This window comes from Pseudidiomarina aestuarii (genome assembly GCF_048263735.1).
Lineage (GTDB): Bacteria > Pseudomonadota > Gammaproteobacteria > Enterobacterales > Alteromonadaceae > Pseudidiomarina > Pseudidiomarina aestuarii_B.
Map to the genome: position 1 here is coordinate 403,338 of NZ_JBLXDX010000001.1, position 57,671 is coordinate 461,008.

51 protein-coding genes and 2 tRNA genes (2 of these 53 cut by a window edge) are annotated in these 57,671 nt (G+C 49.1%); 20 read left to right on the plus strand and 33 right to left on the minus strand.

All coding sequences use genetic code 11. The features are described 5' to 3' along the window. From nadD to ACN0S4_RS01955, 13 genes are all read left to right on the plus strand, one after another. Positions 1 to 106 carry the final stretch of a nicotinate-nucleotide adenylyltransferase gene (gene nadD, locus ACN0S4_RS01895; RefSeq protein WP_417656037.1) on the plus strand. The gene continues 551 nt to the left of window position 1, outside the view, so the window shows 106 of its 657 coding nt (coding positions 552-657); the start codon falls outside the window, past its left edge; the stop codon is at positions 104 to 106. A 63-nt stretch (positions 107 to 169) separates the two neighbouring features. After that, complete coding sequence (gene rsfS / locus ACN0S4_RS01900) at positions 170 to 493, plus strand: ribosome silencing factor (RefSeq protein ID WP_417656038.1); 324 nt, start codon at positions 170 to 172, stop codon at positions 491 to 493. Then, the gene (rlmH, locus tag ACN0S4_RS01905) at positions 493 to 963 is read left to right on the plus strand and encodes a 23S rRNA (pseudouridine(1915)-N(3))-methyltransferase RlmH (protein ID WP_417656039.1); all 471 of its coding nucleotides are present in this window, start codon (positions 493 to 495) and stop codon (positions 961 to 963) included. The genes rsfS and rlmH overlap by 1 nt, the downstream gene beginning before the upstream one ends. Positions 964 to 965: 2 nt before the next feature. Next, entirely contained in the window at positions 966 to 2,843 is a 1,878-nt protein-coding gene (gene mrdA, locus ACN0S4_RS01910) for a penicillin-binding protein 2 (RefSeq protein ID WP_417656040.1), read from the plus strand. Next, positions 2,827 to 3,942: a rod shape-determining protein RodA gene (gene rodA, locus ACN0S4_RS01915; protein WP_417656041.1), complete on the plus strand. Its 1,116-nt coding sequence runs from the start codon at positions 2,827 to 2,829 to the stop codon at positions 3,940 to 3,942. Before mrdA ends, rodA begins: the two co-directional genes overlap by 17 nt. Positions 3,943 to 4,071: 129 nt before the next feature. Then, positions 4,072 to 5,037: a lytic murein transglycosylase B gene (gene mltB / locus ACN0S4_RS01920; RefSeq protein ID WP_417656042.1), complete on the plus strand. Its 966-nt coding sequence runs from the start codon at positions 4,072 to 4,074 to the stop codon at positions 5,035 to 5,037. Beyond that, on the plus strand, positions 5,030 to 5,827 hold the full coding sequence (locus tag ACN0S4_RS01925) for a septal ring lytic transglycosylase RlpA family protein (protein WP_417656043.1): 798 nt from the start codon (positions 5,030 to 5,032) through the stop codon (positions 5,825 to 5,827). The genes mltB and ACN0S4_RS01925 overlap by 8 nt, the downstream gene beginning before the upstream one ends. A gap of 76 nt (positions 5,828 to 5,903) precedes the next feature. After that, positions 5,904 to 7,064: a serine hydrolase gene (locus ACN0S4_RS01930; RefSeq protein ID WP_417656044.1), complete on the plus strand. Its 1,161-nt coding sequence runs from the start codon at positions 5,904 to 5,906 to the stop codon at positions 7,062 to 7,064. 3 nt (positions 7,065 to 7,067) lie between these two features. Continuing rightward, positions 7,068 to 7,214, plus strand: coding sequence for a hypothetical protein (locus ACN0S4_RS01935; RefSeq protein WP_417656045.1), 147 nt, complete (start codon positions 7,068 to 7,070; stop codon positions 7,212 to 7,214). Between the two features lie 88 nt (positions 7,215 to 7,302). Then, entirely contained in the window at positions 7,303 to 7,572 is a 270-nt protein-coding gene (gene ybeD / locus ACN0S4_RS01940; protein ID WP_417656046.1) for a DUF493 family protein YbeD, read from the plus strand. Then, entirely contained in the window at positions 7,562 to 8,251 is a 690-nt protein-coding gene (gene lipB, locus ACN0S4_RS01945) for a lipoyl(octanoyl) transferase LipB (protein WP_417656047.1), read from the plus strand. The genes ybeD and lipB overlap by 11 nt, the downstream gene beginning before the upstream one ends. Further along, positions 8,229 to 9,194, plus strand: coding sequence for a lipoyl synthase (gene lipA, locus ACN0S4_RS01950; RefSeq protein WP_417656048.1), 966 nt, complete (start codon positions 8,229 to 8,231; stop codon positions 9,192 to 9,194). Before lipB ends, lipA begins: the two co-directional genes overlap by 23 nt. Then, on the plus strand, positions 9,191 to 9,595 hold the full coding sequence (locus tag ACN0S4_RS01955) for an MAPEG family protein (RefSeq protein WP_417656049.1): 405 nt from the start codon (positions 9,191 to 9,193) through the stop codon (positions 9,593 to 9,595). Before lipA ends, ACN0S4_RS01955 begins: the two co-directional genes overlap by 4 nt. Before the next feature lie 23 nt (positions 9,596 to 9,618). On the opposite strand, the gene ACN0S4_RS01960 is transcribed toward ACN0S4_RS01955, so the two are convergent. The 17 genes from ACN0S4_RS01960 to rlmE form a co-directional block, all read right to left on the minus strand. Then, positions 9,619 to 10,494, minus strand: coding sequence for a hypothetical protein (locus ACN0S4_RS01960; protein ID WP_417656050.1), 876 nt, complete (start codon positions 10,492 to 10,494; stop codon positions 9,619 to 9,621). Positions 10,495 to 10,506: 12 nt separating this feature from the next. Continuing rightward, entirely contained in the window at positions 10,507 to 11,424 is a 918-nt protein-coding gene (gene nlpI, locus ACN0S4_RS01965) for a lipoprotein NlpI (RefSeq protein ID WP_417656051.1), read from the minus strand. Positions 11,425 to 11,527: 103 nt separating this feature from the next. Beyond that, a complete protein-coding gene (gene pnp, locus ACN0S4_RS01970; protein ID WP_417656052.1) occupies positions 11,528 to 13,669 on the minus strand; it encodes a polyribonucleotide nucleotidyltransferase in 2,142 nt (713 codons plus the stop codon). 112 nt (positions 13,670 to 13,781) lie between these two features. Continuing rightward, positions 13,782 to 14,051: a 30S ribosomal protein S15 gene (gene rpsO, locus ACN0S4_RS01975; RefSeq protein WP_169930141.1), complete on the minus strand. Its 270-nt coding sequence runs from the start codon at positions 14,049 to 14,051 to the stop codon at positions 13,782 to 13,784. Positions 14,052 to 14,161: 110 nt separating this feature from the next. After that, a complete protein-coding gene (truB, locus tag ACN0S4_RS01980) occupies positions 14,162 to 15,106 on the minus strand; it encodes a tRNA pseudouridine(55) synthase TruB (RefSeq protein ID WP_417656053.1) in 945 nt (314 codons plus the stop codon). After that, positions 15,107 to 15,496 carry a 30S ribosome-binding factor RbfA gene (rbfA, locus tag ACN0S4_RS01985; protein WP_417656054.1) on the minus strand — a complete coding sequence of 130 codons (390 nt, stop codon included), beginning with the start codon at positions 15,494 to 15,496 and terminating at the stop codon, positions 15,107 to 15,109. It abuts the gene before it with no gap. A gap of 6 nt (positions 15,497 to 15,502) precedes the next feature. After that, positions 15,503 to 18,172, minus strand: a complete 2,670-nt coding sequence (infB, locus tag ACN0S4_RS01990) for a translation initiation factor IF-2 (RefSeq protein WP_417656055.1) — start codon at positions 18,170 to 18,172, stop codon at positions 15,503 to 15,505. 23 nt (positions 18,173 to 18,195) lie between these two features. After that, positions 18,196 to 19,695, minus strand: coding sequence for a transcription termination factor NusA (nusA, locus tag ACN0S4_RS01995; protein ID WP_417656056.1), 1,500 nt, complete (start codon positions 19,693 to 19,695; stop codon positions 18,196 to 18,198). Positions 19,696 to 19,719: 24 nt separating this feature from the next. Continuing rightward, complete coding sequence (rimP, locus tag ACN0S4_RS02000; protein WP_417656057.1) at positions 19,720 to 20,178, minus strand: ribosome maturation factor RimP; 459 nt, start codon at positions 20,176 to 20,178, stop codon at positions 19,720 to 19,722. A gap of 167 nt (positions 20,179 to 20,345) precedes the next feature. Then, positions 20,346 to 20,422: transfer RNA gene (locus tag ACN0S4_RS02005), tRNA-Met, on the minus strand. A 65-nt stretch (positions 20,423 to 20,487) separates the two neighbouring features. Continuing rightward, a tRNA-Leu gene (locus tag ACN0S4_RS02010) sits at positions 20,488 to 20,572 on the minus strand. Positions 20,573 to 20,592: 20 nt separating this feature from the next. Further along, a complete protein-coding gene (gene secG, locus ACN0S4_RS02015; RefSeq protein WP_417656058.1) occupies positions 20,593 to 20,925 on the minus strand; it encodes a preprotein translocase subunit SecG in 333 nt (110 codons plus the stop codon). A 3-nt stretch (positions 20,926 to 20,928) separates the two neighbouring features. Next, the gene (gene tpiA / locus ACN0S4_RS02020) at positions 20,929 to 21,699 is read right to left on the minus strand and encodes a triose-phosphate isomerase (protein WP_417656059.1); all 771 of its coding nucleotides are present in this window, start codon (positions 21,697 to 21,699) and stop codon (positions 20,929 to 20,931) included. Positions 21,700 to 21,809: 110 nt separating this feature from the next. Continuing rightward, on the minus strand, positions 21,810 to 23,147 hold the full coding sequence (gene glmM, locus ACN0S4_RS02025; RefSeq protein ID WP_417656060.1) for a phosphoglucosamine mutase: 1,338 nt from the start codon (positions 23,145 to 23,147) through the stop codon (positions 21,810 to 21,812). Beyond that, positions 23,148 to 23,954: a dihydropteroate synthase gene (folP, locus tag ACN0S4_RS02030; RefSeq protein ID WP_417656061.1), complete on the minus strand. Its 807-nt coding sequence runs from the start codon at positions 23,952 to 23,954 to the stop codon at positions 23,148 to 23,150. A 74-nt stretch (positions 23,955 to 24,028) separates the two neighbouring features. Then, complete coding sequence (gene ftsH, locus ACN0S4_RS02035) at positions 24,029 to 25,954, minus strand: ATP-dependent zinc metalloprotease FtsH (RefSeq protein WP_417656062.1); 1,926 nt, start codon at positions 25,952 to 25,954, stop codon at positions 24,029 to 24,031. A gap of 37 nt (positions 25,955 to 25,991) precedes the next feature. After that, entirely contained in the window at positions 25,992 to 26,618 is a 627-nt protein-coding gene (gene rlmE, locus ACN0S4_RS02040; RefSeq protein WP_169930152.1) for a 23S rRNA (uridine(2552)-2'-O)-methyltransferase RlmE, read from the minus strand. 79 nt (positions 26,619 to 26,697) lie between these two features. On the opposite strand from rlmE, the gene yhbY reads away from it, so the two are divergent. Further along, positions 26,698 to 27,006 (plus strand): ribosome assembly RNA-binding protein YhbY, encoded by a 309-nt coding sequence (yhbY, locus tag ACN0S4_RS02045; RefSeq protein WP_417656063.1) that lies wholly within the window; start codon positions 26,698 to 26,700, stop codon positions 27,004 to 27,006. 17 nt (positions 27,007 to 27,023) lie between these two features. On the opposite strand, the gene ACN0S4_RS02050 is transcribed toward yhbY, so the two are convergent. Then, a complete protein-coding gene (locus ACN0S4_RS02050) occupies positions 27,024 to 27,536 on the minus strand; it encodes a hypothetical protein (RefSeq protein ID WP_417656064.1) in 513 nt (170 codons plus the stop codon). 136 nt (positions 27,537 to 27,672) lie between these two features. On the opposite strand from ACN0S4_RS02050, the gene ACN0S4_RS02055 reads away from it, so the two are divergent. Beyond that, positions 27,673 to 27,951 carry a helix-turn-helix domain-containing protein gene (locus ACN0S4_RS02055; protein ID WP_417656065.1) on the plus strand — a complete coding sequence of 93 codons (279 nt, stop codon included), beginning with the start codon at positions 27,673 to 27,675 and terminating at the stop codon, positions 27,949 to 27,951. A gap of 64 nt (positions 27,952 to 28,015) precedes the next feature. Here the strand turns inward: ACN0S4_RS02055 and greA are convergent, their stop codons facing one another. The 12 genes from greA to grpE all read right to left on the minus strand — a co-directional run bounded on the left by greA (position 28,016) and on the right by grpE (position 45,869). Further along, the gene (greA, locus tag ACN0S4_RS02060; protein ID WP_417656066.1) at positions 28,016 to 28,492 is read right to left on the minus strand and encodes a transcription elongation factor GreA; all 477 of its coding nucleotides are present in this window, start codon (positions 28,490 to 28,492) and stop codon (positions 28,016 to 28,018) included. Further along, positions 28,489 to 31,713, minus strand: a complete 3,225-nt coding sequence (gene carB, locus ACN0S4_RS02065; RefSeq protein ID WP_417656067.1) for a carbamoyl-phosphate synthase large subunit — start codon at positions 31,711 to 31,713, stop codon at positions 28,489 to 28,491. Before carB ends, greA begins: the two co-directional genes overlap by 4 nt. Before the next feature lie 2 nt (positions 31,714 to 31,715). After that, on the minus strand, positions 31,716 to 32,855 hold the full coding sequence (gene carA, locus ACN0S4_RS02070; RefSeq protein WP_417656068.1) for a glutamine-hydrolyzing carbamoyl-phosphate synthase small subunit: 1,140 nt from the start codon (positions 32,853 to 32,855) through the stop codon (positions 31,716 to 31,718). A 186-nt stretch (positions 32,856 to 33,041) separates the two neighbouring features. Then, positions 33,042 to 33,827, minus strand: a complete 786-nt coding sequence (gene dapB, locus ACN0S4_RS02075) for a 4-hydroxy-tetrahydrodipicolinate reductase (RefSeq protein WP_417656069.1) — start codon at positions 33,825 to 33,827, stop codon at positions 33,042 to 33,044. A 92-nt stretch (positions 33,828 to 33,919) separates the two neighbouring features. Further along, positions 33,920 to 35,155: a dicarboxylate/amino acid:cation symporter gene (locus tag ACN0S4_RS02080; protein WP_417656070.1), complete on the minus strand. Its 1,236-nt coding sequence runs from the start codon at positions 35,153 to 35,155 to the stop codon at positions 33,920 to 33,922. Positions 35,156 to 35,250: 95 nt separating this feature from the next. Next, the gene (locus ACN0S4_RS02085; RefSeq protein WP_417656071.1) at positions 35,251 to 36,060 is read right to left on the minus strand and encodes a M48 family metallopeptidase; all 810 of its coding nucleotides are present in this window, start codon (positions 36,058 to 36,060) and stop codon (positions 35,251 to 35,253) included. Between the two features lie 99 nt (positions 36,061 to 36,159). Beyond that, complete coding sequence (dnaJ, locus tag ACN0S4_RS02090) at positions 36,160 to 37,302, minus strand: molecular chaperone DnaJ (RefSeq protein WP_417656072.1); 1,143 nt, start codon at positions 37,300 to 37,302, stop codon at positions 36,160 to 36,162. A 111-nt stretch (positions 37,303 to 37,413) separates the two neighbouring features. After that, positions 37,414 to 39,333 (minus strand): molecular chaperone DnaK, encoded by a 1,920-nt coding sequence (gene dnaK / locus ACN0S4_RS02095; RefSeq protein ID WP_417656073.1) that lies wholly within the window; start codon positions 39,331 to 39,333, stop codon positions 37,414 to 37,416. Positions 39,334 to 39,490: 157 nt separating this feature from the next. Further along, positions 39,491 to 41,122: a tryptophan halogenase family protein gene (locus ACN0S4_RS02100; protein WP_417656074.1), complete on the minus strand. Its 1,632-nt coding sequence runs from the start codon at positions 41,120 to 41,122 to the stop codon at positions 39,491 to 39,493. A 121-nt stretch (positions 41,123 to 41,243) separates the two neighbouring features. Continuing rightward, complete coding sequence (locus tag ACN0S4_RS02105) at positions 41,244 to 42,032, minus strand: hypothetical protein (RefSeq protein WP_417656075.1); 789 nt, start codon at positions 42,030 to 42,032, stop codon at positions 41,244 to 41,246. A gap of 99 nt (positions 42,033 to 42,131) precedes the next feature. Further along, positions 42,132 to 45,095, minus strand: coding sequence for a TonB-dependent receptor domain-containing protein (locus ACN0S4_RS02110; protein ID WP_417656076.1), 2,964 nt, complete (start codon positions 45,093 to 45,095; stop codon positions 42,132 to 42,134). Between the two features lie 153 nt (positions 45,096 to 45,248). Beyond that, positions 45,249 to 45,869, minus strand: coding sequence for a nucleotide exchange factor GrpE (grpE, locus tag ACN0S4_RS02115; RefSeq protein WP_417656077.1), 621 nt, complete (start codon positions 45,867 to 45,869; stop codon positions 45,249 to 45,251). Between the two features lie 198 nt (positions 45,870 to 46,067). Here grpE and nadK point away from each other — a divergent pair, with 198 nt between their 5' ends. The 5 genes from nadK (at position 46,068) to ACN0S4_RS02140 (ending at position 54,712) form a co-directional block, all read left to right on the plus strand. Further along, the gene (gene nadK / locus ACN0S4_RS02120; RefSeq protein ID WP_417656078.1) at positions 46,068 to 46,955 is read left to right on the plus strand and encodes an NAD(+) kinase; all 888 of its coding nucleotides are present in this window, start codon (positions 46,068 to 46,070) and stop codon (positions 46,953 to 46,955) included. Between the two features lie 76 nt (positions 46,956 to 47,031). After that, positions 47,032 to 48,699, plus strand: a complete 1,668-nt coding sequence (recN, locus tag ACN0S4_RS02125; RefSeq protein WP_417656079.1) for a DNA repair protein RecN — start codon at positions 47,032 to 47,034, stop codon at positions 48,697 to 48,699. 155 nt (positions 48,700 to 48,854) lie between these two features. Beyond that, positions 48,855 to 49,205, plus strand: coding sequence for an outer membrane protein assembly factor BamE (locus ACN0S4_RS02130; RefSeq protein ID WP_417656080.1), 351 nt, complete (start codon positions 48,855 to 48,857; stop codon positions 49,203 to 49,205). 49 nt (positions 49,206 to 49,254) lie between these two features. Then, the gene (locus ACN0S4_RS02135) at positions 49,255 to 52,029 is read left to right on the plus strand and encodes an insulinase family protein (protein ID WP_417656081.1); all 2,775 of its coding nucleotides are present in this window, start codon (positions 49,255 to 49,257) and stop codon (positions 52,027 to 52,029) included. A 76-nt stretch (positions 52,030 to 52,105) separates the two neighbouring features. Beyond that, positions 52,106 to 54,712: an EAL domain-containing protein gene (locus tag ACN0S4_RS02140; protein WP_417656082.1), complete on the plus strand. Its 2,607-nt coding sequence runs from the start codon at positions 52,106 to 52,108 to the stop codon at positions 54,710 to 54,712. A 10-nt stretch (positions 54,713 to 54,722) separates the two neighbouring features. On the opposite strand, the gene ACN0S4_RS02145 is transcribed toward ACN0S4_RS02140, so the two are convergent. The 3 genes in view from ACN0S4_RS02145 to fadI are tightly spaced (at most 22 nt apart) and all read right to left on the minus strand, a layout consistent with a single transcriptional unit that may run on beyond the window. After that, positions 54,723 to 54,920 (minus strand): hypothetical protein, encoded by a 198-nt coding sequence (locus ACN0S4_RS02145; protein WP_417656083.1) that lies wholly within the window; start codon positions 54,918 to 54,920, stop codon positions 54,723 to 54,725. Between the two features lie 22 nt (positions 54,921 to 54,942). Continuing rightward, a complete protein-coding gene (gene fadJ, locus ACN0S4_RS02150; protein WP_417656084.1) occupies positions 54,943 to 57,093 on the minus strand; it encodes a fatty acid oxidation complex subunit alpha FadJ in 2,151 nt (716 codons plus the stop codon). Next, positions 57,093 to 57,671, minus strand: partial view of an acetyl-CoA C-acyltransferase FadI gene (fadI, locus tag ACN0S4_RS02155; protein ID WP_417656085.1) — the 3' portion only. The gene runs 732 nt beyond the window's last position; the window shows 579 of its 1,311 coding nt (coding positions 733-1,311); its start codon lies off the right edge, out of view; the stop codon is at positions 57,093 to 57,095. The genes fadJ and fadI overlap by 1 nt, the downstream gene beginning before the upstream one ends.

A 57,671-nucleotide genomic window follows, 5' to 3' on the forward strand; every position in this document is an offset into this window, starting at 1 on the left:
TGCCGCGACCACAGTACGTCATCGAATTCAGCAACAACTTCCATGGGAGTCGCTAGTGCCGCCTGCTGTAGCTGCTTTTATTCAAACAGAAGGCTTGTATCGTTAGCTGCTTTTCGGGACTTAAACGTGATAAACTGCGCGAACTTTCGACCTATGGAGATTATTTCTTTTGCAAGCTGAACAATTACGCGATTTTGTTATCGAAAAGATAGAAGAGTTAAAAGGCCGCGACATTCGTGTGCTCGACGTTATGGAACAAACTGATGTCGCTGAATACATGATCGTCTGTTCAGGCAGCTCCAAAACACATGTTCGCAGTATTGCTAATCATGTTGCTACGGAATCTAAGCATCATGGTGTAGCGCCACTCGGCGTTGAAGGAAACGAACATTCGGAGTGGGTACTGGTTGATTTAGGCGATGTGATTGTTCATGTCATGCAAGAGCCTATCCGTGACTTTTACGAATTAGAGAAACTTTGGGGCCGTAAATAATGCGTATTCAGCTGATCGCAGTCGGACAAAAAATGCCTGACTGGGTCAGCACTGGTTTTGTAACCTACGCCAAACGACTTCCGCCCGAATGTGCTTTAGAACTCATTGAGATTGCCGCGGGTAAACGTGGTAAAAATGCTGATGTCGCTCGCATCGTCAAACAAGAAGGCGATGCCATGTTGGCCGCCTGTGGCAAAGGCAATCGAATTGTCACTCTCGAAGTAACGGGTAAAGCTTTAACAACACCCCAGTTAGCACAAAGACTTGATGCATGGCAAATGGACGGGCGCGATGTGAGCTTGTTGGTTGGTGGTCCAGAAGGACTGTCTGCAGACTGCACAGCCGCTGCTGAAGAACGTTGGTCACTATCGCCACTAACACTGCCGCATCCCATGGTTCGGGTGATTCTAGCAGAAAGCTTGTATCGTGCTTGGAGTGTCAACGCAAACCATCCTTATCATCGCGAATAGACATGAGATCAAGAAACCGACAAACCATCAGAGACAGCCATGCTGAAGCCGCACTGTTTAATCGTCGTGTCGGTTTCGCCATGTTTGTGGTCGTCGTCGTGTTTAGTGTCTTGCTCTACAACATGTACACGTTACAGGTTGTCCAACATGAATCCTTTCAAACCCGTTCAAATGACAACCGGATCCGCGTGGTCCCAATAGCACCGAACCGCGGACTTATCTACGACCGCAATGGTATTTTGCTCGCTGAAAACCGCCCAGTATTGAGTTTGGAAATAACGCCCGAACGCGTCCAAAATCTTGAAGACACACTGCAACGACTGCAGCAACTGCTTGATCTTGATGATGAATCGGTGAGCGATTTTTATACGGCACAAAAACGTGAACGCCGGTTCCGCTCCGTGATCTTTCTCGACAGTTTGAACGAAGAGCAAATTGCACGCTTTGCGGTGCGACAACATGAATTCCCTGGCGTCAGTCTCGAAGCGCGACTGGTTCGTCATTACCCCTACGCAGATGCGCTCACACACGCACTGGGCTACGTCGCCAAGATTAATCGGAACGATGTGATTGAGCTCCGGGAACAAGGCGTTCAAGCTAACTATGCAGCCACGCGCACCATCGGTAAGCTTGGGGTCGAGGGCTTTTATGAAGAACAATTGCATGGCACCGTTGGTTATCAGCAAGTAGAAGTTGATATTCACGGTCGTATGCTACGCACGCTCAGTATTGAGCCACCTATTCCGGGACAAGATCTGTACCTCGAAATCGATTTACCTCTGCAACTCAAAGTCGACGAATTGTTAGGTGATCAGCGTGGCTCGATCATTGTTATGGATCCACGAGATGGCGGTATTCTCGCCATGGTGAGTAAGCCCAGTTATAACCCTAACTGGTTTGCGCAAGGCATCTCTGTCGCTCAGTATCAAAGTTTATTGCAGTCGCGACATTCGCCACTGTTAAATCGCACCACCCAAGGCGGCTATCCGCCTGCCTCAACCATCAAGCCACAGCTTGCGATTGTCGGTCTCGAAGAACAAATCATCACACCTGAGACCAAAATTTGGGATCCAGGTTGGTTCCAAATCAAAGGCGTGGACCATCGCTACCGAGATTGGTTGTCATGGGGGCACGGGTGGGTGAATGTGACCGATGCTATCGTCGAAAGTTGCGATACATTTTATTATGACCTCGCGCTAAAACTCGGTATTGATACCATATCCGAACACATGACACAGTATGGCTTTGGCGAGTATACGGGTATTGATATCGCGGAAGAAACCGCTGCGGTTATGCCCTCACGAGGCTGGAAACGCGCTCGCTTTAATCAACCTTGGTATGCGGGTGAAACCGTATCCATTGGCATTGGTCAAAGTTATTGGACCTCGACACCCATGCAACTCGCTGTTGCCACTTCAGTCGTAGCGAATCGAGGGCAACGTCCGGTGCCGCGGTTACTAGGTGAGATTGGCGACGGGGATATTCGGCTTCCTGCCGTTGTGGAAGAGCGTCCGCCAGTCATCTTGAATAATCCTGAAAACTGGGAGATCGCGCGCGATGCAATGACCAAAGTGGTCACGTCGATTAAAGGTACTGCACGCACTGCGTTTAAAGATGCTACCTACACGTCCGCTGGAAAAACTGGTACTGCGCAAGTTATCGGTATCGCGCAAGATGCCGAATATGATGCAGAAAGCATTGCAGAAGAATATCGCGATAATGCCATGTACGTTGGCTACGCTCCGCATGACAATCCGGAAATTGTGATTGTGCTCGCGGTTGAGAACGCTGGTGGTGGCGGTAGTGTCGCCGCACCATTAGCCAGAAAAGTCATGGACTTCTATTTTAGTCAGGTAAATACCCTTGCAAACAACCGCTGAACGAGAAAGAAATCCTTGGTTACAACGCTTCCACATTGATGGACCGTTGTTTGCGGCACTGTTGGTATTAGCCGTGGTATCACTGGTGACCGTGTATTCGGCCAGTGGTCAGAATATGGCCATGTTGGAACGTCAGGTCATGCGTATTGGTGTGGCCTTTGTCGCCATGTTGTTTATTGCGCAGATCCCACTATCAGCGATACAGCGCTGGTCGCTCCCACTTTTTGCTGCTGGTCTGGCACTATTGCTGGCCGTGCTGTTGTTCGGTGAATCCAGTAAAGGCGCACAGCGTTGGCTGAATATTGGTGTCGCCACGATTCAACCGTCTGAACTCATGAAGCTTGCGGTGCCGATGACCATCGCTTGGTTTATTGCTGAACAAGGTATTCCGCCACGTAAACGACGTCTGCTCGCAGCGATGATATTGTTGCTGGTACCTACGTTAATGATTGCCAAGCAACCTGACTTAGGAACCTCACTCCTGATTGCCAGCTCGGGCATTTTTGTGTTGTTTTTGGCGGGTCCTAGTTGGCGCTTGATTACAGCATTTATCGTCGGTATCGGTTCTTTTATTCCAGTACTCTGGATCTTTTTGATGCGCGACTATCAACGGCAGCGCGTTCTGACCTTGCTGAATCCAGAGAGCGACCCGCTGGGAAGTGGCTATCAAATCATTCAATCAAAGATTGCCATTGGTTCCGGTGGTGTAGAAGGAAAAGGTTGGCTTGAAGGCACGCAATCACAACTCGAATTTTTGCCAGAACGTCACACCGACTTTATCTTTGCAGTATTTGCCGAAGAATTCGGTTTGGTCGGCGTGATTGGATTGTTGCTGTTGTACAGCTTCATCATCTTCCGCGGCCTACAAATTGCGATGCGGGCACAGCAAATCTATCAAAAATTACTTGCTGGCAGTCTTATTTTGACCTTTTTCGTCTATGTCATGGTCAATATCGGCATGGTTTCAGGATTATTGCCGGTGGTAGGTGTGCCGTTGCCTCTGATCAGTTATGGTGGCACCTCCATGGTGACACTACTCGCCGGATTTGGTTTATTAATGGCTATCGCCACCAACCAACGACTGGTGATGCACAACTGAAGACTAGTGAATAGTGAATAGTTAGCAGTGAATAGTTAATAGATAAAAGTGAACAGGAAAAAAGGGAGTGAGCAGAGTGTTTTCTGTTCACTATTCACTGTTCACTATTTACCAATTTGGGGGGGGAGTATGTTTGCTTATTTGATGGCTTTAGCCATATCTACACCGGTCACTGCAGACCGTGATGCGTTTATTGATGAGATGGTGAATCAGCACCAGTTCGATCGTGCTGAGGTCACTGCTGTGCTTGACCGTGCGGAGCTCAATCAAGAGGTTTTGGATGCGATTCAACGCCCTTGGGAAGCGAAGCCTTGGCACCAATATTACCCTATTTTCCTGACCGAAAAGCGTTTAGCTGCGGGATTAAAGTTTTGGCAGCAGCATGCGGATACGTTAGCGCGTGCTGAGGCTGAATTTGGTGTGCCAGCAGCCGTCATCGTAGCGATTATCGGCGTTGAAACGTTCTACGGTGAATACAAAGGCAAGTATCCCGTGCTGGATGCGCTGTACACGCTAGGCTTCCACTACCCGCCGCGGGCTAAGTTCTTCCGCTCTGAGTTACAAGAATACCTATTGCTCACCCGTGAAGAGAAACTCGATCTCGATGAACTCAAAGGCTCTTATGCCGGAGCTATGGGGTATGGTCAGTTTATTTCTTCGTCCTATCGCTATTACGCGATTGATTTTGATGGCGATGGCGTTCGCGATTTATTGTCCAACCCTGTTGATGCGATTGGTAGTGTCGCCAACTACTTTGCTCGTCATGGTTGGCAAGCCGGGCAAACCGTCGCGGTCGAGTTGCCGGATTCCAGCGCGCATGCTGACTTAGTGACAACAGGAATGAAACCGGAACAAACGATTGCGGCGTTGCAAGAACAAGGACTTCAGCTGCCGCAAGGTGCAGCGCTCGACGCTACGCAACTGGCAAAAGTATTTGCCTTTGACCAGCCCGACAGCGTTGACTATTGGCTAGGTTTGCAAAATTTTTACGTGATCACGCGTTACAATCATAGCCCGCTTTATGCCATGGTTGTGCACCAATTCAGTGAGCAGTTAGCCCGTAATTATCATGACCAAGAATCTTTCCTTGAATAAAAGCCGCCAACTCATTGTGGTCGGCTTGGTGTGTACTTTGTTGGCTTGTTCAAGTAAGCCTGCAGGTCGCTATAGTCAGCAACATGACAGTATTCCAACGCGTCTGCCCACGGCTGCCGAATTGCTGGAGCCGACACCGAAGACTCTGCCGCCCAGCAGACAAGGCAATCGCACCTATGAACTTTTTGGTCGCACCTGGGAAGTGATGGGAGATGCGCGAGGATATACCGAAACAGGCACAGCGTCGTGGTATGGCGAAAAGTTTCACGGACATCTCACCTCAAATGGTGAAATTTATGACATGTACGCTATGAGCGCAGCGCATAAGACGCTGCCGCTGCCGACGTATGTGCGGGTGACGAACCTCAACAACAACAAGAGTGTTGTCGTCCGAGTCAATGATCGGGGTCCATTCCATGGTGACCGCATCATAGATTTGTCCTATGTGGCGGCCTATAAACTTGGTTTCTTAGCGAATGGTACGGCACCGGTTCAGATTGAAGCTTTGCATCCTGCGGTCGATAATCAAGAGCTCACGACGACCACTCCGATTGCTGCGGCCTCGACACAACAGTTCTATATTCAGGTGCATTCGGGACGTGATTTATCGCGATTAACCGCAGCTGCGCAGCAACTGACCGAAATTTATCAGGTTCCTGCAACTACCCAACCAAACAACGGTCTACATCGAGTAGTTCTTGGACCTTTTGCAGAAGCGCAGACTGACCGCCTTCTGCAGCAACTGAAAGCCGATGGTTATGCCGACGTTTTTCGCGTTTCTGCCGAGTAAGGCTCTGCCTTAACGCTTGAAACGTGGTAGGATCGCAGCCGTTTTAAACATTACGACAATAAAGAGATTGGAGCCCATGCATCGTCTGCTAAAGCAATTCGTCACCACATTCACTTTGGCCGCTATATTTGCCTCTGCGGCGCACGCTGCAATAGTCCCACCTGCCCCCACCATTAATGCCCGCGGTTATATCCTCTTGGATTACGACACAGGTACTGTATTGGTTGAAGGCAATGCGGACGAGCAACTGGCACCGGCAAGCCTCACTAAAATGATGACCAGTTATATTATTGGTCGTGAAATGCAGGCTGGTCGAATTTCGAATGATGATCTAGTGACCGTCAGCGAAAATGCGTGGGCTAAAAATTATCCTGATTCTTCAAAGATGTTTATTGAAGTAGGCAAACAGGTCAGCGTAGCCGACCTCAACCGCGGAATCGTGATTTCCTCTGGTAATGATGCCTGTGTGGCGATGGCAGAGCATATTGCCGGTTCTGAGGATGCCTTTGCCGACCTCATGAATACCTATGCTGTCGAACTCGGTCTCTCTGGCTCCAACTTTACCAATAGCCACGGTCTGCCTGACCCTGATCAATATACCACCGCCCGTGACATGGCGAATTTAGGTATGGCTCTGATCCGTGATGTGCCAGAAGAATATGCTTTGTATGCCGAGCAGTCGTTTACCTACAACAATATCAAGCAATACAACCGCAATTCATTGTTGTGGGATCGCAGCATGAATGTCGATGGCATCAAAACCGGTCACACCGAAGAAGCAGGCTACAGCTTAGTCACTTCGGCTACTGAGGGTGATATGCGGTTGGTTGCTGTAGTCATGGGCACCAGTAGCGAGCAAGCGCGTAAAGTTGAAAGCAAAAAGCTATTGAACTACGGCTTTCGTTATTTCGAGACGGTAACGGCTTACCAAGCTGGTGAGAGTTTTGTCGACCATCGTATTTGGGGTGGTGAGAGCGATACCATTGCTCTTGGTGTCGCCGATGAAATCGTCGTTACAATTCCACGCGGTCAACGCGATAATCTAAAAGCAAATTTCGAGCTTAGCCAAGAATTGGAAGCACCTATGGCTGCAGGCATGCAAGTGGGTACAGTGTACTTGCAATTAGATGGCAAAGACCTCGCCAGCTTTCCACTGGTGACGCTGAGCGCTGTCGAAGAAGGTGGTATGTTCAAACAACTCATGGATTGGGCAACGCGCAAGTTTAGCGAAGAATAATGCATGGCAGGGACTGTTTATTTAAATGGTCAGTGGTTACCCGCCGCACAAGCACAAGTCTCGGTCTTTGACCGAGGCTTTTTGTTTGCGGATGGCGTTTATGAGGTCATTCCCGTGCATGGCAGCCGTTCGTTAGAATTGATGATATAATTATGGGCTCTGGTGGTTGTGGACCTATCACTCAGCAGTTGGCTGAGGCGTTCCACAACAGTAAACGTCACCACATGGGGATGCAGTAATGGAAAAAACCCGATTTGATGAACTGGTCGAGTTCCCCTGCCACTTTACTTTTAAAGTGATGGGCGTAGCGACCCCGGAATTACCTGACAAGGTTGTTGCGGTAGCGAAAGCGCATGCACCGCATGACGACTATGCCCCGAGCGTGAAGCCTAGTAGCAAGGGCAATTATCATTCTGTTTCGATTCGGATCCGCGTCGAAAGTCAGACTCACATTGAAACCGTCTATCGTGCACTCAGCGATATTGACGAAGTTCGCTATGTCCTCTGAGCCTTCAGTCGCCACTTCATTAACTATTCGCCATCTTGGCAGGCAGCCCTACGAACCAGTTTGGGCGGCCATGCAGCGGTATACCGATGAGCGAACTGATGCGAGTACCGACGAACTCTGGGTACTTGAGCACGAACCGGTATTTACCCAAGGTCAAGCCGGCAAAGCTGAACACCTGCTTGCTCCTGGTGATATCCCAGTCGTGAAGGTCGATCGGGGTGGTCAAGTGACCTATCATGGTCCTGGTCAGCTAGTTGTGTATTTTCTCCTCGATATTCGCCGTCTAAAGATCGGTGTTCGGCAATTAGTTTCACACATCGAGGAAACCATCGTCGATATGATGGCGAGTTATGGCGTCAATGCCGCTGCTCGTCCTGATGCCCCAGGCGTTTATGTTAATAATGAAAAACTTTGTTCGCTCGGATTGCGTATTAGAAAAGGTTGTTCTTTTCACGGTCTCGCGCTGAATGTGGACATGGATTTATCACCTTTTTTACGCATCAACCCCTGTGGTTATGCAGGCATGCAAATGGTCCAATGCCGTGAACTTAATGGACCACAAACCGTTGCCGAAGCTGCGGAAAAAGTAACGCAATTGTTCGCGCAACGGATCGGTTATACTGCCATTCAAAATTGTACAGGATTTAGCAACGCTTATGTCAAAGCCAGTGAGAGTTGAACCCGGAGTTAAACTACGCGATGCCGATAAAATGGCATTGATTCCGGTCAAAGTAGTTCCAACTGAGCGCGATCAAATGCTTCGCAAGCCCGAGTGGTTGAAAGTGAAGCTGCCGGCATCAACGCAACGCATTGATGAAATTAAGCAGGCCATGCGCAAGCATGGATTGCACTCTGTGTGTGAGGAGGCCTCGTGCCCGAACTTGCCAGAATGTTTCAATCATGGCACGGCGACCTTCATGATTTTGGGCGCTATTTGTACGCGTCGGTGTCCATTTTGCGATGTCGCACATGGTCGCCCACTCGCCCCTGATCCAGATGAAGCAGTGAAGCTCGGTCAGACCATTCGCGATATGAAAGTGAAATATGTGGTCGTGACTTCGGTGGATCGTGATGATCTCCGCGACGGCGGTGCCCAGCACTTCGCTGATTGTATTCGTGAAATCAGAGCACACACACCAAGCATCCAAGTTGAGGTGTTAGTTCCGGATTTTCGTGGTCGCATGGATATCGCTCTCGACATCCTCACCGGCGAAGCGCCTGATGTGTTTAATCACAACTTAGAAACGGTACCGCGCATGTACAAGGCAGCGCGTCCAGGTGCGAACTACCAATGGTCACTGGATTTATTGCAGCGCTACAAAGCGGCTCGACCAGACATTCGCACCAAGTCAGGGTTAATGGTTGGACTCGGTGAAACCAATGAAGAAATTCTTGATGTCATGCGCGACTTAAGAGCGCATGATGTTGATATGTTGACGATTGGCCAATACTTACAGCCAAGTCGTCACCATTTGCCGGTGACACGTTATGTGACGCCAGCGGAGTTTGAGATGTTTCGTGAAGAGGGTGAAGCAATGGGCTTCACTCATATCGCGAGCGGTCCATTGGTCCGTTCGTCTTATCATGCCGACCTACAAGCGGCAGGCAAGGAGGTTAAATGAGTACCTTGATTTGGTGTTTATTAATAGCTGGTTTATTGCCGATTGCTGCGAAAGCCCCAGTCGTTTACTTTCAAAACCGAGATAAAGGGTACGATAATCGTCACCCGCGGGCTCAACAAGCTCGTTTGACCGGTGCTGGAGCACGCGCGGTAGCTGGGCATTACAATGCCTATGAAGCCTTCCCTCTGTATGCAGCAGCTATTCTGCTAGTTATCGCGACTGAGCAAGTCACCACCACGAATATTACCTTGGCCATGGGTTTTATTGGCCTTCGCGTGGTCTATCATGTGCTCTATTTGGCGAACTTTGACAAGCTACGCAGCCTCATTTGGTTATTTGCGCTGCTCTGTCCGGTCATCATGATTGCTCAAACCGCAACCGCCGTTGCAACCCTCCCGTAAAACTGTATTCAGTAGAGCGCAGCTTATTGTTGCGCTCTGCGAATCAGCTCCAAATACAATTCAGGCCAGCGATTGGTATCGTGGTACTGCATTGCAGTAAAGAAACCGACTGGGCGCCAAGCATAGCCCTCAGCATGCGCACAGGTATTGATACTGTGTAAGCCCACTTGCTGACTATTACGAGTACCTAACCGCCAACGCCCGTCACTCTGCGGTACGCCAAGTTGTTGCCAACTCGAAACGGCATCGCGCCATGGCAGCTCAGCCCAAAGCGTTTGTAATTCAAGCGCCGACAACACTTCTCTCTCGGTCACGACCACATTTAAACTATTGCCACTGTAACGTCCTGCACAAAAGTTTTGCGCAAGACTTGGACTCATTGCATATTCATCCACTAATCCTAGCCAATGGCCAATTTCATGGGCCATCAGCATGACATCAGCTCGCTCTGGCAGCATCAGTACTCGCGGATCCACGCTGGCAATAAAGCTTCCACGAAACACAATGTGTTGTGAGGCTGCTTCACTAGGTAACAACGGTAAAGTACAGCGTTGGCGCTGACGAGCCCCTTCAATATCACAGTCTAATTCTAGTGTTGGATAGCGTTTCACTTGGAGACACGGCGTAAACTCGGACAAGGGATGGTTTTGCCAATCCTGTAACAGCTCAGCATAGAAATGGTCATCCGCCTCATGGGGCGGAATCCATATCTGAATTGGATTCGAACAGGAAGATTCCACATACGATGCTAATGGATCGAGGAGCTGTGCAGGCAACCATTGTTGGTGCCACTCCGTTCGGTCAAACGGCAATTGCCATGGCGGCTGTGTGGACGCAGCAAGTGCTGGGGCAACCCACATAAAACAAAGCGCAGTAATAAAACGCTGCAAGCAGGACATCAGAATAGGCACCTACGCAGAGGTTGAAGCAGACGAACGCTGACTTTTTAATTCAATTGCTCGTTGTGATCGTAAGATTTCAACTTCAGCAAATCGGTGCTCAAGGAACATGAATACATTGGTGCTCATCGCTAAACGAAAATAGACCATCGCAGTAGCATGCTCGCCCTGCTGTTGTTTCAACTTGCCGAGATAGAAATAGGTTTCGCACATTCGCTCGGCCATCGTCTCGTCAGCACCCAGATTGCGAGTCGCATACCGATCGATGAAATCTTGTTCTTTGACCACGCCGAGCATTAAATCAGTGAGCACCCAGCCCCATTCTGTGGTTCCATGACGCACACGATTCTGTGCGAGATGAGTACGCGCAGCCTCGATATCCACTTCGAGCTCGGCGAGATACAGCCAAATGGCTCGATAAGGATCTTCGGGTGCGCGATCATAAAACAACTTAAAATCATCGACCGCTAGGTCAAACCGCCCATCATAATAAGCTGTGACACCTCGATTAAGGTGCGCGTATGGATGTTCTGGGTCGAGTTCTAACGCCGCTTCTAGAGCTTCATACGCAAATTCAAACTCTTCAATTTGCGAGTAGTGAATACCCAAATAATTATAGGCATCGGCTAAGCGCGGGTCATAATCGAGGGCATGGTTGAAATCAATTCGTGCTAGGGCTAACAAGCCCAGCGCATCGTGTAATGAGCCACGACGATAGAGTAATTGCGCTTTATTTTCCGCATCGAGCTCGAGATCATGTGCCAACACTTCATTGAGCTTGGCAATTTCAAGTTGATACCGAATATCGGCTTGCTGCGGCGTGACCACCATCAAGTTTGCAAGAATTTTCGACTGTTCGCTGGTTGGTGCCAAAGCACACCCTTGCAGTAATGCTAGAACACCGAGCAACCAGCCCCACTGACTTCGCATGCGTGTTTCCTTTTCATTGTCGTCTCGCCATCATAACGCAAGCGGCCCAAAAAAAGAAAAGGAGCCAGCGGCTCCTTTTCAAACTTTTTGTAAGCAAAGACAATTATTCGTCGTCAGCTTGCTCGGTTGGCGCTTCCGCAGCTGGAGCTGGTTCCGCTGCTGGCTTATCAGCAACTTCTTTCATGCTCAAACGGACACGACCTTGACGGTCAATTTCTAATACCTTAACCGGCACTGTATCTCCAACTTTCAGATACTCATTCACATCATTCACACGCTCTTCAGCGATTTGTGAAATATGAACCAAGCCATCTTTACCCGGTAAAATAGTCACAAATGCGCCGAAATCGACGATGCGAGCAACTTTACCTTGGTAGATACGACCAACTTCGACATCAGCGGTAATTTCTTCGATACGCGCAATGGCAGCGTCAGCAGAAGCTTGGTCTGTTGCAGCGATACGAACAGTACCGTCATCGTTGATTTCGATATTAGTGTTGGTTGATTCAGTCAGTTCACGAATGACCGCGCCACCTTTACCAATTACGTCACGAATCTTGTCTGGGTTAATTTTCATGGTGTGATAACGTGGCGCATAGTTCGATAACTCAGTGCGTGCACCAGAAATCGCTTCGTCCATCACTTTCAAAATGTGTAAGCGAGCGGCTTTAGCTTGCTCCAACGCTTTTTCCATGATTTCACGAGTAATACCGTCAATTTTGATGTCCATCTGCAATGCAGTGACACCATCAACGCTACCCGCTACTTTAAAGTCCATGTCACCTAAGTGATCTTCGTCACCCAAGATGTCCGATAGTACGACGTATTCATCGCCTTCTTTCACCAAGCCCATGGCAATACCAGCAACCGATGCTTTAATCGGAACACCAGCATCCATCAACGCTAACGAGGCACCACAAACAGAAGCCATAGAGCTAGAGCCGTTTGATTCAGTGATCTCAGATACCACGCGAATGGTGTACGGGAATTCTTCTTGTGATGGCATAACCGCTTGCACACCGCGCTTCGCTAATCGGCCATGGCCAATTTCACGACGTTTTGGTGAACCGACCATACCGGTTTCGCCAACACAGTATGGAGGGAAGTTATAATGCATCATAAAGCGGCTATTGGCGCTGCCTGCAATGTCATCAATAATTTGTGCGTCACGCTCAGTACCTAAAGTAGCCGTGACTAACGCTTGCGTTTCACCACGGGTGAATACTGCAGAACCGTGTACGCGTGGTAACAAACCTGTCGCAATGTGCAATGCACGAACCATATCAACATCACGACCATCAATACGCTTCTCGCCAGCAATAATGCGGCGGCGTACGACTTCACTTTCTAGGCCATGGAAAATGTCGCCGATTTCTTTCGCTGACAACGTTTCATCAGCGGCAGTCAGTTGCTCAACGACGCTTGCTTTCAATTCTGAAATTTTCGCGTAACGCTCTGCTTTCTCAGTAATCAAATAAGCATCACCGATACCTGCTTCTGACACTTCACGAACTTTCGCAATCAACGCATCGTTTTTCGCTGGAGCAGTCCATTCCCACTTCGGTTTGCCAGCTTCAGCAGCAAACTCGTTGATAGCGGTGATCACGCCTTGCATTTGCTCGTGACCGTAAACGACCGCGCCTAACATGGCGTCTTCGCTCAACATCTCAGCTTCTGATTCAACCATCAATACGGCACCGGCAGTACCAGCAACCACTAAATCAAGTTTCGAGACTTCCAACTCATCGCGAGTCGGGTTTAAGACATACTCACCATCCACAACACCCACACGTGCAGCACCGATTGGACCTGCAAACGGCACGCCGGAAATAGCTAATGCTGCAGACGTACCAATCAAGGCAACGATGTCTGGAGATACTTGTGGATTGACCGAGATAACCGTCGCTACAACCTGAACTTCGTTGTTGAAGCCTTCAGGGAATAGTGGACGGATTGGACGGTCGATGAGACGACAAGTCAGTGTTTCGTTTTCTGATGGGCGGCCTTCACGTTTGAAAAAGCCACCTGGAATTTTACCCGCAGCGTAGGTACGCTCTTGATAATTCACGGTTAAAGGGAAAAAGTCTTGGCCTTCTTTGGCCTCTTTCTTAGCGACTACTGTCACTAATACAGTGGTATCGTCCATACTGGCTAATACTGCACCAGTAGCTTGGCGCGCCATCGCACCAGTTTCTAATGTTACGGTATGCTGACCGTATTGGAATTGCTTCGTAATCGGATTCACGTTTTAGTTTCCTTCACTCTTCTCTTACTTATGATTTCTTACTTTCTGGTCAAATTTTACATATATCTTAAAGAAAAAAGGGGCCACAAAGGCCCCTTTTTTTGAACAATGCTTAACGACGGATTTTCAGTCGCTCAATCAGGCTTGCGTAGCGCTGATTGCTTTTACGCTTCAGGTAGTCCAACAATTTACGACGTTGGCTAACCATGCGTAACAGACCACGACGTGAGTGGTGATCTTTCGCGTGTTCTTTAAAGTGGCTCTGTAACTCGTTAATGTTCGCAGTCAGCAACGCTACTTGAACTTCTGGTGAACCAGTGTCGTTTTCGCCTTGACCAAATTCTTTAACGATTTCAGCTTTTTGTGCCGCAGTTAGTGACATATATTACTCCTGATAAATGAATATTGTCAGTGCCGATCACTAATTCAGCACTAACCCAATCGCCGTGCATTATACGGACTAACCTTGCTAAACGCAATCACACGAAGTGCTTAAATCAATGGAATTCCGTTCAAAACACGTTTCGGAATCACGTGTCCGTCACGATGCCAACCGATGCCAAGAAAACAACCATCTTCTTGCCGAACAATTCGCCAAAAATCCGTCTCGCCGACCGCTGTCTCGGCTGGCCAGCGCGCTGGATTGCCACTACAGAATTTGCCGACTTCGGCACCGCCTATGTACAACGTCGGTAATTGTTGAATCACACAGTCATTGGGTTGCAGCATGACCTCAATAGCCGCGTAATCTGGCTCGGGTTCTTCGCGGTTCGGAGCCAGTGCAGCCAGATCGTCAATAGTCACCCAAGGACCTTCAACACCCTCTATCCAAGTGCGATGTAAAGCGGCGACATGAGCACCACACCCGAGCCGTTGGCCGAGGTCATCAATCAAGGTTCGAATATAAGTGCCCTTACTACAGGTGACTTCCAGTTTGAGCTGGTCGTTCGAAAAATCGAGAAATTGAATCGAGCGAATGTGAATAGTTCGCGTCTTACGCGGCACATCAATACCCAGTCGTGCGTAGTAATACAGCGGCCTGCCTTCGTACTTGAGTGCTGAGTACATTGACGGTGACTGACTCTGTTCACCTTCAAACTCAGGCAGTAACGAACGAATGGTGGCCTCATCAACGGTGACCGGTTGCTGCGATACCACCTCACCTTCCGCGTCACTGGTGGTCGTGCGAACACCAAGTTGAGCAGTTACTTGATAGGTTTTGTCGGCTTCAAGAGCAAAGTGAGAAACCTTGGTAGCCTCGCCAAAACACAAGGGCAACAAACCGGTTGCCAGTGGATCGAGAGCGCCAGTATGACCCGCTTTATTGGCATTAAAAAAACGCCGCACCTGTTGTAGTGCGGCGTTCGAGGTTACAGCCAATGGTTTGTCGAGCAAAATCACACCGCTCACATCGCGGCCTGACTTTCTTCGTCCCATTTATTCGTCTCCGTCTTTCGAACCTGAGCGTTGTTTGTCATTACGAATCGCTTCATCAACGAGCCGCGACATGCGAATCCCTTCGTTCAACGATGGGTCATGAACAAACCGCAGTTCTGGAGTAATCCGCGCACGTACGCGTTTACCCAGCAGTGACCGAATGAAACCAGAGGCCTCATTCAGCACTTTCAAGCCCGCTTTGACCGCATTGTCGTCATCTTGCATGAAGGTGACAAATACTTTGGCATAAGCGAGGTCACGCGATACTTCAACTGCAGAAACCGTGACCAAGCTTACCCGCGGGTCTTTGATTTCTCGTTGGAGTATCATCGCGATTTCTCGCTGATACTGCTGTCCGACGCGGTCGGTACGACTAAAGTCTTTTCCCATAGTAGGTTACAGACTCCGCTCGACTTGGATGGTTTCAAATACTTCGATTTGGTCACCCACTTTGACGTCGTTGTAGTTCTTCACGCCGATACCACATTCCATACCGTTACGGACTTCTGCAACGTCATCTTTGAAGCGGCGCAATGAATCCAGCTCACCTTCGAATATCACTACGTTCTCACGTAGGACACGAATCGGCGCTGAGCGCTTAACGATACCTTCGGTAACCATACAACCTGCAATCGCACCAATTTTCGGTGATTTGAAGACATCACGAACTTCGGCCAAGCCAATGATTTGTTGCTTGAACTCAGGGGCAAGCATGCCGCCCATCGCCAATTTCACTTCATCAATCAGGTCATAGATAACACTGTAATAGCGCAAATCGACGTTTTCTTGCTCGATCAAGCGTTTCGCAGTGGCATCCGCACGAACGTTGAAGCCAACCACAATCGCGCGCGAAGCACTGGCCAAGGATGCGTCGGTTTCAGTAATTCCGCCCACACCAGAACCGATGATGTTCACTTTCACTTCGTCGGTCGACAACTTGGTTAATGCATCAGAAATCGCTTCAAGCGAGCCCTGTACGTCTGACTTCAGTACGATGTTCAGCTCTTGCACTTCACCTTCAGCCATGTTCGCAAACATGTTTTCCAGCTTCGCTTTCTGCTGTCGTGCCAATTTAACTTCGCGATATTTACCTTGGCGGTAGTTAGCGACTTCACGTGCTTTACGCTCATCACGGACTACGGTTGCTTCGTCACCCGCTTGCGGGACACCTGACAAACCGAGAATCTCGACCGGAATTGATGGCCCTGCTGACTTCACTTCTTGTCCAGTCTCGTCACGCATCGCACGTATGCGACCGTATTCCAGACCACACAAGACGATATCACCTTGGCGCAGCGTACCTTCCTGAACCAAAACTGAAGCAACTGGACCGCGACCTTTATCAAGGCGTGACTCAATCACAATACCGTGAGCCATGCCATCAGCCACAGCTTTCAAATCTAATACTTCTGCTTGCAGGAGAATGCTCTCGAGCAGTTGCTCAATACCTTCACCGGTATGCGCAGAAACTGGCACGAATTGAACATCACCACCCCATTCTTCAGGGATAACGTCGCGCTGTGCCAATTCGTTTTTAACGCGATCTGGATCCGCTTCATGCTTATCCATTTTATTGATCGCAACCACAATAGGTACACCGGCAGCTTTCGCGTGTTGAATCGCTTCCAACGTCTGCGGCATCACACCGTCATCAGCAGCAACGACCAAGATCACGATATCCGTAGCGCTAGCACCACGAGCACGCATCGATGTAAATGCAGCGTGACCAGGAGTATCCAAGAACGTGATCATGCCTTGATCCGTTTCTACGTGGTACGCACCGATATGCTGGGTAATACCACCAGCTTCACCTGATGCGACTTTCGCTTTACGAATGTAATCCAACAGCGATGTTTTACCGTGGTCAACGTGACCCATTACGGTGACAACAGGTGCGCGTGAAACCGCGTTGCGATCTTCTTCGCCGTGACGATCGGCAAGGACTTCTTGCTCGAGCGCGTTATCGCTAACCAGAACGACTTTGTGACCCATTTCTTCAACCACCAAAGTTGCGGTTTCTTGGTCTAGTACTTGGTTAATGGTAACCATCTCACCCATTTTCATCATCGTTTTGATGACTTCACTGGTTTTGATCGCCATGCGGTTAGCTAGTTCACCTACCGTTACCGTTTCACCGAGCTTCACTTCACGTTCTACCGGTGATGCTGGCTTGGTAAAGGCTTGTTGTAGAGTTGACCGCTTCGAGCCCTTACGACGCTTCTCACGACGTGGCGCTTCATCACGCTCATCGTCTTTCGCGCGACGTTTGCTCTTACGGCGACTACGGCGTTCTTCATCAACATCTTGATCGTCTTCAGCAGCTTGAGCGTGCGTCGACGTAGTAAAGTGAACGTCTTCTTGTTCCGCTTTTTTACGCTTCGCTTCTTCTTCCTGCCAGCGAGCAGAGTTTTCTTCTGCTAATTTACGCGCTTCTTCCGCTTGGCGTTCCGCTTCAGCTTCGGCTTTCTTGCGAGCTTCTTCTTCCTGCACTTTGCGCAAGCGCTCGGCTTCAGCTTTCGCTTCATCAGCCTTTTGACGCTCTTCTGGCGACATCGCAGCACGTTTCTCAGCTTCAGCTTTCGCCTTCGCTTTTTCTTTCTCTTTGCGTGCAGCTTCTTGTTTCGCTTTTTCTTCCGCAGCTTTCTTATCGGCTGCAGCTTTCGCTTCCGCGGCTGCTTTCGCTTCCGCTTCTTTACGTTGTGCTTCAGCTTCAGCGCGCTCGCGCTCAGCTTGTTCTTGTTCTGCACGTTGCTGCTCGTCAATCGACGACCGCTTCACATAGGTGCGTTTTTTCCGCACTTCAACTTGTACCGATTTGCTCCGACCTGGACCACCACCGATACTCAACGTGCTTTTTTCTTTGCGCTTTAACGTCATTTTGCTCGGCTCAGCCGAACCTTGGCCACCATGGGCCTTGTTCAAATGCGTTAATAACGCCTGTTTTTCGCCCTCGGTCACGCTGTCGCCTGGCTGTTTTTTCATGCCCGCTTCGGCAAACTGCTGGACCAAACGATCAACTGTCGTACCGACATCTTTGGCTAGTTTATCTAGCGTTACTTCTTCCATAATCTGTTGGACCCCCGTTGACCTTATTCGTCATCACCGAACCAGCAAATGTTACGCGCTTGCATAATCAATTCACCCGCTCGTTGCTCGGTTAATTCTTCAATATCAGCAAGGTCATCAATACCCTGCTCTGCTAATTCTTCAAGAGTTCTCACGCCACGACTTGCCAACACATAGGCTAAGTGGCGATCTAATCCTTCAAGGCCTAATAAGGTTTCATCAGGCTCTGAGCTCTCTAAACTTTCTTCGTTCGCTAAAGCTTGTGTCGTTAATACACCTTTAGCACGGCTCCGTAATTCTTCAACAATGTCTTCGTCCATACCATCAATGGCAAGTAATTCATCCATAGGTACGTATGCAATTTCTTCTAACGAAGAGAATCCTTCGTCAATCAACACTGCTGCAAAATCTTCATCAATTGCTAAGTTCTTCGTGAACAAATCCAGCAAACGTTGCGCTTCGGCTTCGTTTTTCTCTGTGAACTCATCAACAGACATGACATTTAACTGCCAGCCCGTCAGCTGGCTCGCCAACCGCACGTTCTGTCCAGCTTTACCGATAGCCTGGGCTAAGTTGCCTTCTTCGACTGCGATATCCATTGTGTGCGCTTCTTCATCGACAACAATCGATGCAACCTCAGCAGGAGCCATCGCATTGATGACGAACTGAGCCGGATTATCATCCCACAGCACGATATCAACCCGTTCACCACCGAGTTCACCCGATACGGCTTGAACTCGAGCGCCACGCATACCAACGCAAGCGCCAACCGGGTCGATGCGACGGTCATTACTCTTCACGGCAATCTTCGCGCGTGAACCTGGGTCCCGAGCTGCGCCGCGAATTTCAATCATTTCTTCGCCGATTTCTGGCACTTCAATCCGGAATAACTCAATCAAAAAATCAGGATTGGTTCGGCTCACAAAGAGTTGTGCACCACGTGCTTCAGGGCGAACATCGTACAATAGACCACGAACACGGTCGCCAGCGCGAACCGACTCACGTGGTAACATCTCTTCCCGATAGATAATCGCTTCCGCGTTGTTACCTAAGTCGAGAATGACATGCTCGCGATTTGCGCGCTTAACAATACCACTGACCAGTTCACCAACCTGGTCACGATATTCATCGACCACTTTGGCACGTTCAGCTTCACGAACTTTCTGCACGATTACTTGTTTAGCGGTCTGCGTGGTAATGCGGTCAAACTCAATCGAGTCAATTTGCTCTTCCACATAATCACCAGCTACCACGTTCGGATCTTCATACTGCGCTGCTGCTAAGCTGATTTCGCGGTACGGATGCTCGAGCGGTTGCTCGCTGTCATCGACGACCATCCAGCGGCGGTACGTATCAAATTCGCCCGTAGTGCGGTCAATACTGACGCGCACTTCGATGTCACCATCGTATTTTTTCTTCGTTGCATGCGCGAGTGCTGACTCAAGCGCTTCGAAAATCTTCTCGCGCGGTACGTCTTTCTCATTCGATACCGCTTCTGCAACCATTAAAATTTCTTTTGCCATTGCCTTGCCTCGCCTACAAAATCCTTAGTTGAACTGAGGAACTAAATGAGCCTTTTTGATAGTCGAATGAGCAACGGTAAACGTCTCTCCGTCGACAACGAAAGTGATTTGATTACCGTCTACTGCGGCAATTTCACCTTTAAATTTACGTTTACCTTGCTGTGCCATGGTTAATTCGACAGCCGCGATTTCGCCCACGTAGTCAGCGAACTGCTGTGCCGCAAAAAACGGTCGCTCCATGCCTGGAGAGGACACCTCAAGGAAATATTCGGTATTAATTGGGTCTTCAACGTCAAGAATAGCGCTGACTTGATAACTTACCTGTGCGCAATCATCGACGCCCACGCCGTCGGCATGGTCAATATAGACTCGCAATGTTGAATGCTTACCCGCGCGAACAAACTCCACGCCCCACAGTTCAAAGTCCAATGCCGCCACTGCAGGCTCTAGCATTTCCATTAAACGCTCTTCAATTCGTGCCAAAGACCAACTCCTAAAACAAAAAAAGGGCGTAATCGCCCAGTGTAATTGACTGCCAAATCGTTGAATTGCACCACGAAAGTACGCCATTCAACGCTGCAGCAGAGGTCACATAGTAAAAAGCCCCGAACTGCTGCGGGGCTTTAAAACACACTGGACCCTGTGTTAATTGGTTGCGGGGGCAGGATTTGAACCTACGACCTTCGGGTTATGAGCCCGACGAGCTACCAGACTGCTCCACCCCGCGTCCGAAAACGTGCCAAGTATTATACGAATTTTCACTTGGAAAGCAACCGCGTACGGCTGCAAATTTGGTGCCGAAGATGGGACTCGAACCCATACACCCGAAGGCACTACCCCCTCAAGATAGCGTGTCTACCAATTCCACCACTTCGGCTTTAACTTGTACTGCTTAACTTAGTTTCCAGTAGGAACGTCGCTGGACTCATCCGTACCCGTAGGAACTTCTTGCATTTGCACTGGCGTCTCTAGGTTCTCAAATTCACTTTCTGTGTCACCTGAACCTGACGCTAAGTTACCTAAGATTAAGCTTAAAACAAAAAATATTACGGCTAACACAGCGGTGGTACGAGTTAAAAAGTTACCCGATCCGCCTGAACCAAATACGGTATTCGACGCACCAGCGCCAAACGAGGCACCCATGTCCGCACCTTTGCCTTGTTGAATCATGATGAATCCAATCAAAACTAAGGCGATAATCAAATACGCAATCAATAGAAATTCTTGCATGTTTTACTCACTCCGGGTCGCGGCAGTACAAATATCCACAAATGCTTGAGGATCTAAACTTGCACCACCAATCAAACCACCATCGATATCCGCTTCAGCAAATAGTGCTGACGCATTTTCAGCGTTAACGCTGCCACCGTATAACAGTGGGATTTTTGTGCCCGTTGCCTGCAATTTTGCAGTCAACCAGCTTCGAATAAATTGATGCACTTCTTGTGCCTGTTCTGGGCTGGCTGTCACACCCGTGCCAATTGCCCAAACCGGTTCATACGCAATAATTAACCGGCTTGCCCACTGCTCAGCTGTTGCCAATGGAAGTTCACTTAGTGCTTCCGTTAACTGCGCTTCGATAACCGCGAAGGTTGTCTCAGTAGAGCGCTCCGCTGCACTTTCACCAACACAGAGCACCGCAGTCATTGCTGGTGCTGACTGGTTCAGCACCGCCGCTAGCTTCGCTGCCACTCGGGGAGAATCACCATAGTAGCTGCGACGCTCTGAGTGGCCGATGAGTACCAAGCTCACACCCGTTTCATTCAACAGCTGCAAACTGTGCTCACCCGTGTGGGCACCACTGCCATGTTCGTTCACATCTTGCGCGCCAAGGACGATATCATCGTAACCGGCGACTTGTTGCCACTGCGGTAATAATACGGCTGGTGGACACACGGCGATGTGAACAGAGCGCAGGTCATCCTGACGAGACCGCAGCGCTTCTGCTAACTGCTCGCATAATGCTCGATTACCATTCATTTTCCAATTGGCGATAACCCACATAAGCGTCTCTTTTGATTCCCTACAACAGAGCGGCGAGATATTACATAACCTCATCGCAAGTTACAAGCGGCGAATGCGCTTTACGCATTCATTCGCTCAACATTTCGCCACTAACTAGCAGCTTCAACTTCACTGGCAATTTCGTCGGCGTAGGCTTTCACAGTCTTTGCGTCTTGCCCTTCCACCATCACTCGGATCAGCGGCTCGGTACCAGACTTCCGCAATAGCACTCGACCATTGTCTCCCAAGGCTCGCTCTACTTCAGCAACAACCGCTTGGACATTATCTGCCTGCAACGGATCCGAGTTGCCCTGAAAGCGAACATTAACCAGCGCTTGTGGATACTTGTGGAACGGTGCCAGCATCTCATCTAAGGCTTTGCCTTCGCGGAGCATAGCCGTCAGTACTTGTAAGCCAGCGATAATACCGTCACCGGTACTATGGTATTGACGATTAATAATATGGCCAGAGTTCTCGCCACCAATACGCCAGTCGCGTTTGACCAATTCTTCCATCACATACCGATCACCCACTTTAGCGCGAACGAATGGAATGCGGCGGTCGGTGAAGAATTTCTCTAGTGCAAAATTACTCATCAGCGTGCCAACAATACCGCCCTGCAATAAACCATCTTGCTGCGCCGCACGTGCTAGGATAAAGACAATATCGTCGCCATCGACAATTCGCCCACTCGGCGTGACTAACATAATGCGATCACCATCACCATCCAGCGCAAAGCCTAAATCTGCTTTTTCTTTCAGCACTTTTTCGCGCAATGCGTCCAAGTGTGTGGCACCACATTTTTCGTTGATGTTGACACCATTCGGCTCCGTGCCGATTTCCCAAATGTCAGCGCCAAGTTCACGCAGTACATCTGGCGCAATGTGGTAAGTCGCACCGTGCGCGCAATCCACCACAATACGCATACCGCGCAGCGACAAATCACTCGGGAATACGCTCTTACAAAACTCGATATAACGACCGGGCGCATCACCAATTCGACTCGCGCGCCCCATGTCTTCCGAAGGAACACATTTAATGGGCTCATCGAGCAAACGCTCGATCTCGGCTTCAACATGGTCGGGTAACTTGCTACCGATATCTGAAAAGAACTTAATGCCATTATCGTAATAGGGGTTGTGCGAAGCACTGATGACAATGCCTGCAGCAGCTCTAAAATTACGGGTCAAATAGGCGACAGCCGGCGTCGGCATAGGTCCGAGGAATTCCACGCTCACGCCTGCTGAGAGCAAGCCGGCCTCTAGTGCAGACTCCAGCATATAGCCAGAAATCCGCGTATCCTTACCCATCAAGACCCGATAGTTACCGTTGGCAGATAAGACCGTTCCTGCTGCCCAACCGAGTTTGACCGCGAAGTCAGGTGTGATCGGAAACTCACCGACGCGACCACGTACCCCGTCGGTACCAAAATATTTACGCTGACTCAATTAATTATCTCCTGCCAAGGTTGCCGCCACTATTTTCATGGCATCAACCGTTTCCCTGACATCATGCACGCGAATAATGCGTGCGCCTTTCATTGCGGCAATCGTTGCCGCTGCGATACTTGCAGACAGGCGTTCAGCCACATCTCGACCCGTTACCTGCCCCAACATGGACTTGCGCGACACACCAATCAGCAGCGGTAACCCAAGTTCGTGAAATGCCTGTAATCGTTGTAATAATTGGTAATTATGCCTGATAGATTTACCAAACCCAAAGCCTGGATCAAGAAAGATACGACTCGAGTCAATACCGGCTGTAGCACAAGCACGCACGCGGTCACTTAAAAAGGATTTTACCTCACCAACCACATCGTCATAAGACGGCTCGTGTTGCATGGTTCTGGGCTCACCCTGCATATGCATCAAGCACACGTCTACTTGACTTGCGGCCGCCGCGTCCAAGGCTCCTTCAGCACGTAATGCCTGTACATCGTTAATCATTGCCACACCCGCATTGATGGCTTCGCGCATCACTCCGGCTTTGGACGTATCTACGGAAACTTTCACGGCAAAGCGTGACCGAACCGCTTCTACCAACGGAATCACTCGCTCTAACTCTTCTTGCAACGTCACGCTAGCGGCACCCGGTCGCGTCGACTCACCACCAATATCAATATAATCGGCGCCCTCTGCAACCAGTTGTTCCACTTGTCGTAAAGCGCGATCGAGCGTCGAGAATTTACCGCCATCAGAGAAGGAATCGGGCGTGGTATTCACAATTCCCATCACCTGAATCAATGGTGACCCCATGCAAAAATTTCCTTAAATTGTCTTCCCGAGGAAAGGGATGCAAAAAAAAGCCCCTGAACGGGGCTTTTGATGACTTAACTCGCCGGAGCGTCGCCCGGTTTACCGTTCGTTAGTGGCTCATCAGAATTTGCTGTAGCGCCACTACCACCCGATGTATTTTCAGGCTTTCGCCAATCACGTGGCTCACGAACATCACGTCGATTCATCAGGTCGTCAATTTGATCGGCATCAATGGTTTCGTACTTCATCAACGCGTCTTTCATCGAATGCAGGATATCCACATTCTCTTCCAAAATACGCTGTGCACGCTGATAGTTACGGTCGATAAAATCTTTGATCTCTTGGTCAATGGCACGAGCCGTTTCGTCGGACATGTGTTTATGTTGCGTCACTTGACGTCCCAAAAACACTTCGCCCTCGTCTTCAGCATAAAGCAATGGCCCCATTTTTTCTGACAGACCCCATTGCGTCACCATCTTACGAGCGATCATGGTTGCCCGCTCGATATCGTTTGATGCGCCAGTTGTGACTTTCTCGTCACCGTAGATAATCTGTTCCGCTAAACGACCACCAAACAGACTTGAAATCATACTCTCTAAATGCTGCTTCGAATGACTCACTCGGTCTTGCTCCGGCAAGTACATGGTCACACCTAAAGCGCGGCCACGAGGAATAATCGAAACTTTGTAGACAGGGTCATGCTCTGGCACTAAACGTCCAACAATGGCATGGCCGGCTTCATGATAAGCAGTCATTGCTTTCTCTTCATCCGTCATAACCATCGAACGGCGTTCCGCGCCCATCATGATTTTGTCTTTCGCTTTATCAAACTCTTCTTGTGAAACCACACGTTTGTTACCACGCGCTGCGAACAATGCCGCCTCGTTCACTAAGTTGGCTAAGTCAGCACCAGAAAAACCAGGCGTCCCGCGCGCGATAACGGATGCATTCACATCGTCACCTAACGGCACTTTGCGCATGTGTACTTTCAGAATTTGCTCACGTCCGCGCACGTCTGGCAGACCTACCATTACTTGACGGTCAAAGCGGCCTGGACGTAATAACGCTGGATCTAATACATCTGGACGGTTGGTTGCGGCAATCACAATAATACCTTCATTGCCTTCAAAGCCGTCCATCTCAACCAGCATCTGGTTCAATGTTTGCTCGCGCTCATCGTGTCCACCACCGAGACCTGCACCGCGCTGACGACCGACCGCATCGATCTCATCAATAAAGATGATACATGGCGCCGATTTCTTCGCTTGCTCGAACATGTCACGCACACGCGACGCACCGACACCCACAAACATTTCAACGAAATCAGAACCTGAAATCGAGAAGAATGGGACGCGGGCTTCGCCAGCAATCGCTTTCGCTAATAAGGTTTTACCAGTTCCCGGAGGACCGACCATCAACACGCCTTTCGGAATTTTACCGCCGAGGCGTTGGAAACGACTTGGGTCTTTCAGATAGTCGACCAGCTCTGTCACTTCTTCTTTCGCTTCATCACAGCCAGCAACGTCGGCAAAGGTCGTTTTGATTTGGTCTTCACCCATCAAGCGAGCTTTACTCTTACCAAATGACATCGCGCCGCGGCCACCGCCACCACCTTGCATTTGACGCATGAAGAAAATCCACACACCAATCAACAGCAGCATCGGGAACCACGAAATCAATATCGAGGTCAGCATGCTTTGCTGCTCGACTGGTTTACCGACTACCTCAACATTGTTTTCCAACAAATCGTTTAGCAGTTGGTTGTCATTCCATGGAATTACTGTCTTAAATGTTTCGCCGGAGCGAGTCTGCGCAACAATTTCACGCTCCTCAATGGAGATATCCGCTTTGCGAATATTGCCATTATTCACTTGGGCGATAAATTTGTCATAAGACACTGTATTGTTGGCCGCTGTGCCTGGGCTGAAACTGTTAAAAACACTCATCAGCACTACAGCTATCACTAGCCACAGAATTAGATTTTTTGCCATATCGCTCAAAGCCGGTTACCTCATTCGTTATTCAGCCCACAGAGTACTACAATTTATAGCCGGTCGCCACTAAGTAGACCTCACGCGACCGCGCTCGGGAAGAGTCGGGCTTACGACTTTTCACCGTAGTAAAAGCAGCTCGCACTGCCTTTAAATAATCCTCAAAACCTTGCCCATGAAATACTTTGACGACAAAACTGCCATTCGGTTTCAACACCTGATGACACATGTCGAGTGCCAGCTCCACGAGATACATCGCGCGCGGCTGATCGACAATGTCCGATCCGCTCATATTCGGAGCCATATCTGACAATACTACATCTACGTTTTTGCCACCGATTCGGGTCAATAATGCGTCTAGAACGCCTTCATCTCGAAAGTCACCCTCGAGGAAATCGACACCAGCGATTGGGTCCATCGGTAAAATATCACAGGCAATCACACGGCCTTGGCCTTGCGTCGCCTCAACCACGTATTGTGACCAACCACCGGGAGCTGCCCCTAAATCGACAACATTCATTCCCGGGCGAAGAATACGATCTTTGTTCTGGATCTCTTCTAATTTAAACACAGCCCGTGAGCGCAAACCTTGCTTTTGCGCTTTCTGTACATAGTGGTCTTTAAAATGTTCCTGCAGCCATCGAGAGCTGCTTGCAGAGCGTTTTTTTGCCATTCTTTCTTACTCAACTAGCGTCTACCCCCTACATGGCGGTAGAATAGCGGAAATTCAAGTCTGTAGAGAGCATTATGACATGGCAAACGCCACAACTTTAAGTAATAAACAAAAACAACACCTAAAAAGCTTAGCGCATCCGCTCAAACCAGTGGTGTTGTTAGGGGCAAATGGTCTCACTGAAGGCGTTATGGCTGAGATTGAGTTGGCTTTAGATCATCATGAATTGATCAAGGTTCGTGTACCTGGCGAAGAGCGTGAAGAACGGGAAGCCATCTACGCAACCATCGTTGCGCACACTGGCGCACATCGCGTTCAAGTGGTCGGCAAAATTTTGACCCTCTACAAGCCAAGCCCTGAGCTAAAAATCACTTTACCTCGCAAATAAACAGTCTCGTTCTGGACTTATAGCTCCTGCTGCTGGTCGTTGATCGCAACGGCCAGCGCTTTGCCAACCTGCTCTAGCGCTGTTTTAATATCTAGTACGTTACTGCGTTCCAACATAAAGGTATCGAGCATCACGCGCTTGGTCTGCTCAGTAACGGGCACACCATTGAGCTTCAAAATCGGTTCTGCGAGCGCTAATCCGGCGAGAGTCTTGTCAACGAAAACCCGATTGTCATAACCTGGCCGCACTTCGCCAAGTTCGCCCGGCTGCGGATAATGTAAACGTTGATTCGGTGCAAAAAACCAATCCAACGAAATACCATTTCGCAACAACCCTTCCACCAGCGTGGAATAGTTGACCTTGCCCCGCCGCTTCCAATTTGCATAAGTTGTGGCTGAAACGCCAAGCCAGCGCATGACGTGACTTATTTTGTGCTCGCCTGACAGCAGTCGGAGACGATACATACATTCTTCGAGATCGGGTAATTCCACCTTGCTTTTCATCCCTGTGTGTGATTTATTTCGACTCATGTCAAGTGACTCGTTTTTGGTATTTTTAGTGTCATTTGACATGTTTTTACCTTCGTTTGACTTCATTCGTGAGTTTATAGTGAATTCACAATAAAACTCACATCACAATTCACAACTAGCTCAAGCACTATACATAATGGACAACACAGAAATCAAAAAGGAATTAGCGAAACGTGGGTTTGACTACTCGATGCTGGCAGCAGCATTACAGAAGAGTCCGTCGTTAGTGTCGAAAGTTGCTGCCCGCAAAGCACGCTCACAGGTTGTTGCGCAAGCCATTGCTAAAGCTATCGGTAAGCCGATAGAAGAAGTCTTTCCAGATATTCATGCTTATCATAGTCCCGTCGTTAGTGCTGAACTCAAACAACAAAAACAAGCCGAATTAATTGCGTTACTCAATGATCGTGACGCATAAAAAAGCCCGCTTCAAAAGCGGGCTCTATATATTTTACTGTTCACTGTTCACTCTTTTCTAGCTCTCACAAATACTCGACCTTCACTACTTCGTACTCCACATCACCACTGGGTGTGCTGACTACGACCGCGTCATCGACTTGCTTGCCAATCAACGCGCGAGCAAATGGCGAGTTCACAGAAATCAGATTCTGCTTAATATCTGACTCATCATCTCCCACAATCTTGTAGGTCACTTCTTTATCTGTGCTGGTGTTGTACACCGTCACTGTTGACCCGAAGATCACTTTACCTTGGTTTGGAATCGTCGTGATATCGATGATCTGCGCGTTCGAAAGCTTCGCTTCAATTTCTTGAATGCGTCCCTCACAGAAGCCCTGCTGTTCACGCGCCGCGTGATATTCAGCGTTTTCTTTCAGGTCGCCGTGCTCACGCGCATCGGCGATTGCCTGAATGATACGCGGACGATCTTCAGATTTAAGACGCTTCAATTCTTCTCGCAGCATTTCAGCGCCGCGAGAGGTCATGGGTATTTGATTCATGCTGATGCAACCCTTTTATGCAAATCTTGTAGCGAGTTCACTCGCGCACGGTCGTCAGCAGTATTCGCCTTCACCGTCGCAAATGCTGCATTTAACGTGGTGGTGTAAATCACTTTATTCAAGAGTGCTTCACGACGAATATAAACCGAGTCTTCGATAGCTTGACGACCTTCGACGGTATTGATGATGTAACTGTACTCACCATTTTTAATGGCATCAACAATATTCGGTCGGCCTTCTTGTAACTTGTTCACAACTGAACACTCAAATCCGGCTTCGCCGAGCAGTTTCGCAGTACCGCGAGTCGCTTCTAAGGTAAAGCCTAAGCCAATCAATCCACGCGCTAAATCAAACAATCGAGCTTTGTCACCGTCGCGTACCGACAGGAGTGCTTTACCGGCTTTGGCTAAGGCTTCGCCTGCACCTAAGTTAGCTTTGGCATAAGCTTCTTCGAAACTTTCACCAACACCCATCACTTCGCCCGTGGAGCGCATTTCCGGACCACGGATTGGATCCACACCTTGGAACTTAGCGAATGGAATAACCACTTCCTTCACCGAGAAGTAAGGTGGAATCACCTCTTTGGTGTAGCCCTGCTCTGCTAATGATTGACCAACCATGACGCGAGCGGCAATCTTCGCCAATGGCACGCCTGTTGCTTTGGATACAAAAGGTACCGTCCGCGCTGCGCGTGGGTTCACTTCAATCAGATAGATATCATCTTCTTTGATCGCGAACTGCGCATTCATCAAACCGTTCACGTTAAGCTCAAACGCGAGCTTGCGCATTTGGTCACGTAACTCGTCTTGAATTTTCTCACCCAGTGAATATGGCGGTAACGAGCATGCGGAGTCACCGGAGTGAACGCCTGCTTGCTCAATGTGTTGCATGATGCCACCAATAAGTACATCACGACCGTCGCAAATGGCATCGACATCTACTTCAATAGCGTTGTCGAGGAAGCGATCCAGCAATACTGGTGCGGAGTTCGAAACTTTTACTGCGTCAGTCAAATAGCGCAACAAATCGCTCTCATCGTAGACGATTTCCATTGCCCGGCCGCCCAATACATAGGACGGACGAACCACGAGTGGATAACCAATTCGCTCCGCTTCACGCAGCGCATCATCAATTTTCGTGACTGTTGCGTTCTCAGGCTGCTTCAACCCGAGGCGGCGCACCGCACCTTGGAATCGCTCACGATCTTCCGCACGGTCAATCGCGTCTGGTGAAGTACCAATAATGGGAACACCATTGGCTTCAAGTTCACGTGCCAGTTTCAATGGTGTCTGACCACCGTACTGAACAATAACGCCCTCTGGCTTTTCAACCCGGACAATCTCAAGCACATCTTCCAAAGTAATAGGTTCGAAATACAGTCGGTCTGACGTGTCATAATCCGTTGATACAGTTTCTGGATTACAATTCACCATGATGGTTTCGTAACCATCTTCGCGCAACGCCAATGCGGCGTGCACACAACAATAATCGAATTCGATGCCTTGGCCGATGCGGTTCGGTCCGCCCCCAATGACCATAATCTTCTTACGGTCGGTTGGCGCCGCTTCACACTCTTCATCGTAAGTAGAGTACATATATGCGGTATCTGATTTGAACTCAGCAGCACAGGTGTCAACGCGTTTGTAGACCGGTACCACATTGAGATCATGACGACGACGGCGCACTTCGCCTTCAGCCACATCTAACAAATCAGCAATGCGTTTGTCAGCAAACCCTTTACGCTTCAAGATACGCAATACTGGCTCGGTCAAACCGCTCATGCCGAGCTTCTGAACTTCAGCTTCCAGCAAGACAATTTCTTCAATTTGTATGAGGTACCACTCGTCGATACGCGTCAGTTCAAAGACTTCGCGCACACTCATACCGAGACGGAAAGCGTCAGCAATGTAGAACAGACGCTCAGCACCGGGTTCTTTTAATTCACGAATGACTTTGCCACGCGCACCGCGGTCGTTGATGTCGACAATAGGATCAAAGCCGCTGACACCAATTTCGAGGCCACGCAATGCTTTTTGCAGTGACTCTTGCTGATTACGGCCAATCGCCATGACTTCACCCACTGACTTCATTTGCGTCGTGAGGCGGTCATTACAGCCGGCAAACTTCTCAAAGTTAAACCGCGGAATCTTGGTAACCACGTAGTCTAGTGCTGGTTCAAAAGACGCTGGGGTGACACCACCGGTGATCTCATTCTCCAGTTCATCCAGGGTGTAACCGACCGCTAATTTTGCAGCAACTCGCGCAATTGGAAAGCCGGTAGCTTTCGAAGCGAGCGCAGACGAGCGCGACACGCGCGGATTCATCTCGATAATGACCATGCGTCCAGTATCAGGGTCGATACCGAATTGCACGTTAGAACCGCCTGTTTCAACACCAATTTCGCGTAATACAGCCATCGCTGCGTCTCGCATCAATTGGTACTCTTTATCGGTCAGTGTTTGCGCAGGCGCTACCGTAATGGAGTCTCCCGTGTGGATGCCCATCGGATCTAAGTTTTCAATCGCACAGACAATAATGCAGTTGTCATTTTTGTCACGCACCACTTCCATTTCATACTCTTTCCAACCAATCAATGACTCATCGATGAGCAGTTCTTTGGTTGGTGATAGATCTAACCCACGGCGACAAATTTCTTCGAATTCTTCGCGGTTGTAGGCAATACCGCCACCACTTCCACCCATCGTAAATGATGGCCGAATAATGCAAGGGAAACCAAGCCGCTCGAGAATCTCAAAGGCTTCGGTGAGGTTGTGGGCCACTTCTGCATTCGGCGTTTCAAGCCCAATAGCTTTCATGGCTTTGTCAAAACGATCGCGGTCTTCCGCTTTATCAATCGCGTCAGCATCCGCGCCAATCATTTCAACGTTAAATTTGTCCAAGACACCGTGTTTATCGAGCTCTAACGCGCAGTTCAGTGCAGTTTGCCCACCCATCGTCGGTAATACCGCATCTGGACGTTCAATTTCGATGATCTTGGCAACGACTTCCCAATGAATCGGTTCGATGTAGGTCACATCGGCCATTTCAGGATCGGTCATGATGGTCGCTGGGTTCGAGTTGACCAAGATAACGCGATACCCTTCTTCACGAAGCGCTTTACACGCCTGCGCACCTGAATAGTCGAATTCACATGCTTGCCCAATCACAATCGGGCCGGCGCCAAGAATCAGAATACTTTTTAAGTCGGTACGTTTTGGCATAATTAGTGGCTCATCAATTCGATAAAGTGGTCAAACAGCGGAGCTGCATCGTTCGGGCCAGGACTCGCTTCAGGGTGCCCCTGAAAGCTGAATGCTGGAACATCCGTGCGGTGAATACCCTGCAAGGTATTATCGAACAGAGATTTATGGGTCACCTTCAGAGTGTCAGGAAGATTCGCTTCATCCACCGCAAAACCATGATTTTGGCTGGTGATCATGACTCGTCCCGTGGCCAAGTCTTGTACCGGGTGGTTGGCGCCGTGATGACCAAACTTCATCTTCACGGTAGTCGCGCCACTGGCTAACGCCAGTAATTGGTGGCCAAGACAAATGCCGAACACCGGGATATCGGCGGCGATAATCTCTTTAATTGCGGTAATCGCGTAATCACAAGGTTCAGGGTCACCGGGACCATTCGACAAAAATACACCGTCTGGTTCCATCGCTAACACTTCTGCAGCCGGTGTTTGCGCCGGCACGAGCGTCACTTTGCAACCGCGGTCAGCTAACATCCGTAAAATATTACGTTTGCAGCCATAGTCATAGGCAACGACATGAAACTTGGGTTCTTCGAGTGTGCTGAAACCATGGCCAAGCCGCCAACTTTGTCCCGTCCACTCCACTGGCGTTTTGATAGTGACTTCTTTCGCCAAATCCATTCCCTTCAATCCAGGGAATGCGCGGGCTTGCTCTAACGCTGCATCGACATCGATGTCACCGGCCATGATGCAACCATTTTGGGCACCTTTTTCGCGCAAGATTCGGGTCAGTTTACGGGTATCAATATCAGCAATACCGACCACATTGCGCTGGCGTAAGTAATCACCCAGTGATTGTTCCCGACGGAAGTTACTCGCTTTCAGCGATAAGTCACGGATGATGAGGCCTTTTGCCCAAACCCGATTGGATTCTTCGTCTTCGTGATTGGTGCCGTAATTGCCAATGTGGGGATAAGTGAGAGTGACGATCTGTTCAGCATAGGAGGGGTCGGTGAGAATTTCTTGGTAGCCAGTCATTGCGGTGTTAAAAACTACTTCACCAACTGCGCTACCTCCGGCACCAATTGCAGTGCCGTGGAAAACAGTACCATCGGCAAGGACCAAAATGGCCTTACTTGCTGAATGGCTCGCTAGAATACTCAAGGCTAACCTCCGTACATAAAAAAACGGGTGAATCAGTACTGACTTCCCCGTTGATTACCTTGCTCCAGCTTGAACTTATAACCTGCCGGAGTGCGCGTTTTCAGCTTACCAGCATGAGCTAGCAAATTGGCGATATGTTACAGAAATTCTGCGCTGTCGTCTAGCCGATTTTGCAGGCGTTTTAGCTTACTGAGTGCCTCGTATATTCACGTCTAAAACGTCACTCATTTGATAGAACCCGGCTGGCTGACCGGCTAACCAACGTGCTGCATGGACAGCTCCAGCAGCAAAAACTTGTCGATTACTGACACGGTGCGTGAGTTCGATGCGCTCACCGGCATGTACCAGATATACCGTATGCTCACCGATGATATCGCCAGCGCGGATGGCAGCATATCCGATAGAACCTTGTTTGCGAATGCCATTTCCACGCACTCCAGCACTCACTGCGGCATGATCTTGCTGACGCCCTTGTGCTGCTGCCTGTCCTAATAATAATGCGGTACCGGACGGCGCATCGCGTTTGGCACTATGATGCGCTTCAACAATTTCAATATCAGCATCGGGCAATGCGCGGCTTGCGAGTGTGACCAATTCCTTTAACAAGGTCACACCAAGACTGGTATTCGCTGCATACAACACTGGAATGCGCTCCGCAGCTTCATGTAACTGACTCAGGTGATCGTCCTCAAGACCAGTGGTACACACCACCAATGGCACCCGTAAACGCAATGCAGTAGCACTATTCTCCGCCAATGCGGACGGTAACGAGAAATCAATCAGGGCATCTACTTGCTCGGCTTCAAGGTCTTGTGCGGTCTGGTACTGCAACTCGTCGGTTGCGAGTGCACCAAGTCGACTCGACTGTGCATGCACAATCGCAGCGCCAGCACTAACGCCAGCGGTATCGTCTAATTCGCGCAATACGGCCTGCCCCATCCGCCCCGAGGCGCCAAAGACTCCAATTCTCACGTATCTCTCCCTAACTGATAGTAAACAGTGAAAAGTGTACAGGAAATAGAAAAGGCCAAGCAAAAGACAAAACCCAAAAAGAGCGCTCTTTTTTAGGGTTTAGGTTTGCTGTTCCCTATTCCCGGTTCACTTTTTACTAGCTTTTCGCGTCCTAGGAGTGTCGCTATTGCCATATCTCCTGACACGTTCGTTGCCGTCCGAATCATATCAATCACCCGATCAATCGCTGCAATGAACGCAATACCTTCCAGTGGTAAGCCAATGGTATTTAGGGTCACCGTCAACATGACCATGGCGGTTCCAGGTACCCCGGCGGTCCCCACGGATGCTAGTGTCGCTGTCAGCGTAATTAACACATAATCCATCCACTCTAGCGGTATTCCATAGAGTTGTGCAATAAAGATTGATGCAATGGCCGGATAGATGCCACCGCAGCCATCCATGTTGATGGTCGCACCCAACGGCAATACAAAGCCAGCATAGCTCTTGCTGACGCCCAACCGTTCGGTAATAGCAGTATGCGCAGCCGGAATGGTGCCAAAACTGCTACACGTGGTGAACGCAACCACTTGCGCCGAGAACACCGCTTTAAAGAAATACCACGGTGACAATCCAGCTAGTTTTACGATGGTGCCATATACCAGAACGATGTGGAGCAAACACGCAAGATAGATGGCTCCAATAAAGGCTGCTAGTGGCCATAAGCTGCTCAAACCATAACTGCCGACCGTCCAAGCCATTAAACCTAGCACACCAATTGGCGTTAATTCGAGTACCCATTTGGTGATCTTGAACATCACCTGAGCGCCACCTTGAACAACAGCGCCAAGCGGTGCAGCAACCTCACCAACTGCATTGATAGCCATACCGACGAGTGCCGCGAACACAACAATTTGCAGGATATTCCCATCTGCGAGTGAGGCAAATGGATTCACTGGAATGAAGTTCAGGAACACGGCCGCAGGACCTGGCACGTCTTTCGGCACGTAATCAGGTTGTGCGACTAACTCACCTTGCGGCGCAATATCGAGCAGGCTGCCAACGGACAAGCCAATTAAGCTGGCAATCACAGCTGTTAACAGGAACATGCCAATCGTCTTGGCACCCAGTTTTCCCAGTCCTTCGCCGCCTTGTAATTGCAGGATGGCACTAACAATCGCAGTTAGAATCAGCGGCGCCACAACCATCTTGATGGCATTGATGAACAGCGTACCAAGTGGCTGCAAGAGTACCGCTACATCTGGCTGGATCACGCCAATCCCGACACCCAATACAAAAGCACCCAGCACTCGCTGCCAGAATGGAATTGCGAACCAAGCTTTGATCATAAATAAGAGTCCAACTGCTGCAGTGAAAAGCAAAACGCCCACTCTAACAATCGTGGGCGCCGCAGAAAAAGATCAGTTTGCTCTTAGATATTCCGTTATGTTGGCTTCACACAGTTGGGGCGACCGCCCTCTGAAATCGCTCTTTGGTAGGTAGCTTGTACCTCTGAACGATAAGCTTCGAGCGCATCAATGCGCGTTTGCGGTGACGGATGCGTCGATAAGAACTCTGGAGGGTTGGCACCAGCTTGTGCCGCCATGTTGCGCCACAATTGCGCCGCACCTGCTGGGTCATAGCCAGCGGCAGCCATATAATCCATTCCCAATTGGTCAGATTCGGATTCATGAGTTCTGGAGTAAGGCAAAATATAAAGCAGTTGAGTACCGACACCTAAACTCGCCATCACAATAGCTGCAGTATCACCCTCTAGCTCTTTCCCCACCCAAGCGGCACCGAGACTCAAACCCAATCCAGCAGCAACTTCTGATGTCATCCGCTCATTCCCATGCTCGGCAATCACATGGCCAATTTCATGCCCAATGACCGCGGCGAGTTGGGCCGGTGTCTCGGCAACGTCAATCAGTCCTGTGTAAACACCGATATTTTCACCCGGTAGCGCAAATGCATTCACTGCTTCATTGTCAAAAACAGTGACTTCCCATTTTAAATCGCGCCAAGGTTGTGGTAACACCGCAACTAAGTCATCGGTGATACATTGCACATACCCAATCAGCGCTTGGTCGCTACTGACTTTCTCTTTATCTTTGATTTGCGCGTAGCTTTGGTTGCCTAAAGTCGCCATTTCATCAGAAGAAAACAGCTTAAACTGGCTGCGACCAGTGGGTGATTGGGTACAACCAAACACTAACAACGCTGACGCTGCTGCAAGTCCAATCGATTTCCACATACTGCTCTCCTAATGCTACGCAAAGGTAAACTGTTCACTGTTCACTGTTCACTGTTCACTGTTCACTGTTCACTGTTCACTGTTCACTGTTCACCAGATTTAGTTCGTTAAATCATCGAAAAACTTACGAACTCCGTCGAAAAAGCCCTGCTCTTTCGGCCGATACTTCGCCGCTTCTGCGCCCGTACCCATCGAATCATTCAACTGCTGGAGCAAATCTTTTTGCTTATCCGACAGATTCACGGGTGTCTCGATAACCACCTTACACATTAAGTCGCCGACAGCACCAGTGCGAACGGAGCGTACGCCCTTGCCACGCAGACGGAACAACTTGCCTGTTTGCGTTTCCGCCGGAATCTTCAATTTCAGCTTCCCATCTAACGTGGGAACTTCAATCTCGCCACCGAGCGCCGCCGTGGTAAAACTCAACGGTACTTCACAGTATAGGTTATTGCCATCGCGCTGGAAGATTTTGTGCTCGCGTACATGCACTTGTACATAGAGATCGCCGGCTGGTGCACCCATTTCCCCTGCTTCGCCTTCGCCGTTTAAACGAATTCGATCACCGGTGTCGACACCCGCTGGGATTTTCACACTAAGAGTCTTGGTTTTCTCAACGCGTCCATCACCATGACAAGTACGGCATGGATCTTTGATGATTTTGCCGCGACCACGACAATGTGGACAGGTTTGCTGAACCGCAAAGAACCCTTGGCGCATTTGAATCTGTCCAGCACCATGACAGTGACCACAGGTCTCTGCTGACGAGCCTTTGCGCGCGCCGGAGCCGTCGCAATCGTCACAGGATGTCAATTTCGGAATCTTTAACTCAACTTCTTTACCGCGTACGGCTTCTTCAAGCGACAGCTCCAGGTTGTAGCGTAAATCGGAACCACGCTGCGCCTGCGCGCGGCCGCGACGACCGCCACCACCGCCGAAAATATCGCCGAAGACATCGCCAAAGATGTCAGAGAAGTCAGCGCCGCCGCCACCGCCGCCAAAGCCACCTTGGCCTTGCTCGAACGCAGCATGACCGTACTGGTCGTAAGCAGCACGCTTCTGCGGATCCATCAGTACTTCGTAGGCTTGTTTTACTTCTTTAAACTTGAGCTCGAGGTCTTTGTCGCCTTTGGTGCGGTCAGGATGGTATTTCATCGCCATCCGCTTGTAGGCTTTCTTTATCTCGCGCTCATCAGCACTTTTGCTGACTCCGAGTACTTCGTAGAAATCTGGTTTCGCCATAATCTTGCGTCATCCACTCAATTACTTTGTGTTCATCGCATACAAACACACGGAGGCCACCTGTGCGGCAACCCCCGTGCGCTTTAGACCCAACTCCGCGCGGGAGTAGGATTATTTTTTCTCGTCTTTAACTTCTTCAAACTCAGCGTCAACCGCGTCGTCGTTGCTTTGCTTCGCTTGCCCATCTTCGGCACCACCCGCATCAGCCTGTTGAGCTTGTTGCTGGGCTGCTTCCATGAGCTTGCCTGAGGCTTCGATCAACGCTTGTTGCTTCGCTTCAATCGCTTCTTTGTCGTTGCTCTTCACCGCGGCTTCGAGCTCATTGATGGCTGCTTCAATACTTTCTTTATCAGCAGCCTCTAAGTTGTCACCCACTTCAGCGAGTTGCTTCTTGGTGGCATGAGCGAGACTATCCGCTTGGTTACGAACTTGGACCATCTCTTCAAACTTGCGATCTTCTTCTGCGTTTGCTTCCGCGTCACGAACCATTTTTTCGACTTCATCGTCGCTGAGACCAGAAGACGCTTTAATCGTGATCTTCTGTTCTTTGCCTGTATCTTTGTCTTTCGCCGATACATGCAAGATACCGTCCGCATCAATATCGAAAGTCACTTCAATTTGCGGCACGCCACGTGGAGCTGGACGAATGCCTTCTAGGTTGAACTGACCCAGTGATTTGTTATCGCTGGAACGCTTGCGCTCACCCTGCAACACATGAATCGTTACTGCCGACTGATTGTCGTCTGCCGTTGAGAATGACTGTGACTGCTTGGTCGGGATAGTCGTATTTTTGTCAATCAACTTCGTCATGACACCACCCATAGTCTCAATACCTAGAGACAGTGGCGTCACATCTAACAACAACACGTCTTTTACATCACCTTGCAAGACACCCGCCTGCACTGCTGCACCGACAGCAACCGCTTCGTCAGGGTTGACGTCACGACGTGGCTCTTTGCCGAAGAAATCAGTGACGGCTTGCTGTACTTTCGGCATCCGCGTTTGACCACCGACCATGATGATATCTTGGATATCGCTCACCGACAGGTCGGCATCTTTCAATGCTTGCTTCACCGGTTCCAGTGACTTCACAATCAGATCTTCAACCAAGCTCTCGAGCTTCGCACGAGTTACTTTAATGGCTAAGTGCTTCGGACCTGTGTTGTCTGCAGTGATATACGGCAGATTCACTTCGGTTTGTTGTGCTGATGACAATTCAATCTTAGCTTTTTCAGCAGCTTCTTTTAGACGCTGCATGGCCAGTGGATCTTTACGTAAGTCGATGCCTTGGTCTTTATTGAACTGTTCAACCAAATAGTTGATCAAACGGTTATCAAAATCTTCACCACCGAGGTGTGTATCACCATTGGTCGCGAGAACTTCAAAGGTATGTTCGCCTTCGACTTCATCAATTTCGATAATCGAGATATCAAACGTACCACCACCTAAGTCATAGACAGCAATAACGTTGTCGCCAGACTTCTTGTCCATGCCATAGGCAAGTGCAGCAGCAGTTGGCTCGTTAATAATACGCTTCACTTCAAGTCCGGCTATGCGACCCGCATCTTTGGTGGCTTGGCGCTGAGCGTCGTTGAAATAGGCAGGTACCGTAATAACCGCTTCCGTAACTTTCTCACCGAGAAAATCTTCCGCAGTCTTTTTCATTTTCTTCAGAACTTCAGCTGAAATTTGTGGTGGCGCTTTGCGGTCACCATTAATTTCAACCCAAGCGTCGCCATTGTCTGCACCGACAATTTTGTATGGCATGATATTGAGGTCACGCTGTACTTCTTCATCTTGGAAGCGACGACCAATCAGTCGCTTGATGGCAAACAGCGTATTGTTTGGGTTTGTGACCGCTTGGCGTTTAGCTGGGCTACCTACCAAAATTTCGCCGTCATCGGTGTACGCGACAACCGAAGGAGTGGTGCGATCACCCTCAGCGTTTTCAATCACTCGAGCCTTGCCGCCGTCGAGCACAGCAACACATGAATTGGTGGTGCCTAGGTCGATACCGATAATTTTACCCATAATTCGTCTCCAACTACCTTTAAACTAAAATGTGGCTTGTTAACTCTGATATAGGGTGTCGTTTGAGTATTTCAACACCCAGTACAGGGTTATTTTTCACGATGCCTACTTAATGGGGCTGGCATCGTGAAAAACAAGTTAGAGACGAAAATATTTTTTACCAGCCGTGCGGCCGATAAGCGGTTTGGTAAGGCTGCATACCCATGACACGATGCAACCAAATATGATGCGGAGGCAGTTTCTGACGCGCCTGTTGTAACCGTTGAATAATTGCAGGATGTACTTTGGTCGGCGGTCTATTGGTACCGAACCAACGATCACACTCGTCTTTCAAAAACTCCATGCCATACAAAATGCATTCGTAACTCTCGTGGTTCCACAAGCCACCCGTGTCGACTGCTGGACGCATATCCCCACCTGTTAACTCAGCTGCTTGTGGTTGCTGCGACATACCCATAAACCATTGGTCCTGAAAGTCGTGTTGCGTCGGCGGTTTCACCTTCCAAAATTCAAACTTAGCTTTCAATCGATCATTGATATGTTCGGGTTGTTGAACGGTTCGCCAGAACTCCGTATCCGTTCGCTTGGTGAGGCAGTAATGCATATTGATGAAATCAAGAATTTCGTAAAAGCGGTTCGACATCACACGGTTGTAGCGGCTCGCTAACACCTCCATGCCATGCTCATCCCAAGGGAAATGCTCAGCCAATAGCACAGCACCCAAATCACTTAAATACAAACCCGTAGACTCGAGTGGCTCTATAAATCCACCCGCGAGGCCGATGGCAATGACATTGCCAGACCAGATTTGCTTGCGCCGCCCCACTTTAAACGGAACAAACCGAGCATCCAGATTATCGGTGTTACCACCTTGGTATGCGCGTAATTCGCGCTCCGCATCCTCTTTAGAGATAAACGCACTGGAGTGCACATAGCCCACCGACCGGCGATTGCTCATCGGAATGTCCCACACCCAGCCATTAGATAGCGCTGTTGCTGATGTATAAGGCCGAATCATGCCGGGAAAATGTGTGTCATACGGCACATGCATCGTCACCGCACGATCACAGAGCAAATATTGGCTGCAGTCTTCAAAACCTACGCCCATTTGCTTTTCAATTAGAAGCGCACTGAAACCTGTGGAGTCGACAAAAATGTCCGCTTCGATCTCACGACCCTTGTCGGTCGTAACCGAAGCAATCCGATCACCTGATGCTTTTTTGACTTCCACCATATTCTCAAGCGTATGCACCACGCCCCGAGCTGTTGAGAAGTCACGCAAATAATCCGCAAACTTTTGTGCGTTCATATGATAGGCATAATTGAGCGGCGCACCCATATCCCATTCACCGAGCATTTTCGGCGATAAACCCCACTCACAAATAATGGGTTGTGCCGAGCACGTTTCCATAAATGGAATACTTTGATCGCTCGCTAGCCAATCGAGGCCGGCACGCTCGAGCGGATGTATGCGCATGCTTGAGAACGGATGATGATAAAACGATTTGTCGTTATGAACCCAATTGGTATACCGAATCGATTGCTTGAACGTTGCATCACAAGCCTTCATAAAATCAAATTCGTTAATACCTATGGCTGCGAGTAAATGCTTCATCGACGGAATAGTGGCTTCACCCACTGAAATGCGCGGTGTGTCCGGCGACTCAAGCAACTCAATGTCGACACGCGAATTCTCACCCCGTTGATTCAGCGCTGCGTTCAAATATGCAGCAGCCATCCAACCGGCCGAACCGCCTCCGACAATTAAAATTTTACGACGCTTATTCATAACTTCCCTCTTATTCTTGTTATTTATGAGGTTATTTAGCTTCTCGAACCTTATTGTTCATCCCTGTCCGCTATCTGTTCCCTGTTCACTATCTATTCACTATTCACTATTCACTATTCACTTAATAGTATCCCAACAGTCGGCGCAGACCCGGCGCTGCATATTCAACCAACTGTTTCTGAATGTCCGGTAATTCATTCGGAATTTCGAACGCGGTATTCTTTAAATTGTCGCGATAGGTTCCACTCTGCTCTCGATCAGAACCTGTTTCCACACGTTCACGCCAGTCGCTCGGCCATTCTGGCAAATTCAAACCGCTTAGTAGCTCTTTGAAATAGATTTCTGCTTCGGGTTTATCCAGTGCTTTGAGATGTTTAATGACATCCTCGTAGCGCACCAATTGAATCCCTGTCCCCAACCATGCAGTGGCGTTGTGCGTGAAAATTTCGGACAGCGTCGGCGCTTTTTGATAAATGCCGAAAATCATCATGTTCAGTACTTCTTCGACCGAGACTCGACCACTCTTCAGATTCTCCATATTGCCCTGAAAATTATCTGAGAGGAAGAATCGAGCGCGGGCTAACACCCAATCAAAAGGATCTCGCACTACCACAATATGTTTCACATGGTGCAAAGCCATCGCAGAAGTATCAGAGAATAGCAAATGCCCCCAGCTCAACTTCGGTTGCGCTTGGTCGAATGCCTTTAAATGTTGGTTTAAGACAGGAATTTGGATGAATTGCTCGTGGTACTGTTGGTCGACTGGAACGAACATCCGAAAAATATTGCGCAGCAGATGGGTTCCACACTTAGGCACCGAATTCAGGAATACCGGTTGCTCAAGCCGATGTTGTTGGAAGTTTTCGTTGAGCTCGTTCAGGGTATCCGGTTTCGCTAGTACGCGAGGCATAATCAGGACTCTTTATATTTAAAATGAAGACTATTCAGTATGCCGGAAAATAAAATGCCGACAAGACGTCGGCATTTTAGATTCACGGATTAACCGAGATTAGAACTGATAGGACAAGTTCAAGAATACACGGCGACCCAACCAGTCATACTGACTGTAGAATGCTGTGTTACCTAAACGAGTAACCCCACCGATAGAGCTGGCTTTTGGTGGCTCTTTATCGAAGATATTCGCCACACCTAAAGTTACATCCAGACCTTCATCACGGAATTCTTTCGTTACCGACAATGCGTGATAGATCACTGCATCACTTGCTAGAACAACACGTACTGGGTTGCCGAACAATGTTGCATCATCTCGGTAGTCGCCTAAACCATAACGTTCATGGTTCGATACTGAACCAATGTAGCGTGCAGTCCAGTTCAACTCCCAATCGTCTTTGATCATCGCAGCACGGAAGTTGCCAACGTGCTTAGGCGCACCAAACTCACCAACGCGATCGATTACGTCACTCTCAGCAAACAACTGGCTTGAAGACTCAAGCTGCACTGTGTGCTCATAGGTGAAGTTGAAATCCGCATAGTCGGTTTGTAGTGGATAGTTGAACTGGAAGTCGACACCTCGGCTAACCTGAGATGCGATGTTCAAATAACCACCACGTACTTCTTCAATGCGGTTATCAGTCGCGTTACGGAAGAACTGGTCACACAAAGGTTCGTTCTCGAAGTCTTCTGACGCATAACATTGATAAACAATTGCACCAGCTGAGAGTAAGGTTACCTCGCCATCAATTTCGATTTCAAAGTAATCTACGCTAGCGCTGAAGTCAGTCCATTCTGGAAGCCAGACTAAACCAGCTGTACGTGCAGTTGATGTTTCAGCTTCAAGCTGACCCGCACCACCACCAGAGAATACGGTGACAGAAATTGCGCCGCCACTGAAGTCGCCCGGTAGACCTTCAGCCGCACAGTTATCGCGAACGATTTCCGCTAAGTTACCGTCTTCAAACTGTTGCTGATAGTTGATACATGGATCGACTGAACGTTGCGTCGTGAAGCTCGATTGGTTGTTCAAGTAGAGTTCATATAGAGCTGGTGAACGGAATGATGTACCTTGCGATGCACGCACACGGAAACCATCTGCAATTAACCAGTTGATTGCCGCTTTATACGTAGTGTCACCACCGTATGAAGATACATCGGTATAACGACCCGACATAGTCAATTCAAGACGCTCTGCAAACGGCGCATCGCGTAACAATGGAATGCTCAACTCACCGAAAACTGCACGAGTGTTGGCTTTACCGGCAGTAATACCTGCTGATGAAGAACCCCACGTATTTGCATTCAGAGTGTGTTCCCCTGGGGTGTCCACAATCTCATCTTGCTGATACGACAAACCGAATGCTGCACCTACGGTACCTGCATCCCATGTCCACAGGTCACCTGTAATGACAGCTTCAAACGTGCGTTGGTCGTACACAGTGTTACCTGTTTCAGTACCAAACAAGAAATCGCGAACTTCACCGGTGATATCACCCGCTAGGAAACCTGGGTCTAACCAAGGCACATCAATACAATCAACGCCACGGTATGAAGTCGTTTGACCTTCACAAGAACCAGTTGAGAAGTTCCAATCATAAATAGCATCGCCATAAATGATTTTGTTCATGTATTCGCCATCGCTGCGACTGTCTTGGACGTTGATATCCCAGAACCAGTCGCCGAGGTAGCCTTCAGCACCGACTACGAAACGACGGTAGTCCACGGTGATTTCAGCACCTGAATGGTCAGTAATTGCTGTTGGTGAGAACCACTGTGCACCTGTCCAACCCTCGGACAAAGAGTTACCTGCAAAGAAGTTTTCGTTGTACTGATAGTTCCAGAACTGACGATAGCCGTTGGTAGTTGTTTTACGGCGGTTCAACAAGACTTCACCGTACAACGTCGCAGTGTCAGAAACCCAATATTCACCAGTAGCGAATAAAGTACCGATTTCTTGCTCTGGCGATAAGCTTTCTAAATCTTGGAAAGGATGGTCAGCGTTAGCAACACCGAACGACGGTTGGTCGTAAGCAACTGGGAACCAGCCTTCTGGCGTGCGCATGTCTTCTGGGTCATTGGCAGTGTCGTTGAAACTTGGGACATACTGGCCTAAATCACCATCATAATCGAACTGAGCTAATGCACCACCTGGTACGTTGCTGTCTGACGCATAGTCATAAATCCACACGTGACCCCATAACAGGTCATTACAATGGAAATCGCCAGTGCGCGGGTCAACAGTATCTGCACGTGCGCCAGTGTCTGGATCAAACACATAGTTTTGCGCACAGTTAAAGAAGTCACGGTCGCCCATGGCCAGTTCGTTGATTTTGTTAAAGTCAGCTACTACTCGGAATGAACCGTTGTCATAGCTGCGACCAAACGTACCGTTGATACGTAAGGTTTCACCACCAGCTTCAGTCGGCTGGCTAGTATTGATGTTGAAGTTCGACTCGTCACCTTGTTTGGTGATGATGTTCACAACACCGGCAACCGCGTCAGAACCATACAAAGATGAAGCACCATCTTTCAGAATTTCGACCTGTTGCACTGCTGACAACGGCATGATGTTCAAATCGAATGCCGATACCTGTCCGCGCGTACCAGCAGGACCGATACGACGACCGTTCAAGAGTACTAGAGTACGGTTTGCACCTAAGCCACGCAGTGACAAGGTCTCAGTACCGGTACCACCAGCGGTAACAAACGCTGTTGAAGCGGCTGCAGTAACCTGGTTAGAACCAGCCGCAACGGTCGATGCACGCAGCAAATCACCCAAGGTAACCATACCTTGGCTAACCGCTTCTTCGGCAAGAATAATTTCAACTGGGGCAGCCTGATCGAGACCGTCGGTACGAATACGAGAACCTGTTACCTGAATTCGCTCCTGCGCTTCTTCCGCATTTGCTTCATCGTTAGTGCTCTCATCCTGTGCTTGTACGCTGAACGCTGTACCAGCGACAACACAGCCGATCGCGTACGCGAGACGGCTGCGCTTCCACTCTGAAGAGATAGTCATAGTTTATAAGCCCTTGATTTCTTGGTTATTATTTTGTCAGGGGTGTGTGGAACTTCTGGCACATACTGAACCCCATCACCTCGATATTAACCAAGAGGGCTGAAATTACAACTAAAAATTTGAACTTTACTGTTAACTTTGGGTCATCAAACCCTAATTTTTCACGATCATCACCATCGCCGGACGCAACAGTCGACCATTTAAAGTGTAACCCTTCTGCAGTACCGCAAGGATAGTGTTGTTTTCGCGATCCGGAGCTGCTTGCATCGACATCGCCTGATGCAACTCTGGATTGAACACCTCACCTTCCGCCCCGACTGGCTGCACATCAAAGCGCTGCATGGTATTCAGTAGACCTTTATAAGTAAGCTCAATACCCTCAACAAAAGCTTTATCAACAGCTTCTGATTGCTCAGCTACCGTCAGAGCACGTTCAAAGTTATCGAGTGTAGTCAGTAAATCCTGAGCGAATTTCTCGAGCGCAAATTTGTGTGCTTTCTCAACATCAGCAGATGCACGTCGACGCACATTTTCCATTTCAGCGACCGCACGAACAGCACGCTCATTGGCGTCGGCGTGCCCGCGTTCTGCTTTCTCTAAGGCTAACTCAAGTTCCGCTACGCGATCATTGAGTGCTTCGCCTGTGTCATTTTCTACGTCATGTTGCTCAGCGGCCTCTGCGGCGTTCGGGTTCTCGACAGTCTCAGGTGCCAGCTCATCCGTTTGCTCGGTTGTAGGTTGCTCTGCCGTAGGTTTTGATTCGTTCGTGCTCATAAATTAAATACTCATATCTGTGTAGCTATTGAAAGCAGTTGTGATTCATTCCAAATTCACGTTAATCTTTCTAACAATGAGCGGGCCAACTTCAGTGACAGCTGCCCCACTAGGCTAATCGGAAAGATGGGGGCGTCAACCCGGCTTTCAAGAGTGCTTTCGATAATTAATTCGTTGCTTAGATTGAAAGGATCAACCATGAGCAAATTGGGTACACAGTTTCAACGCATTGCTCTGATCGGCAAAGTCAATCATGACGCCACTCGTGACACCCTGCAGCTACTCGAGCGCGAGTTACTGGCCGCCAATTATCACGTTGTTATCGAAAGCCGCACCGCCAAACAACTCGGTTCTGTTGAAGCGCAAGTGTTGCCGTTGGACAAACTCAATGGCAACACCGATTTAGTCGTGGTAGTGGGTGGCGACGGCAATATGCTGGGCGCAGCTCGTGTGCTGTGCGATGCGAATCTCGCTGTGATTGGAATTAATCGCGGGAACTTGGGGTTTTTAACAGATATTGATCCCGACCACGCATTGGCACAATTACTCCCTGTCATCGAAGGTCACTATCAAATAGAAGAACGCTTTCTGCTCAATGCAGAAATTATGCACGATGGAAAGTCCTCCATGGTCGGCCGTGCGATTAATGAAATTGTTCTCCACTCAGACAAAGTCGCACACATGATTGAGTTTGAGGTCTTTATTGATGACCATTTTGTATTCAGCCAGCGTTCTGATGGCTTAATTGTTAGCACCCCAACTGGCTCGACGGCCTATTCATTATCCGGGGGCGGACCTATTTTAACTCCCGCACTCGATGCTATTTCATTAGTGCCGATGTTTCCGCACACCCTCAGTAGCCGCCCGATAGTAATTCCAGCGACTAGCATCGTGCAATTACGCACCGCGCCAGATAACGATTTACTGCAAATCAGTTGCGATGGACACAAGCGAATGAAAGTGCAGCCAGGTGACCATATTGTCATTCGCAAGCATCCGCATCAGCTCAAGCTAGTCCATCCTACCGACCACAGCTATTACCGAGTCCTACGCAATAAACTCGGCTGGGGTAGCCGACTCTTTTAAATTTTATTGGCTCTCTTGAAATACTGTATAAATACTGTATAACTACTGTATGCACAACCAGTACCTGAGGTGAGCCATGTTAAGCCAATTACACATCCGCAACTTTGCTGTCGTTCGTCAACTCGATATCGATTTCACTCAAGGCATGACCGCTATCACCGGCGAAACCGGCGCAGGTAAATCTATCGCTCTTGACGCACTTGGCCTATGTTTAGGCAATCGAGCAGACACCGAATGGGTCCGCGCGGGCAGCGACAAAGCCGAAGTCGTCGCCGCGTTTACACTCACCACTGACTCCCCTGCATCAAAATGGTTGGCACAGCATGAATTAGAAGCCGATGGCGACGACTGTGTCGTCCGTCGCGTCGTTACCGTTGAAGGCCGTTCAAAAGCATGGATTAATGGTTACCCGGCTACTGTAGGTCAATTACGCGAGCTCGCACCGCTGTTAGTGAATATTCATGGTCAACATGAACATCAATTATTGACCCGAGCTGATCACCAACTGGCTATTGTCGATGGCTATGCTCAGCATGCCGCATTGCTGGATACCGTGCGCACGTCCTATCAGCGTTGGTATCAACTTCGTAAGCAACAAAAAACATTGGCACAACAAAGTTCAGATGTGCAATCACGGCACGAACTACTTGCTTATCAAGTGCAAGAACTTGATGAATTTGCTCTGGCAGAGGGTGAGTATGAAATTATCGATCAACAGTTTAAACGTGCTGCCAATAGCGCTGCTTTGGTCGAGGACTCTAGCTTTGCACTCAATGCCTTGTTTGATGGCGAGCACAACAACGCGCATGGCCTCATTCAAACGGCGTTATCGCGGCTTGAAGCACAGTTGGACGTGGATGCGGGACTAGCTCCAGCAGTCCAATTATTGCGTGAAGCGGGTGTTCAAATTGAAGAGGCAGCTCGGGAATTACGGCATTATCATGAGCAAATCGAAATTGACGATGAACAATTACATCAGCTTGAGCAACGCGTAACGACTGCCGTCAAGCTGGCTCGCAAACATCAAGTTGAGCCTCATCAACTGGCTCAGCACCATGCGGCTTTGAATGCTGAACTCAAAACACTTGAAGACCAACAAGTTGATACTGAGCAACTTGACGCAGACGTCAAAGCGGCCGCGAGCCACTATCGTCAAGCGGCGGCGAAACTATCAACAAGCCGTCAGCAAGCAGCAAAACGTCTGAGCAAAGAAATTGTGCAATCGATGCAGCAATTGAACATGCCTCATGCACAGTTTCAGATTGCGGTGGATGCAGATGAACAATCCCCTGCAACGCCAATTGGCACCGACACAGTGCGTTTTCTAGTGAGCACCAACCCAGGACAACCCATTCAAGCCATGGCCAAAGTTGCCTCCGGTGGTGAGCTCTCACGTATCAGTCTGGCTATTCAAGTAATCACCGCAAGTCATCTGAGTACACCAACGTTGATGTTTGACGAAGTCGATGTAGGTGTCAGCGGTCCAACCGCGGCGGTGGTAGGCAAGTTATTGCGACAACTCGGAACCACCAATCAGGTCATTTGTGTGACACACCTGCCGCAAGTCGCAGCCAAAGCACATCAGCAGTTTCAAGTGGAGAAGTCGTCGGATGGACACTCTACAGAGACCTTTATTACCGCACTGTCGAACGAACAGCGCGTCATCGAATTAGCTCGGTTGCTTGGTGGCGATACCATCACTTCGGCAACCAAGGCCAACGCGGCAGAGTTACTCGCTTCGTAATTCGCTGAGCCGTGCTTGTGAGTAATGGTTGAACTTATCAGTTTTATCGAAGTCAATCTGTCGTTGAGGCTGGTCATCATCTCAAGCATTGGCTATGATGCACCTCGTAGTTCATTCGTTACTCGTTCGCCGAGAAATAAAATATAGTAGGACCCATGAGAAGTTTAATTATCGCTAGTAGTCTGATCATCCTAAGTGGGTGTTCCGTATTAGATAGCATGGTGTATAAAATCGATGTTCCACAAGGCAATTATTTGGAACAACGTGACATTGATCAGCTCCGTGTTGGCATGAGTAAAGCACAAGTCGAGTATGTTGTTGGTGCTCCAGTAGCAGCCAACCCGTTCGAGAACGATGTTTGGTATTACGTATTTGATATGAATTCTGGTAGCGGCGATGGCGACTACAATCGCAAGGTCACGCTCACGTTTAAAGATGACAAGCTGGTCTCATATGAAGGTAGCTTTGACCGGCCGAAAAATTTCGATACCCCGCTGGACCAATAGCTGCTCAATGGCTTGGCGCGGGTAGCGCTAAGCCAACATCAGGAGCTCTATGGCATCCACGACTGCGCCGGCATCTGCCGAAAGGTGCGTACAAAGCATCATCAAAAGCCCGACGGATCATCGAGATTATCGAATTATTCGATTATCGAATGGCCTTCGTTGTGCCCTAGTTCACGATGCAAAATCTCAACAAGCAGCCGTGTCGACCGCCGTCCACGCCGGTCATTTCCATGATCCACAAACCGCCCAAGGGCTGGCTCATTTCCTTGAACACATGCTGTTTTTGGGAACGGAAGAGTTTCCAGAGCCTGAAGACTATCAACACTTTGTCAGCCAGCATGGCGGAAGTCATAACGCATGGACTGGAACCGAGTACAGTAACTATTATTTCAATATTGACCCTGAGTTTTTAGAACCCGCATTAGATCGGTTCATTCGTTTTTTCTACCAACCACTCTTTTCACAAGATTGGATTACCAAAGAGCTGCAATCGGTCGAGTCGGAATTTCAGCTCAAGCGCAAGGATGAGCTCCGCCGTCTTTATCAAGTTCATAAAGCGACGGTCAATCCAGCGCATCCATTTAGTAAGTTTTCCGTAGGGAATCTCAACACCCTGCAAGACACCGCAGACAATCCCTTACGGCCGCGACTACTAGAATTTTTCAAGACATGGTACCGTCCCGACCGAATGACCCTGGTCATCATTGGCCCACAGTCTCTCGAGCAACTCGAAGCATTGGCGCTAAACTATGGCGGCAGGATTCCCGCCGCACCACAACCGTTGAGCGAGCCGACCATCATTAGCACTTCTTTGTATCTGCCTTCGCAAGTGGGTGTGGAACTACAAGTTCGTCCATTAAAAGCTGCCAAACGATTAATTCTGACCTTCGCGCTGCCAAGTATTGACCGAGATTACGCTCACAAAACAACCAGTTTTATCGCACATATTCTCGGTGATGAAGGTCCCGGCAGTTTGTTCTCTGAGCTACGGCATCGACACTGGGTCAACTCATTGGCTGCAGGCGGTGGCATGAGCGGTAGTAACTTCAAAGATTTCAATATCAACATGCAGTTGACGGAGCAAGGGCTGAAACATGTAGACGACATCATTTGTGATGTTCTGGCTCTGATTCGAAAGGTTGCCGCAGAAGGGTTAGAGGACTGGCGTTATCGTGAGCGACAACTCTCAGTCAGCCAAGCGTTTCGCTTTCAGGAGCCAGCCCGCGCGAGTGACCTCGCACCTCAACTGGCAGTGAATATGCATCATTATCCAAATTGTGACCTCATTTTTGGGGACTATCGCATGGATGGTATCAATGCAGCCTTTGCTCGTGAACTATTCGAGTGCATGCAACCCGATAACATGCGAGTCACCCTTATTCATCGACAGGTCGAGACCGATCAGCATGAGCCGATTTACGGTACTGATTATACTATCCAGCCACTCAACGAGAAACGGCTCGAGCGCTTCCGGTCAGCCCAACAGACCACTGCGGAATTGCCCAAAAAGAATCGATTTATTACCGACCAACTCGAGACCCAACCTCTGCTCGATGATGAACTTGTTGAGCAACCACAGTTCGAAGCAGTCACTCCAGGGTTGCGGTTATGGCACTGGCATGACCCTGACTTTCGGGTGCCGAAAGCGCATATTTATACCTGCTTCTATTTGCCTAAAATGGTTGCTACACCGGCGAATTTTGCCTGCGCTCGACTGTGGAGTGAGCTGCTACTTGATGGTCTCAATGAGACTTGTTATGACGCCGAAGTAGCTGGACTCCATTTTAATATTTATCCGCAACAACAAGGGTTGACCCTGCACATTTCAGGCTTATCTGCTGCAACGGTGCCACTAGCGGTACAAATTATAGCTGAGCTCAAGACGATGCGTTTTGAGCAAAAACGGTGGCAAGAATTACGGCAGAAACTCATTAATAATTGGCGAGCGGCTATGACCAATAAGCCAATGAACGTCTTGTTTTCACGGCTAAATATCTCGCTACAACCCAATACTTATGCGGTCTGCGATTTAGCTGACCACTTAGAAGCAATGACCTTCAATACTTTTGAGGACTGGCTCAACACAGCTCTTGAGCCGATTAACGCCGATGTATTTGCTCACGGTGATTTACAGCGCCAGCAACTGGACGATTACATCCATGCGCTCACGGACCAGTTAGCACTGCACAATCGAGTTGAACAAGCGGACTTGAAACCGACTTCTTTTACTGAGTTGAAGGTGCAACCCAAAGCGAGGTTGTGTGCATCATTGGTGACATATCACCAAGAACAGGCGTCTATTCTCGCGTTGCAAAGTTTTACCCAAGACTTGCCTGCACAAGCAGCGTATTTATTGCTCAACCAATTGATGAGTCCAATACTCTTTCACGAGCTACGAACCGAACAGCAATTGGGGTACGTGGTCGGCACCACCTATCTGCCCATCCAGCAAGTGCCACATTTATTGTTATATGTGCAATCCAGTCAATATGACGCTGATCACTTGAATGCCGCCTTGGTCGAGTTTATTGAGATATTTGCTGAACAACTGGAGACACTTCGTCCAGCGGACTTTAAACGGGCGCAGCAGGCCATACTGGCGCAGTTGGTAGAAAAGGACACCAATCTACGTGTCCGCAGTCAGCGCCTGTGGAGCTCAATCACACAAAACGATCATGAATTCAACCGTTTACATGAATTAGGAATCGCAATAACGAATTGGCAACATTCTTCCTTTATTCCTTTCGCACAGCAGTTACTCAGAAATGAAGAGCAACAGCTGCTAATCAGCACAATGCCGAAGAACTTTGACACCGACAGCTGAATTGTTTAACTTAAGCAACACATAACAAATAGAAGAGCTGCGCAGTAGAAAAGCAGCCTTTCAATCGAGGGATAGCGTGCGTCGAACGCCACTACTTCAGGTCATCATGTGGTGCAGCCTGCTTTTAACAGCGGGTGGTACTTCAGCACAGTCTGTCGCGTCCTATTCTGACTGGCAGGTTGAGCTCATTACTCTGAGAATGGCGAATCAACCCGTCAGTGCGCAGCAGTTAGACGGTCGTAATCGTCCACAACTGTACAATTCCGAAGTCCTCTTCATTCCAACGATTGATTCGCCTTTCACCATTGAATTTGGTGCTCCCTATGCGCCGCAACCCCAGCGGTTATTCTATCGCTATCAACTCGAAGACGTTGACCGTGATTGGGTGATTACAGATGCAGAATTCCGTCGTGCAACCTACACCAATCTGCCCTTTGGCGAACACCAGTTCATTGTGGAAGCCTCTATTGATGGCAAAACCTGGCAAGGCCGACGAGCGATTACATTAGATGTTGCCGTTCCCACGTGGTTATCACCATGGGCCATTACCTTGTATGCCCTCTTAAGTTGCTGCATTTTGTTCGGCCTTGCCTTGTTAGTTCGCGCCAAACGCCGGACACTCGTTCAATTACGCGATAGTGAAGAGCGTCTCAAACTAAGTCTTTGGGGGAGTGGCGACCAGCTATGGGATTGGCATATTCGTGAGCAAGCCATTCATCGACACAACACGTGGCGGCATTTATCAGAGTTCCCGCAGGATCGACTCAGAGCTGGCGAGCGCAGTCCCACATCCAATATTCATCCCCTCGATTTAAAGCGTGTCCAGCAGCAACTCCGAGATTATTTAGATGGGAAGATAGATACCTTCGAGGTCACCTACCGGGTCAGCAGTGACGATGGTTGGATCTGGGTACTTGACCGCGGCAAAATTGTCGCGCGTGACGAGCATCAACTACCCATTCGGATGACTGGGACTTTAAAAGATATCACTCCGCTCGTTGCCGCCGAAGAACGCCTAAAAATGCTGGCAACATCGATTACCAATATTTCAGATGGCGTCTGTATTTATGACAGCCAGTTTAAATTGATCGAAACCAACCAAAGTTTCACCAAGATCACCGGTTATAGCCGTGCCGATATGCTCAACAAACCACTGCATTTGTCGCTCTACAACCCTGAATATCTCGCGCAAATCAAACGTGTGGTGCAGCAACATGGGAGTTGGCATGGTGAAATCGAAGATTTACGCAAAGACGGCACCACCTATCAAATGGAGCTAACGCTCGATGCGATTACGGATGACAGCGGTCAAATTGCGCAGTACGTAGCGACATTCTCTGATATCACCGAACGTAAGAATGCCGAACGCGAACTCCGCCGCTTGTCCAACACCGACACGCTCACTGGATTACCCAATCGTTCCTATTTTCAGGTTAGTCATTCGAATCTAGTACGCAAACGTATCGCCCATGCGCTGCTGATTTTTGACCTCGATGATTTTAAAAAGATTAACGATTCACTCGGCCATGAGGTCGGCGATCATCTGCTCATGCAGGTTGCGGAAAGAGTGGGTGAAATTGGACGCGCACAAGACACGTTTTATCGACTGGGCGGCGATGAGTTCACCTTGATTCTTGAAGATACCACTGACCTACACGATATCACTGAAGCAGCGAATCAAGTATTGGAAGCGCTGAGTCACCCGTTCCACATCAGTGGTCATGATATTGTCGTCAGTAGCTCTATCGGTATTGTGGTCTACCCGAACGATGGTCAATCGTCACAAGAGTTACTGCAGAATGCAGATACCGCGATGTATCACGCGAAAAGTCGCGGTGGTAACGGCTATCAATTCTTCAATGAATCGATGAATAAAAACGCGGTCCGCCGTCTACAACTTGAAAATCAGCTGCGACAAGCGCTCCGCAACAATCATTTGCAGGTTCATTACCAACCGAAAGTCAGTTTGAAAACACATCAGTTTGTTGGACTCGAAGCGCTAGTAAGACTCGACATTCCTGGCGTTGGAATAATCAGTCCCGCTGAGTTTATTCCGCTGGCAGAAGAAACCGGACTGATCATTGACGTGGGTGAGCGCGTATTACGACAAACTTGTCGGGATATGCGTGAATGGGTTACCTCGGGTGCTGTAGAGGGGCGCGTTGCGGTTAACCTATCGGCCAAGCAATTCCTGCAACCTGACTTAACTCAGCGCATCATGAATATTTTGGATGAAGAAGGCTTAGATCCGAAGTGTCTGGAACTCGAAATAACCGAAGGTGTGGTCATGGAAGATCCAGAGCGCGCCATACAGATTATGACCGAACTACATTTCTGCGGAATTCACTTGGCATTGGACGACTTCGGAACTGGCTATTCATCGTTAGCCTATTTAAAACGCTTCCCTATTCAAACATTGAAAATCGACAAAGCATTTATTGATGACATCAATGGCGCTGATCGCGATCGGAATATGGTCGCCTCGATTGTCGCGATGGCCCACAATCTAGGACTCGACGTTGTTGCTGAGGGCGTCGTCAATGCTGCACAAGCTTCCACTCTGCATCATCTCAACTGTGAGTTTGCGCAAGGGTTCTTGTTCGCTCAACCTCTGAAGCGTGAGCAATTTCTTGCGCATATAAAAACGCCGGTTAAGAAACCGGCGCATGTATTACTCAACTAAAATCGTTCCTTCAACGGCATTGCCACAACACATCATGACGGCCAAGGGTACGTATCAGTGTCATGCGTTTATGACTGACAAACATGGGCACCATGAGCGGCCCGAAACATAATCCGAGCAGCCCCCAACGCTTAGCACCCATACCATTCTTTAGAGCTTGAATGTATAAACCCAGCGCAGACAACAAACTACACAGCGCAATAATCACGTTTATTCACCTCATTCATTCGTTAAGAGTGGGTTTCCTTACCGTAAAAAGTTTGACCGTTTTCAGCCATTTGGACCAACAATGGCGCAGGCTGGAATCGCTCACCAAATTCTTCTTCATACTGACGTAGACGCTTCACGACCGTTCCAATACCGAGTGCATCCATATAGCGGAAAGGTCCGCCGCGGAATGGCGGAAAGCCAATGCCAAATATGGCACCAATATCACCATCACGTGGACTACGAATAATATCTTCAGCTAAACAGTAAACCGCTTCGTTCAGCATCAACATAACCGCGCGTTGCGCAATTTCTGCTGGATTGATTTTCGCATCTGGCTTGATACCGAGTAAGGTATAGACCGATTCATCGACCTGTTTACCCGGCTTTTTACCCGAGTAGCTATAAAAACCTTTTTTGTTCTTCTTGCCTTTGCGATCATCATCAAGCAGCTTGCTAAATGCCGCAGGCGCTGCAAATCGGTCACCCAATTCAGCTTCCATGATCGGCGCTACTTTCACGGCCACATCAATACCTACCTCATCCATCAATTTCAGTGGGCCGACTGGGAAGCCGAACTTCACCAAAGCTTTATCAATGCTGTCGATAGGCTCACCTGCCAGTGCCATCCGCGCCGATTCATTCATGTACGGTGCTAAGATACGGTTCACGTAGAAGCCAGCACCGTCTTTGACCACAATTGGCGTTTTACCTTGCTTCTTCGCCAAGGCCACCACTGTTGCAATAGTTTCCGCCGACGTGCCCGCGTGCGTGATAATTTCAGCCAATGGCATTTTATCAACCGGTGAGAAATAATGCAGCCCGACCACTTGCTCTGGACGCTTCGCACCCTCTGCTATTTTAGTAATTGGCAAACTCGATGTGTTCGTTGCAAAAATACAATGTTCTGGGGCGACGTTTTCAATGTCTGCCACCATTTTTTGCTTCAAACTCAAGTCTTCAAACACCGCTTCAATCACCACATCGGTACGATCAAAGCCGCTGTAATCCAAGCTACCACTGAGTCTAAGCATAGTTTTCTCTAGCTCAGACCGACGCATCTGCTTGCGCTTCACCTTTGTCTTCAGGAGGTCATAGCTATAGCGCAACGCGTGTACGATACCCTGCTCTGCAATATCTTTAATGCGAGCCGGAATACCAGCCTTCACTGCAGTAACATAAGCGATGCCACCACCCATCAATCCGCCGCCGAGCACACCAACGCGCTCAACCTTGCGCGGTTTCACATCACCAGCGCCCGATTCTTTCTTCATGGCGGTGGTCGCAAAAAAGATGCCGCGTAACTGCTTCGATTCCGGCGTCATGGCAAGTTCACCGAAACGGCGCGCCTCATACTGCAGCCCCGCCTGAAACCCTTCATTTAAGCCATAAGCAATGGTATCGATAATGGCGTCTATCGCTGGATAATTTCCATGTGCTTTGGCCTGCGCTTGTTCGCGCGCCTTGCTGATAATAATGCCACGACCTACACCGGTACCTTCCAATGCTTTGTTCAGTAATGAGTGCTTCACTTTGCGAACCCGAGCTTTACTACTCAAAGCCTTTTTCACAGCGGCTTCGAGTAAAATGCTACGGGGAACAATCTCATCAATAACTCCAAGTTTGAGTGCTTGTTTCGGACGTAGTTGTTTTCCGGTCAGAATTAATGGCAACGACTTTTGCATGCCAATCAAACGCGGTAAACGCTGAGTACCACCTGATCCAGGTAACAAACCGAGCTGTACTTCCGGTAAACCAATGACCGTTTTGTCTTCGGTCGTGATTCGATAATGACAGGCTAAAGCAAGTTCCAGACCGCCACCCAAACAAGCACCATCAATAGCTGCGACAACGGGGACTTTGAGCTGCTCGATGCGATCAAACATCGCTTGTCCTTGACGCGCGAGACTCTCGGTATCTGCTGCAGTTTCGCAGTCATCAATCATGCTGATATCCGCACCCGCAACAAACGAGCCCGGCTTATCGCTGATTACTACTACACCTTTGATGTCGGAATTCGCCTCCAACTGATTCAGAACCTCGGCAACTTCTTCAGCAAAAGTGGCCTTCAACGTGTTCATAGACTCGCCCGGAACATCGATGCGAATCACAGCGACTTGATCGTCACGAACTTCTAATTGAAATGCTTTGGTTGTTGTTGCTACTTCGCTCATTAGTTGCTCTCCAAAATCATTGCTGCACCCAAGCCACCGGCAGCACATGCTGTCGTTAATGCGGTGCCTCCGCCACGTCGGCGTAATTCGTGGAGCGTTTGTGTGATCATACGAGCGCCCGTGGCAGCAAATGGATGACCGTAGGCAATAGAACCACCGAGGACGTTAAACTTGTCCATATCGATTTCACCAATGGCTTCACTCCGTCCTAACTTATCTTCAGCAAACTTCTTACTCGCAAACATTTTCACGTTCGCGAGCGTTTGTGCTGCAAATGCCTCATGCATATCAATCAAATCTAAGTCACTCAATTTCATGCCAGCGCGCTCTAGTGCAATCGGTGTCGCATAAGAGGGGCCCATCAACATATCTTCCCACACATCAATAGCGCTGAATGCGTAACTACGCACATAGCCGAGAATCGAGTAGCCGAGCGCTTTTGCCTTGCTTTCGGTCATCAATAACACCGCTGCAGCACCGTCTGTTAACGGCGTGCTGTTGGCTGCTGTGACTGAGCCATGCTTGCGGTCAAAGACCGGCTTTAACTTGGCGTAGCTGTCGAGTTTACTATCACTACG

What these genes read in the sequence shown, in the direction of transcription:
- rlmH (WP_417656039.1), top strand. Translation starts at nt 493, where the DNA reads ATGCGTATTCAGCTGATCGCAGTCGGACAAAAAATGCCTGACTGGGTC.
- mrdA (WP_417656040.1), top strand. Translation starts at nt 966, where the DNA reads ATGAGATCAAGAAACCGACAAACCATCAGAGACAGCCATGCTGAAGCC.
- mltB (WP_417656042.1), top strand. Translation starts at nt 4,072, where the DNA reads ATGTTTGCTTATTTGATGGCTTTAGCCATATCTACACCGGTCACTGCA.
- ACN0S4_RS01930 (WP_417656044.1), top strand. Translation starts at nt 5,904, where the DNA reads ATGCATCGTCTGCTAAAGCAATTCGTCACCACATTCACTTTGGCCGCT.
- ACN0S4_RS01935 (WP_417656045.1), top strand. Translation starts at nt 7,068, where the DNA reads ATGGCAGGGACTGTTTATTTAAATGGTCAGTGGTTACCCGCCGCACAA.
- ybeD (WP_417656046.1), top strand. Translation starts at nt 7,303, where the DNA reads ATGGAAAAAACCCGATTTGATGAACTGGTCGAGTTCCCCTGCCACTTT.
- lipB (WP_417656047.1), top strand. Translation starts at nt 7,562, where the DNA reads ATGTCCTCTGAGCCTTCAGTCGCCACTTCATTAACTATTCGCCATCTT.
- lipA (WP_417656048.1), top strand. Translation starts at nt 8,229, where the DNA reads ATGTCAAAGCCAGTGAGAGTTGAACCCGGAGTTAAACTACGCGATGCC.
- ACN0S4_RS01955 (WP_417656049.1), top strand. Translation starts at nt 9,191, where the DNA reads ATGAGTACCTTGATTTGGTGTTTATTAATAGCTGGTTTATTGCCGATT.
- ACN0S4_RS01960 (WP_417656050.1), bottom strand. Translation starts at nt 10,494, where the DNA reads ATGTCCTGCTTGCAGCGTTTTATTACTGCGCTTTGTTTTATGTGGGTT.
- nlpI (WP_417656051.1), bottom strand. Translation starts at nt 11,424, where the DNA reads ATGCGAAGTCAGTGGGGCTGGTTGCTCGGTGTTCTAGCATTACTGCAA.
- rpsO (WP_169930141.1), bottom strand. Translation starts at nt 14,051, where the DNA reads ATGTCACTAACTGCGGCACAAAAAGCTGAAATCGTTAAAGAATTTGGT.
- truB (WP_417656053.1), bottom strand. Translation starts at nt 15,106, where the DNA reads ATGGGACGAAGAAAGTCAGGCCGCGATGTGAGCGGTGTGATTTTGCTC.
- rbfA (WP_417656054.1), bottom strand. Translation starts at nt 15,496, where the DNA reads ATGGGAAAAGACTTTAGTCGTACCGACCGCGTCGGACAGCAGTATCAG.
- infB (WP_417656055.1), bottom strand. Translation starts at nt 18,172, where the DNA reads ATGGAAGAAGTAACGCTAGATAAACTAGCCAAAGATGTCGGTACGACA.
- nusA (WP_417656056.1), bottom strand. Translation starts at nt 19,695, where the DNA reads ATGGCAAAAGAAATTTTAATGGTTGCAGAAGCGGTATCGAATGAGAAA.
- secG (WP_417656058.1), bottom strand. Translation starts at nt 20,925, where the DNA reads ATGCAAGAATTTCTATTGATTGCGTATTTGATTATCGCCTTAGTTTTG.
- tpiA (WP_417656059.1), bottom strand. Translation starts at nt 21,699, where the DNA reads ATGTGGGTTATCGCCAATTGGAAAATGAATGGTAATCGAGCATTATGC.
- folP (WP_417656061.1), bottom strand. Translation starts at nt 23,954, where the DNA reads ATGGGGTCACCATTGATTCAGGTGATGGGAATTGTGAATACCACGCCC.
- rlmE (WP_169930152.1), bottom strand. Translation starts at nt 26,618, where the DNA reads ATGGCAAAAAAACGCTCTGCAAGCAGCTCTCGATGGCTGCAGGAACAT.
- yhbY (WP_417656063.1), top strand. Translation starts at nt 26,698, where the DNA reads ATGGCAAACGCCACAACTTTAAGTAATAAACAAAAACAACACCTAAAA.
- ACN0S4_RS02050 (WP_417656064.1), bottom strand. Translation starts at nt 27,536, where the DNA reads ATGAGTCGAAATAAATCACACACAGGGATGAAAAGCAAGGTGGAATTA.
- ACN0S4_RS02055 (WP_417656065.1), top strand. Translation starts at nt 27,673, where the DNA reads ATGGACAACACAGAAATCAAAAAGGAATTAGCGAAACGTGGGTTTGAC.
- greA (WP_417656066.1), bottom strand. Translation starts at nt 28,492, where the DNA reads ATGAATCAAATACCCATGACCTCTCGCGGCGCTGAAATGCTGCGAGAA.
- carB (WP_417656067.1), bottom strand. Translation starts at nt 31,713, where the DNA reads ATGCCAAAACGTACCGACTTAAAAAGTATTCTGATTCTTGGCGCCGGC.
- ACN0S4_RS02080 (WP_417656070.1), bottom strand. Translation starts at nt 35,155, where the DNA reads ATGATCAAAGCTTGGTTCGCAATTCCATTCTGGCAGCGAGTGCTGGGT.
- ACN0S4_RS02085 (WP_417656071.1), bottom strand. Translation starts at nt 36,060, where the DNA reads ATGTGGAAATCGATTGGACTTGCAGCAGCGTCAGCGTTGTTAGTGTTT.
- dnaJ (WP_417656072.1), bottom strand. Translation starts at nt 37,302, where the DNA reads ATGGCGAAACCAGATTTCTACGAAGTACTCGGAGTCAGCAAAAGTGCT.
- dnaK (WP_417656073.1), bottom strand. Translation starts at nt 39,333, where the DNA reads ATGGGTAAAATTATCGGTATCGACCTAGGCACCACCAATTCATGTGTT.
- ACN0S4_RS02100 (WP_417656074.1), bottom strand. Translation starts at nt 41,122, where the DNA reads ATGAATAAGCGTCGTAAAATTTTAATTGTCGGAGGCGGTTCGGCCGGT.
- ACN0S4_RS02105 (WP_417656075.1), bottom strand. Translation starts at nt 42,032, where the DNA reads ATGCCTCGCGTACTAGCGAAACCGGATACCCTGAACGAGCTCAACGAA.
- ACN0S4_RS02110 (WP_417656076.1), bottom strand. Translation starts at nt 45,095, where the DNA reads ATGACTATCTCTTCAGAGTGGAAGCGCAGCCGTCTCGCGTACGCGATC.
- grpE (WP_417656077.1), bottom strand. Translation starts at nt 45,869, where the DNA reads ATGAGCACGAACGAATCAAAACCTACGGCAGAGCAACCTACAACCGAG.
- nadK (WP_417656078.1), top strand. Translation starts at nt 46,068, where the DNA reads ATGAGCAAATTGGGTACACAGTTTCAACGCATTGCTCTGATCGGCAAA.
- recN (WP_417656079.1), top strand. Translation starts at nt 47,032, where the DNA reads ATGTTAAGCCAATTACACATCCGCAACTTTGCTGTCGTTCGTCAACTC.
- ACN0S4_RS02130 (WP_417656080.1), top strand. Translation starts at nt 48,855, where the DNA reads ATGAGAAGTTTAATTATCGCTAGTAGTCTGATCATCCTAAGTGGGTGT.
- ACN0S4_RS02135 (WP_417656081.1), top strand. Translation starts at nt 49,255, where the DNA reads ATGGCATCCACGACTGCGCCGGCATCTGCCGAAAGGTGCGTACAAAGC.
- fadJ (WP_417656084.1), bottom strand. Translation starts at nt 57,093, where the DNA reads ATGAGCGAAGTAGCAACAACAACCAAAGCATTTCAATTAGAAGTTCGT.